Source organism: Paraburkholderia sp. HC6.4b (genome assembly GCF_014200875.1).
Lineage (GTDB): Bacteria > Pseudomonadota > Gammaproteobacteria > Burkholderiales > Burkholderiaceae > Paraburkholderia > Paraburkholderia tuberum.
In genome coordinates, this window is the sequence record NZ_JACHDC010000004.1 from 346,030 (window position 1) to 403,700 (window position 57,671).

Consider the following 57,671-nt stretch of genomic DNA (forward strand, 5'->3'; position numbering starts at 1 on the left):
CAATGCATCGATCACACCCGCCGTCAATGCGCTGACGCTGACCGATCGCGCGGTCAGCCGGCGCTGCGCGTGTTCGAGTTCACCCTGCTGCCATTGCAGCGACCACATCTTCGCGTACACGCCCTCGCGCGCGAGCAGTTCCCGATGCGTGCCCTGCTCGACCACCTGGCCGTGCTCCATCACCAGAATCCAGTCCGCGTCGACGACGGTAGAAAGTCGATGCGCGATCACGATCGACGTGCGGCCTTGCGCGAGGCGCGTCAGCTCGGTCTGGATCGCGCGCTCGGAGCGCGTGTCGAGCGCCGAGGTCGCCTCGTCGAACACGATGATGCGCGGGTCCTTCAGAATCGCGCGCGCAATCGCGATGCGCTGCCGCTCGCCGCCCGATAGCCGCACGCCCCGCTCGCCGACGCGCGTGTCGTAATGGTCGGGCAAGCGCTCGATGAACTCGTCGAGCTGCGCGGCCCGCGCCGCCCGCACGACGTCCGCGCGCGTCGCCGACGGACGTCCATAGGCAATGTTGTAGGCGATCGTTTCATTGAACAGCACGGTGTCCTGCGGCACGATGCCGATGGCCTCGCGCAGACTGCGCTGCGTGAGCATGCTGATGTCTTGCCCGTCGATGCGGATCATGCCGCGCTCGGGCCGATAGAGGCGAAACAGCAGCTTCACGAGCGTCGATTTGCCCGAGCCGCTGCCGCCGACCACCGCGAGCGTCTTGCCCGGATACGCGTGAAAGTCGACATCGCGCAGCACCTGCCGCGCCGTGTCGTAGCCGAAATCGACGTGTTCGAACTCGATCAGCCCCGCGCCGACCTTCAGCGGCTGCGCGTCGCGCGCATCGATATCCTCGCCGACGCGGCCGCGCGCCGCCAGAATCACGAACATGCGCTCGACGTTGACGAGCGCGTCGTTGGTCTCGCGAAACACGAAGCCGAGCGTGTTCAGCGGCATGCAGATCTGGATCAGGTAGGCGTTCACCAGAATCAGATCGCCGACGCTCATGCTGCCGGCCACCACGTGCTGCGCGGCGAGCAACATGACCGCCGCTACCCCGAGCGCGATCACCGCGCTCTGTCCCACGTGCAAGGCGGTCAACGCGTTCTGGTTAGCGATGCGCGCGTGCACCCACTTCTCCAGCACGTTGCCGAGCCGTTGCGTCTCGCTTTCTTCGGTCGCGAAGTATTTGACCGTGTCGTAGTTCAGCAGACTGTCGACGAGCCGCCCGTCCGATTGCGCTTCGAGCAGATTGACCGCGCGCTGGAATGCGACGCGCCGCCGCGTGAACACGAACGTATAGCCCGCATACAGCACGAAGGTCACGACGATCGCGAGCATGAATTCGCGCGCATAGCTATGCACCATGATCGCGACGATCACCGCGATCTCGAAGAAGGTCGGCACGATCGCGAACAGCGCGGTGCCGAGCAGAAAGCCGATGCCGTCGGCGCCTTTCTGCACGTCGCGCACGATCGCGCCAGTCTCGCGCCGCGCATGAAAGCGCGCGCTCAACCGATGCAGATGCGCGAAGGTCCGCTCGGTCAGCGCCGCGACCGTGCGTTGCACGACGATGCTGAACACGACGTCGCGCGCCTCGTTCAGCGCGTCGCCGAAAAATCGTAGCAGCGCATAGGCGAGCACGAGGAACACTGGAAACGCCACCTGCGCGAGCGGATGGCTCAGTTCGTCGACGATGTGCTTCAGCGTGAGCGGCATCAGCACGGTCGCGAGCCGCGCGGCGATCATCAGCGCGAGCGCCCCGCTGGTCTGCCAGCGATAACGCCATACCGCATGCGCGAGATCGCCGACGATTCGGCGCGTCAGTTCGGAGCGAGGCGGCGGGGCGGAATTCGGCATGAGGTCGTGGTGGGGGCACCCGGAAGAAACGTCGCACAAGTGTGGCGTCGCGCAAGCGGCGCGCCCGGGCGCAAGCAAAAAAGGCGCTGGCTCCAGCCCTTTTCCGCGCACTTCTTACTTGTTAATTGGGCGGGGTCCTTCGCCCATCCTAGTACCGGCGCGGCGCAAGCGGTTCGAAGTTACATGACCGTATGTAGAAACAGGGGACGCCACAGCGCTTCTCTACCCACGACAAAGGGCACGCTACAGCGCTTCGTACGGTTCCGCGCGACGTTTGCGTCGTTTGTCCGCACCGCAGGATGCGAATGGCACACCACATGCTGTGCGCCGCTTACGAAAGTCAACATCAATAGCCGCTCATCGCAGGAAGGAATGCCAATGAAGATCGCCCTGATCAGCGAACACGCGTCGCCACTTGCTGTCGCCGGTGGCGTCGACAGCGGCGGACAGAACATCTACGTCGCGAACGTCGCGCGTCAACTGGTGGAAATGGGCCATCAGGTCGACGTGTTCACGCGCCGCGATCGCGCACTGCTGCCCGAGCGCGTCGACATGGACGGCGTGCGCGTGATTCATGTGCCCGCGGGACCGCCGCGGCAATTGCCAAAGGAACGACTGCTGCCGTTCATGGACGAGTTCGCCGCGTTTCTGAGCGCGTTCTTTCGCCGCGAACCGCAGTCCTACGACGTGATGCACGCGAACTTCTTCATGTCCGGCTTCGCCGCGCTGCAAGTGAAGGCTGCGCTCGGCGTGCCGCTGGTCACGACCTTTCACGCGCTCGGCCGCGTGCGACGTATCCATCAGGGAACGGATGACGGCTTCCCCGACGAGCGCTTCGCGATCGAAGACGAACTGGTCGCAGGTTCGGACGTGCTCGTCGCCGAATGTCCGCAGGACCAAGCCGATCTGCTCGAACACTATCGCGCCGATCCAGCGCGCATCCAGATCGTGCCGTGCGGTTTCGATGCCGAGGAGTTCATGCCCGTCGAGCGCGAAGCCGCCCGCGATGCGCTCGGCTGGCGCCAGCACGACTTCATCGTGCTGCAACTGGGCCGGCTCGTGCCGCGCAAAGGCATCGACAACGTGGTGCGCGGCGTCGGCGTGCTGAAGCACACGTTCAACGCGGCGGCGCGGCTGTACGTAGTCGGCGGCAATTCGGACGCGCCCAACGAAATCGCGACGCCGGAGATCGCGCGCCTGCGCGAGATCGCCCGCGAATGCGGCGTCGCGGAGCAGACGAGCTTCGTCGGCCGGCGTGGTCGCACGCGGCTGCGCTACTTCTATAGCGCCGCCGACGTGTTCGTGACGACGCCCTGGTACGAGCCGTTCGGCATCACGCCGATCGAGGCGATGGCCTGCGCGACGCCGGTGATCGGCGCCGATGTCGGCGGCATCCGCTACTCGATCCTCGATGGCGTGACCGGCTTTCTCGTGCCGCCGCGCGATCCGCACGCGCTCGCCGCGCGTCTCGACCGCTTGCGGCGCGACCCCGCGCTCGCGCGCCGGATGGGCGAAGCGGGTCTCGACCGGGCGCGGACCGGCTTCACCTGGCGCGGCGTCAGCGATGCGCTCGCGCAAATCTATGCACGCGCGGCAAGGCTCGCACCGACCAAGACATCGCTCGACACCGCGTCCGAGCCGGCGCAGCTACCGCTGCGAGCAGCAGCCGGAGCGTCGTCCCGTTGACGACGGCGCACGCCGCGCGAACCCGCACGGTGTGCGCATCTGGAACACGCCGCGGCCGGTCCAGCGGCTGCGGCGCGCCTTTTTCCGACTTTTGACCGAAGCTCGCGCATGCCACGAACCATCATGACGCTACCCGCCGTGTTCATCGACAAGGACGGCACGCTGCTCGAAGACGTGCCCTACAACGCCGATCCCGCGCTGATGCGTTTCGCGCCGGGCGCGCGCGAAGCGCTCGCGCTGCTCGCCGCGTACCCGTACGCGCTGTTCGTGATCAGCAATCAGTCTGGCATCGCGCTCGGCAAGTTCGAAGACAGAGCGCTGTTCGACGTCGAACGCCGGCTGCGGCAGATGTTCGCCGAGTGCGGCGCCACGCTCGCCGGCGCGTACTGGTGTCCGCATCATCCCGAGGGCAGCGTCGCGCGTTACGCGATCGTCTGCGACTGCCGCAAGCCCGCGCCCGGCATGCTGCTGCGCGCGGCCGAAGAGCATGAGCTCGATCTCGCCAACAGCTGGTTCATCGGCGACATTCTCGACGACGTCGAAGCGGGCAATCGCGCCGGCTGCCGCACGATCCTGCTCGACAACGGCCACGAAACCGAATGGCGAACCGGCCCGCAGCGCACGCCGGGAGCGCGCGCCGCCAGTCTGCACGAGGCCGCGCAACGCGTCGTATTGCACGGCCTGCCGCCGGGCACCGCGGCGCGCCGCAAGGAGGCGCCGCGGTGAACGCACCTCTGCCACTTGCGCCGCCCACGCTGGCTCACGCGCGCGCGCCCGATACGTCGCAGCCGGTGTGCTGGGGCGGCGAGGTCAAACGGATTCTGTGCGTGCGCCTCGACAATCTCGGCGACGTGCTGATGACCACGCCCGCGCTGCACGCGCTGCGCGAGTCCGCCGAAGACCGCCATCTCACGCTGCTGGCGTCGCGCAGCGGCGTCGCGCTCGCGCCGTTTCTCGACGACGTCGACGATGTGATCGAATACGACGCGCCGTGGGTCGCGCCCGCGTCGACCGTGACGCGCGATCTGCTCGACGATCACCGCATGCAGCAGCGGCTGCGGCGCGGCGGCTTCGACGCGGCGGTGATTTTCACCGTCTATAGCCAGAGCCCGTTGCCGGCCGCGATGCTCTGCTATCTCGCGGGGATTCCGCGCCGCCTCGCGCATTGCCGTGAAAATCCGTACGCGCTGTTGACCGACTGGCTGCGCGAGCCGGAGCCGCAGCAGCGCACCCGGCACGAGGTGCAACGCCAGCTCGATCTGGTGCATCACGTCGGCGCGCAGACGGGCGACACCGGCATGCGCTTTCGCGTGCCGCCGGCCGCGCGCCAGTCGCTCGACGCGAAACTGAGGACGCTCGGCATCTGCCGCCACACCGAGTGCATCGTGCTGCATCCAGGTGCGACCGCTGCGTCGCGCCGCTATCCGCCCGAGCGCTTCGGCGAGGTCGCCTCGCAGCTCGCGCGCGAGACCGGCGCCTCGGTGCTCGTGACCGGCGGCGCGAGCGAGCGAGCGCTCGTCGAGACCGTGATGCGCACGGCCGCGCCCGGCGCGCGCGCGCAGCTATACGACCTGAGCGGTGCGCTGACGCTCGCCGAACTCGCCGCGCTGCTCGAACGCGCGAGCGTGCTCGTGTCCAACAACAGCGGCCCCGTGCATGTCGCGTCCGCGCTCGGCACGCCGGTCGTCGATCTTTACGCGCTGACCAACCCGCAGCACACGCCGTGGCAAACGCCGCAACGCGTGCTGTATCGCGACGTCGAATGCCGCTGGTGCTATCGCAGCGTGTGTCCGCACGGGCATCACGCCTGCCTGCTCGGCGTTCCGACCGACGAGGTCGTGCACGCGGCACTCGAATTGCGGCAAGCGCATGCGCATGCGCCGCGTCGTGGTGTATCGGAGCGCGCCGGTCGCGCCGATGACACGAGCACGCCGTCGCTGATCGATCAGCCAACCGTCCCCTGAACCCACTTCCACTGCCAATGCCATGTACACACTCGGAATCAATGCGGTCTATCACGACAGCGCCGCCGCGCTGCTGCGCGACGGTGTGGTGCTCGCCGCCGCCGAAGACGAACGCTTCACGCACGTCAAGCACGCGAAACGTCCGGTGCCGTTCTCGACCTGGCAGCTCCCGTTCGATGCGATCGACTACTGCCTGAAGGCCGCCGGCATTACGCTCGCCGCGATCGATCACGTCGCTTACTCGTACGACCCCACGCTATTCGGCGGCATGCCGAAGAGGCCGGGCGCGACGATCGAGCTGCCGTTCGATCCGGCCGGCACGCGCCCGGACAACCCGTCCGCGTCGGCGTGGGACCCGCTGTTCCTCAGCTATATCGCCAACGCGAAGGGCCAGCTGCTCGACGGCGCGCCGCATCATCTGCGCAAGCGCTTCCAGGGCGTGGATCGCGAGCACGGCTTCGCATGGCACTTCGTCGAGCACCATCTCGCGCACGAGGCGAGCGCGTTTCTCGCCGCGCCGTTCGACGACACCGCCGTGCTGACGATGGACGGCCGCGGCGAGGGCGTGACGACCAGCATGGGGCAATTCGTCGGCGGCGAGTACCAGCGTCTGAAACAGGTCGAGCTGCCGCACTCGCTCGGGCTGCTCTACGAAGCGGTCACCGACTGGCTCGGCTTCCTGCACTCGTCGGACGAGTACAAGGTGATGGCGCTCGCGTCGTACGGCAAGCCGGCTTATGTCGAGGTGTTCCGCGAGATCGTCCGCTATCGGCACGACGGCAGCTATACCGTCGACGCTCCGCGGCTGACCGAACGCTTCGGTCCCGCGCGCGAACGCGGCGGGCCCCTCGAACAACGCCACTTCGATATCGCCAATTCGTTGCAGCGCGTGCTCGAGGAGACCGTGCTGGAACTCGCGCACTGGCTGCATCGGCGGACCGGCTTGAGCCGGCTCTGCATGGCGGGCGGCGTCGCGCTGAACTGCGTGATGAACTCGAAGGTGCGCGACGCCGGGCCATTCAGCGAAGTGTGGGTGCAACCGGCGGCCGGCGACGCTGGCACCGCGCTTGGCGCGGCACTGTGGACCGACTATCGCGAGCGTGCCGCGCGCGGCGACCGCGAGCGTCACTGGAGAATGGATCATGCGTATCTCGGGCCCGAATACAGCGAAGCGGAAATCGAGCAGTTCCTGCGCTGGTCGAAAGTACCGTACCGGCGACTCGCCGATATCGCCGGCGAGACCGCCGATCTGCTCGCGCAAGGCAAGGTGATCGGCTGGTATCAGGGGCGCACCGAATTCGGGCCGCGCGCGCTCGGCGCGCGCTCGATCCTCGCGTCGCCGGTCGATCCGCGGATGCAGGCGAAGCTCAACGAGATCAAGGATCGCGAGGACTTTCGCCCGGTTGCGCCGGTCGTGATGGAAGAGGAAACCAACGAATGGTTCGTGAACGGCCAAACCGCGCCGTTCATGCTGTTCGTGTTCGACGTGCGCGCCGACAAGGCCGCGAGTATTCCGGCCGTGCGGCATGTGGACGGCACCGCGCGCGTGCAGACCATCAACCGCGCGCAGCACCCGCTGTACTACGACTTGCTGGCGGCGTTCAAGCAGCGCACGGGCGTGCCGATTCTCGTCAATACGTCGTTCAACACGCGCGGCGAGCCGATGGTGAATTCGCCGCGCGACGCGGTCGAGTCGTTCTGGACCTCGCCGCTCGACGCGCTCGTGATCGGCCCGTTCCTCGTCGACAAGGCGGGGGGCCGCTCATGAACGCCTCGGTCATGTGTCCGTCGCCCCTGCATGGCGGCGTGGCCGCGCGCTACAGCAGCGAAGCTGCCGACGAAACCGGCCGCACGTTGCGCACGCAGTCGTGGCCCGACGTGTCGGTGGTGGTGCCCACCTACCGCCGTCCCGCGATGCTCGCGAACTGCCTTGCCGCGCTATGCGCGCAGCAGTTCGCGCCGCACCGCTACGAGATCGTGGTCTGCGACGACGGTCCCGACGACGCCACGCGCGCCTGCGTCGAACGATTCGCGCGCGAGAAGGCGCCGCGCGGGCTGGAAGTGCACTACCTCCCGGTCACGCGCACCCAGGGGCCGGCCGGCGCGCGCAACGCGGGCTGGCAGTATGCGCGCGCTTCGCTGATTGCCTTCACCGACGACGACACGCTGGCCGATCCGCACTGGCTGACGGCTGGCGTCGCGGCGCTCGCGCAAGGCGCGACGGCGGCCGCCGGCACGATCGTCGTGCCGCTGCCCTCGCCGCCCGATCTGCCGACCGATTACGAAGCCGACGCGAGCGGCCTCGCGCGCGCCGAATTCGCGACCGCGAACGTGTTCGTCACGCGTGCGGCGCTCGTCGCGACCGGCGGCTTCGACGAACGGTTCACGTCGGCGTGGCGCGAGGATTCGGACCTGCAGTTCACGCTGCTTACCGCGGGCGGCCAGATCGTGCGCGCCCGCGACGCGGTGGTCGTGCATCCGGTGCGGCCCGCGCGCTGGGGCGTCAGCATCGCGCAGCAGAAAAAGAGCCAGTTCGATGCGCTGCTTTATCGCAAGCATCCCGAACTGTTTCGAACCCGCATCCGCTCGCGGCCGCCGCTGCTGTACTACGCGATTCTCTGCGCCGCGTTGCTGGCGATCGGCGGTTCGTTCGCGGATCAGCCGATGCTCGCGGGCGCGGGTTTGAGCGCGTGGTGCGGGTTGACCGGCTATTTCTGCGCGCGGCGGCTGCGCGGGCGCAACCACGGCTGGCGCCACGTCGCCGAAATGCTCTGGACGTCGATCCCCATTCCGTTTTTATCGATCTACTGGCGGCTCTATGGCGCCATCCGTTTCAAGGTGTTCTTTCCATGAGCCCACCCTCGCTGCTGGCGGCGCTCGCGCCGCGCCGTATCGCCGTGTTTCGCGCGCTGCAGCTCGGCGACATGCTGTGCGCGGTGCCCGCCTTGCGCGCACTGCGCGCGGCCGCGCCGGATGCGCATATCGCGCTGATCGGACTGCCGTGGGCACGCGCGTTCGTCGAGCGCTATGCGGTGCTCGTCGACGAGCTGATCGTGTTTCCTGGCGCGGTCGGTTTTCCCGAGCAGCCCGAATCGAACCATGGCTTGCCCGCGTTCTTCGTGCGGATCCGCGAGCGGCGTTTCGATCTGGCGATCCAGCTGCACGGCAGCGGCGGCATCGCCAACGATCTGCTGCATCAACTCGGCGCGTGTGCCGACGCAGGCTTCGTGCAGCCCAACGAGGTACCGCGCGAGGGTTGCTTCATCGATTGGCCCGATGCGCTGCCGGAGCCCGAGCGCTATCTCGCGCTGATGAGCGCACTCGGCGCGCCGGCGCACGACCGGCGTCTGACGTTCCCGCTCACCGAACTCGACTTCGACGAGTACACCGCGCTGCGCACGTATCACGGCATCGAAGACGAGCGGCTCGTGCTGGTTCACCCCGGTTCGCAATTGCCGTCGCGCCGCTGGCCCGCCGAGCGCTTCGCGGCCGTCGCCGACCACCTCGCCGCCGACGGCTGGCAGATCGCGATCACCGGCACGGCCGCCGAAGCGCCGCTGACCTGCGCGGTGCTCGGTGCGATGAGCGCGCCCGCGCTGCATCTGGCGGGTGCGACGTCGCTCGGCGGACTCGCTGCGCTGGTCGCGCATGCGCGGCTCGTGGTCTGCAACGACACCGGCATCTCGCACATCGCCGCGGCGATGGCGAGCGCGTCGGTCGTGATCGCATGCGGCAGCGACACGCGGCGCTGGGCGCCGCTCGATCGTGCGCGGCATCGCGTGCTGGCCGACTATCCGGCGTGCCGGCCGTGCATGTTCCGCGACTGCCCGTATGGTCATCCGTGCGCGCTGAACGTGCAGGTCGAACAGGTGGTCGAGACCGCCCGCGAGCAGCTTGCGCGCGCGCCCGGCGCGCAACCAGGCGCGCCAGGCAGTCTGCATGAAGGAACCGTTTCGCTGTCTTTCGAGGATCTGCACCATGTTGCGTAATTGCCGCCGGCTGCGCGTGCTGACCTGGCACGTGCACGGCAACTACATGTATTACCTGAGCCAGACGCCGCACGATTTCTATCTGGTGACGAAACCCGGTCATCCGCCCGGCTATGCCGGCAAGGTCGGCGTATTGCCGTGGGGCGACAACGTGCACGAGATCGCAATCGACGACGTGCCCAACCGCGAGTTCGACGTGGTGCTGTACCAGCATCGCATCCACTGGGACCACGATCGCGAGCGCGTGCTGAGCGCCGCGCAGCAACGTCTGCCACGCGTCTATGTCGAGCACGACCCGCCGCAGGAGAACCCGTTCGAGCAATGGCATTGGGTCGACGATCCCGGCACGCTGCTGGTCCACGTCACGCACTTCAACCGGCTGATGTGGGACAGCGGCGTCACGCCGACGCGCGTGATCGAACATGGCGTCGTGGTGCCCGACGGCGTGCGCTACAGCGGCGAACTGCAGCGCGGCATCGTGGTCGTCAATCATCTCGCGCAGCGCGGCCGGCGGCTCGGCGCGGATGTCTTCAGCGAAACGCGCACGCGCGTGCCGCTCGATCTCGTCGGCATGGACGCACAGCGGCTAGACGGCATCGGTGAAATCGGCAACCTCGATCTGGCCGCATTCAGCGCGCGCTACCGCTTCTTTTTCAATCCGATCCGCTGGACCAGCCTCGGCCTCGCGATCGTCGAGGCGATGACGATCGGCATGCCGATCGTCGGTCTCGCGACGGCCGAGCTCGCCACCGTGATCCGCAACGGCGAAAACGGCTTCGTGCATACCGACGTCGACGTGCTCGTCGACGCCATGCTCGGGCTGCTGCGCGATCCCGGCGAAGCGGGGCGGCTCGGCGACGGCGCGCGGCGCACGGCGCTCGAACGCTTTCATATCGACCGTTTCGCGCAGGACTGGCACGACGCGCTGCTGCACGTCACGGCGTGATGCCACGCTCCTTTTCAACGTTCATGCGGTCCAACCACAGGATCACGCACCATGAAAGAACTTACCCGCAAGCGCATTCTGGTCACCGGCGGCGCCGGCTTTCTCGGCTCGCACCTGTGCGAACGGCTCGTCGCGCAGGGACACGACGTGCTATGCGTCGACAACTTCTATACCGGTACGAAGGACAACATCGCGCATCTACTCGACTGCGCGAACTTCGAACTGATGCGTCACGACGTGACGTTCCCGTTGTATGTGGAAGTCGATGAAATTTATAACCTCGCGTGCCCCGCGTCACCGATCCACTACCAGCACGATCCGGTGCAGACTACGAAGACCAGCGTGCACGGCGCGATCAATATGCTCGGGCTCGCCAAACGCGTGAAAGCGCGGATTTTCCAGGCGTCGACGAGCGAGGTGTATGGCGACGCGCTCGTCCATCCGCAGAAAGAAGACTACTGGGGCCACGTGAATCCCATCGGTCCGCGCTCGTGCTACGACGAAGGCAAGCGCTGCGCGGAAACGCTGTTCATGGACTATCACCGCCAGCATGGTCTGTCGATCCGCATCGCGCGCATCTTCAACACCTACGGCCCGCGCATGCATCCAGCCGACGGCCGGGTGGTGTCGAACTTCATGATGCAGGCGTTGCGCGGCGAGCCGCTGACCGTCTATGGCGACGGCTCGCAGACGCGTTCGTTCTGCTATGTCGACGACATGATCGACGCCTTCATCCTGCTGATGAACAGCGCCGACGATCCAGGCGGCCCGGTCAACCTGGGCAATCCGCACGAAGTGTCGATGCGCGAGATCGCGCAGCGCGTCGTCGCGGTGACCGGCTCCGCGTCGCAGCTCGAATCACGGCCGCTGCCGGCCGACGATCCATGGCATCGACAGCCGGACATCTCGTTGGCGACAAAACTGCTCGGCTGGCAGCCGGGCACGTCGCTTGACGAAGGGCTGCCGCGCACCGCGCGTTATTTCCGCGCGCGCATCGAGGCGAGTCAGCACACGCCGCCGCCTGCGGGCATGGACGGCGCCGGAGTCACGTCCGCTCGCCTTCATTGAGCCAGCGGCGCAGCGCTGCCGACGCAGTGGCGCGTTTCACGCGATTAGTCCTGCGAAACGCGCCGCGCGGGCTGCACGATGAGAGATCCGGTAAGAAGGTGACGCAAACGGCTCCGGCACGCAATTTCTACACGGCTGGCGTGTCCGCGCGAATGCGCATCACGGTCTGACGCGACGTGCCGAAGCGCCGCGCGACCTCGCTGACCGACTGTCCTCTGCCGAGCGATTGCAGCACGCGTTGACGCTGCTGCTCGGAAAGCGACGGTGGCCTGCCCGTGTGCTTGCCGCTTGCGCGAACGGCCGCGAGACTGTCGCGGCTGCGCAGGCTGCGGCACGCGGCGTCGAGCCGCACCAGCGCGCGCAATGCCTTCACCGCCGAGGGCTCGGGGCGCCCGGCCAGATCGGTATGGCCGACTTCGACGCAACGCAGCGCCACGCCGGCCTTCCGGCACTGCATCACGGTGGCGAGGATGTCGCGCGCGTTGCAGCCGAGCGCGGCCAGCTCGAGCACGACGAGCGTGTCGCGCGGCGCGATTCGTCGGATCAGACTCTGCAGCTCGCGGCGGTCGCGCGCCTGCGCATAGGTCGGCAGATCTTCGACCACGACCCGCGCGAGCGTGACCATGTAGCCGGCCTTGTCGAGCCGGATCAGCGCCTGCTCGTGCCGAACCGCATCGTGCGCGCCGAACAGATAGATGTGTAGTTTTTCCACTTCGCCTTCGTAGTCACGATCCGCCATTAGCGGCGCTATTACGTCGGGGTTCCGGTTTTTCGAGCGACGACGCCTGGTCACGCCGTCACTCATCGCGCTCAGGGCTGCCGCTGGCCGCCTTGATGCGTCGGAGGAGTCTGGTTCTGTTGCTGCTGTCCGCTGTCGCGGCCGGGCTGCGCCGGATTCGACGGCTGACGATTCGAATTCTTGTCCGAAGTCATGACGCTCTCCTATGTGAGATTGCGGGTGACCGTGGCTAACCGCGGCCATCGTGATCAAGCCGCAACCACTGTTCCCGGTCCTGCCCGCGCCAGAGCGTTGCGGCGCGGGCATGCAAGCGCCTGGCTATGACGCTTCCGCTGACGATGCGAGCAGCCCGGTGGAGGAATTTTCAAAGTGTATCAACCGCATTGAACGTCCAATACGGTTGGCGTCGGTATTGGCGCGATTGAACTGTCATTACGTGGGCGGTGGAGGCGCGGCAAGTGACGGCCGCCCATCGCGGAACCGCAATCGGGGACGACCGCGGAATCCGTCTGACGGGAAGGCAGGTAGCGCCCTGCTCAAAGCTCGGCGCCAGAGCGGCCATGCAGATACGAGCCGACGCGAAGAACGCGACGGCTCGCTCGCCTCTTTACTGAAGCCCGCCATGATCTTCTCCTTACCGGCCACCACGGCCGGTAGGAAAAGTGCAGGATTATGCGAACCGTTGCAACCTAGTTCGTCTCGCGCGATCCCGCCTGCAAAATGGCGGTAGCGCCGTCGTCGGCATGGCGCTTCGCCTGATTTCCCGTTGAGGGTAATCTTGAATATCTTAAGCTTCAGATATTAACGAATCCCGGCCGACCCTCTATACCTCTTCTCTCAAATCCCCTGCAACGCGATATCGCCCAATACACCGAGAAGCAGCCCGGCCAGACGCCCACACCGTGCCGCGTAATCCGTGCCCTCACGCCGTTTGTCTCAAACCACAACAGGCGACCGCGGCGTGAACTGCCCTGCCCTTCTGCCGTGTCAGACCGACTCTGGTTGAGCGGAAAGCTCGTACTGCAAGAGTCGTCGTACAGGATGAGAGAACAACTGTCGGCTTTTCCACAGGCCACCTGACGGGAGTAAGCGCTCAAGCGCTCGCTCCCCGTCGACAACGCGAGCGTGGTCGGCGTGCCTGGTTCAGTAACCTGGCGGAGGCGCCGTATCGTAGGCCGGCGGCGGAGGCGTCGCTTCGTCGTGCGTCCGGTACGCATCGGCGGCGCTGCGCGGCACAGGCACCCGGTGGCCATTGCCATACATGCACTGAACGTACGCCTGGTCGTAGCGGTGTTGAAGGCTGGCGGCCGAGCTTTGCGCCATGCCGGCGCCGATCATGCTGCCGCCGAGCAGACCTGCGCCTGCGCCGACCGCTGCGCCGCGGCGGCCGTTGAACGCCGCACCGGCCGCCGCGCCGAGCGCGGTACCGACGGCCATACCGCCCAGGGCGCCCGTCGCTGTGGCCTGTTGGGTGCTCACGCCGCCGGTCTGCTGGGAAGCAAATTGCTGGCATGTCGCGTCGTCGGCGCGGAATTGATCGAAGGACTTGCCGGTGCCGGGCAGGGCCATCACTGTGGGACCCATCGGCATGCTTGCACAGCCGTCGAGCGCGATGATGCAGCTCAGGCTGACCGCGGCGGTGACTAGCGCGGATACGCCCCGTTTCGTTCGCATTGCCAGAGAAAGAGAATTCATTTTGCTCATGTCATTTCGGCCCGGTTGGCCTCACCGGCACTTCCACCCAGCCGCTCGAACACCCCTTCACGTACGGGTAATACTTTTTTGTCACCGGGCAATACCACCAGGTACCCGACGGCGGACTCGTCTGCGTTTTTTCGACGTAGACGGTGGTCGGGGTTGGCTGGACCGACTGGACGACGAGTGGGGCGGGCGCAGCGTAGACGACGGCGGGGGGCGCCATGATTATGGGGGGCGGGATGCCCACAAGGACACCGACTCTCACATGCGCTTGCGCGGTGCTATTCAGGCATACGGCCGTAGTCGCGATCAGCGCAAGCAAAACTATCCTGGATCTCACAAACTTTCTCCTATTCGATGAAGCGGGCCTGCCGCGACCCGGCGCAAAACGGTAAGGCCATGGCGCAAAAAACCGAACGGGTTCAACCGGGCGAATTCCGCTGCGCGACAAAAAAGGGATCTCGTTGGTGCTGGTTGAAGTGAATCCCGCGTGGCCGAACCTGGTGATTCCGGGGCCGGCCGACCCCGAATGCAGATTCCCGAGATCTACGCCTTGCGCTGAACCTCGCGTCCGGATGGGGTACGCCGACGTCGCCATGGAAAGCCAGACAAGGCTGCGGCTTGCCCCGCCGTGATGTCCAATCAACTTTCGTTGTAGATAGAACGATACGAGGCCAACTGAGCCATTGCCGGTACCCCCGAAACTGCGGAGCCCAATTTCACGCCACCGTGCCCACTGAACGCCTGCTGTTGAGCCGCCACGCTCGCCAGAGCCGCGTGGATGTTCGCCGGATAGTGTGCGTCACCGTTGGGATGGTCAGAGCCCGCTAGCTGCAGTCGGATGACTTCTTCGTGCACTAGCTCACGCGTCAGAGGACCGTTGCCCTGAGCAGAGGTGCCCGTGGGGAGAGCGATGACTGACACGACAGTGAGAACGGGCATGAACGCTTTAGCCATGATGAAGCTTCCAGTCTCGGGCGCCAGGAACAACAGGCGCCGGGTTAGCGAAACAACGACCAGGCAAGGTCCTTGAAGCCCGTGTGCCCGTTCCGTTGAGGTCCGTCATCTTCTTATCGTTTAATTAGAAATAGCTCTCTTCAATACATTGTTTCCGTGCTTGCAACGTCGAGAGGCATCTATCCGCGCGCAGCGGTCGCGAAACGACAGGGCAGGTCAACGATTCGCGAGCCACCCAACCTCCATGTTCATGAAATGGCAACTCACAATTGCGCGCGTCGAATAACGACGCGCTGTCGTTATACTGCAACCCACATCTGACACAGCATGTGCTCGGTTTTGCGGTGGATACCGGCTCCGTTATTTACACTGATGCACTGATTGGTATAGGTCCGGCAGCAATCGACACTCACGCTCCCGGTCGCGCCACCGATGCCGTCGGCGCAAAAGCAGCCGCTATTCTTCCTTTAACCCATAGGAGTCTTTAATGCAAAAGTGGTTTGCCGCGCTGCTGATTTCATTCGCAGCGAGTTCGCATGCAGCCGGCGATTCCTCGATGAACGCAACGGTTGAAAACGTCGCAGGTACGAATCAGGTCGGCGGCTTCGTCGTGCTACGGTCAGCGGACAGCAAGTGCCGTTATTACGGTGTACTGCAGCAGACCGCTCGTGCGCCGCGTGGCATGGCAGAGCGCATCGCTGCACTGACCCAGGACGGAAAAGTCTATGACTGGATGACAGTTATCAGTTACTCGGAATGCCTGCAAGCGAACGGAACCTATACCAAGGAACGCGTTTCGCTGGATTCGCCCGGCGGAAAGCGGTTCCGCGTGGGCGATAGCGTAGAGCTGCGATCACCGGTGTAACGAGGGCCAGCAAGCCACCGATAACGGCTTTTACCAGTCCCACGACCGCGAGAAATCACTTCGACGACTATCTATTCTCGCTGATTGCAGACAGGACACGGAGCTCTACCGGACCGGAATTGCGATCGGTGGGTTCCTGGTTCGAGATGATATCGCTCATACTTCGGACTACGACGGTTCGAGAGATCGACAGCGGTATTTCTGCAGCACGTAGTCGCTTCAGGATTGCAAATAGCAGATCGCTTCTGGTATCCCCGGCGATTCTCGGGCTACCGACATAGCCGGTAACAGTCAATGTCATACCGTCAGGCGTCAACTGGCTAAAGATCACCGATGGCGCGGGACGATCGAGAACCGATGGGTGATCCAGGTAAGCTTGCAGAAGAACATCGCGCACCTGCTCCGGATCGACGTCCAGCGCAAAGGTAAGGGCCAGTGTGACAACCCCCTGCGTTTTGTTTCCCATTGTCACGTTGCGCACATTCTGAGAAATCAGGTGCGAATTCGGCACGATCACCGTTGATCTGTCTGCGAGCTGTATTTCGGTCGCACGTACACTGATGCGCCGGATATCGCCTTCGATGCCGGTGATACTGATCATGTCGCCTACTTTGACCGGCCGTTCAGCAAGCAATATCAGCCCGGAAATGAAGTTTTTAACGATTTCCTGCAGACCAAAGCCGATGCCTACCGACAATGCGCTGACGATCCACGCCAGGTTATGCCATTTCACGCCGAGTACGGACAAGGTTTGCAGCGCGACGAGGACATAGCAGACGTTGGCGAAGACCGTCACCAGCGACGCGCGCATACCCGAACTCATTTGCGTCTTGGGCAGAAACTCGGCGTCCAGCCATTTGCGCATGAGCCCAACCAGATACAGGCACACTGCACAGGTAAAGATAGCGCTGAAGATATGGGCGGGAACGATATTGAGCGCATGTAATCGCTCGCCACCGAGTACGTCGAGAATGCTATCGACCAGATCTCGGGGCGTTGTCCCGAGGCCGCCCGTTAGCAGTGCGATGACTGCGGCGAGCATCAATGCGCTGCGAAGAATGGCGGAGAGTACCGTTGCCACCTGTTCGAGATGAACATCTTGCAGCCCGAATAGATGCCTGATTGTTTTGCCGCTGGCGTGGCATGGCGAAAATACGGTTTCGCAAACGTCATGAGCGAGCTTCGTCAGCAGATAAACGCTGCTCAGTACGAGATCGAACCAGACCAGTTCGTAAGTCAGGAACCGCGCGAACGAAACATAACCACAGAGCAATGCAATCAGAGAAGCTCCGACGGCAAGGCTGACGGCGGCATGAATAATGCCAGCGAGGGTAGAACGCGCCTCAGGCGATTCTCCGGCAGCGGCGAGCGCAGTGAGTACCCGGTTTGCGCGTAAAAGCGATATCCCGATGGTCAGAGCGACCACCAACGCCACCACGCCGCGAGTAAAGAGCGTAAGTTGCACGCTGGTATCGACGGCCCGGTTGATCTGCTCGATGGCTCCTGAAAACAGCAGCAGTGCGGCCAGTATCCGTGGGAAAGGGCGTAGCGCGCGAGCGACGGGATCCGCGATGGCCGGCAACCGCCATGACGGATGTCGTGTGCAAAGCAATGCCCGGCCGAGAGCAGCGACCAGCGCGCAGGTCACAACATGTTTGATGATTTCGCTGGCGAAGCCTTGCAGCGCAGGAGGCAGCGCCTGCTGACGGGTCAACGCGAAGTAGAGCAGATCAACGGCACATATGGTGGTCACCAAAGACGCGAACACGGTCGAGATCGCCATCGCGCTGCGCCGTATCCGGCCTTCCGGAAGGCGGCGTAGGCAGAACCGTTCTGATGCTCTGTCAAGAAGCCGCGTTCCAATCGTTGCAACGGCCAGGGCGAGCAGCACAAGCAGGGCGGTTGCAACCCGCTGCCCCGGTTGCCATGTCGTTTGAATCTGCCTGTCGATCTGCGCCTTGAAGTCTCGCAGACGTTGATAGTCAGCCGTGTCCGGGTGGAGCGCCGACGCCCAGAACGCGGCGCTGACTATGCTGTCGGAACGAAGGGCCAGTTGATCTTTCAGATGGTTTTGCAGCAGTCGCGTGATCTGGGCGCTCAGGTTGGCAAGGTTCTCCTTGATCGTTGCCGCCTGCTTGAGTTCGGCATCGAGTTGCAATTGCTGAGCGGCGAGAACGCTGCGCTGTTCGGCGACCGCGGGAGTTTCCGCGGCGGATTCGGAAGCGGGTGCTGTTCCGAGTACGTCGAGCTGGGCATGCGTTTTCGCGCGATCGGGCTCCAGCGACGTGGTTATCAGCCTGTCGACGTCTTCGGCAACGCGCCGGCTCAATGCGTCCAGCCCGGACAGCTGCGCGTCGCTTGTTGCCGTCGAAGCACGCTGCCGGATCTGGTCCTGTTTTTCCTGAAGCGCACCGAGCCTTTGTAATGCCTCGGAGCCCGCGCCCATGGATGGCGAAGAATCAGCAGGAGCATCTATGCTAAGGGGCGGCAGTGTCGCTGCGTTGGAGGCAACCGGAATCAGGCCGAACATCGTCAGCGCGATAAGGTGAAAAATGACTGCAACTATTTGTCGCGCGGCGCAAGCGCGGCGAAGAGTATGCATTTGAGAGATCTGGCTCATGCACGCGATACCTATGTAAGCGGTGTTGCATTCGGTCGCGGCCGGGCGTGAAATGAGGGAGCCGCACTGCGATAGGAGAGCAAGCTTAATGAATCATACATGATTATAATATCATATATGATAGGCAAGGCAAATATGAAAGGTGGGTGCACGGTCAGCGCCTGGCCCGCTGATGTGCGATGGGGGCCGCTTGAGCACCGGCGTGCGCTATCCAGTTTGGGCGAGAAACGTTCGGTATAGCGGGACGTTGAAAGATGGAAGCTGATCTTGGATGCTTTTTACAAGGCTTCCCGCGATATCGGGCTCCCGACTAATTGGCATCTATCAAACCATCGTTTCCTGGACTCACCGGTAGGCGCGCAGGCAACGCGGTAATGGAGGAGCATCGACATGGAACAGAGCAACGCATTGCCGGATTCGATCCGAGCAGCGATTGAGGCGCACGGCGGTGCAGCGCGATGGGCCGAACTGGCGGAGATCGAGGCGACGGTTTCCGCCTGCGGCCTTCTGTTCACCGCAAAGCGACGGCCGATACTGCGACAGGTGCAGGTTCGCGCGTCGACACACGAGCCTCGTTTCGCTTTCCACGATTTTCCGCATGTTGGCGAAACGAGTGAACTTCAAGGAGAAGAACTTGTTCGCGTCGTCGGGCGAGACGGGGCTATCCTGGCTCGCCGCGACGGACCGCGAACCGCATTTCGTGGCTGGCGACGGCAAATCTACTGGGACGACCTCGACTTTGTCTATTTCGGCGCCTACGCGTTCTGGAACTATCTGACAGCACCTTTCTTATTCTTGCGCGGCGGCTTTACGTTCAAAGAACTTCCGCCACTGGCGACTTCGGCCGGGATATGGCCAAGAATCCGGGCGACCTTTCCCAGCGACATTCCAACGCACAGCCGGGTCCAGGATTTCTATTTCGATAGGCAACATCGCCTTTGCAGGATCGATTACACCGCCATGGTTATCGGACGCTGGGCGCGGGCCGCTCACATCTGCGAGGACTTTCGCGAATTCGATGGATTCCTGGTACCGACTCGCAGGACGGTAAAGCCACTGCCGGTTGGCAATGCTCCATTGCCAGCTCCGACTCTCGTCGCGATCGAGGTCCACGATTTTCGACCAAGGCCTTCCGATTGACGCCAGTTCAATCGGCCGCTGCGACTGACGAAGCAAGGCGGCCGCGGTCAGTTGTTCGAGGTTGTGAAGGCACTTGCATGCTGACTTCGACTCGACATCGAGGTTGCCCTCGCCAGGCGCCCGGCGCGTCCGCCGTCGTGACGGGAATGACGGTTTTCGGAAACTCGCGATGGTAGCTTTGGGGCGGCGCCGCCTGAACGCGAAAGGGATCTGCCTCGTGGTACTTGACGTGTCTGGATTCCATGGCGGGTTCCCTCACTGACGGGGTGGCGGCACTCACGATGCCGTGGCCCGAACGCGCGGTGCGTGGGCCTTTTGGGGCTGCGACTCGAGCGCGGTTGTCGCGCCGAGCACTGACCGGATGGCTCGCAGCGCCTCTTCCTGCGCGGGTGTCGGCGGGATGCGCAGCACCCGCCGGTCGGCCAGCAGCTTGTCGAGCAAGGTCAGGAGCCGGTTTCGGTCTTCCGGGCTGGCGAGCAGATCGGGCAACGTCTGGATAGCCTGTTGCGGCTCAAAAGTCGCGATGAGTTCCTGCTCCCCGCGAATGCGCCGCCAATCGGCAGGAGGCAAATGCGGCAGGTCGTCGGCATATTCATCGACCAGTTGCTTGACTGTCTCGATGCGCGATAGCGGCAGCGGCTCGCCCTTTGGCGCGAGCAGGAACGCGGTGCGCGCGACCGCCTCGTTGTAGCCGCCCTGCCTCAGCGAGGCGAGCGCCGCCTGGACGAACGGCAGGCTGCGAGGATCGGCGGCGGCGGACGTGCCGGCCCCATGCTCGCCGAGGCGGTCCGGGTCGTACATTGCGAAAAGATTCGCGTAGATGGAGAAGAACAGTGCTTCGATGCTGGCGTCTCTTACCGCCCGGAACTGGTCGAGCGAGGCGCTGATCAGTTCTGAGCCGCGCTGCTCCACCTTGCGCCAGGGTTCGAGGTCGCTCGAGGGCTGCCGGCTGGCTCTGACAGCATCGGCCATCGGACGCAGCGCGGCCACCCACGGATTCAGGTCCGAGAATGCCCAGCGCTGCAGACGCAACGGATGAAAATCGCGCAGCAACCGCGCGGTCATCTCGTTCGACGCATGCTGCACAAAGGGTTGAACGAACAGCTCGTAGGCTCGCTGGTTGAACTCCGACACCACCGCCACGGCCTTGAACGGCTTTTCGTCCTCGCGCCGCAACTCGTTGAAATGCTCGACGGCTTCTTCCAGCCGGTGTTCGGTGAGCGAGACCTCGTATTCCGTTTTGCCGTCTGCGCCCTTTCCCTCCTTGATCGACATGCCGTAGAGGCCCGGCGCGAGCGTCTCGATTGTCTCCAGCACGTTGAAGATTTGCGTGTATTCCTTCTTCGCTACCTTGCCGGAAACAAAGATGCCGAGATGGCCGACGTCCTCGTGCATCAGGGCGACGATGACCTGGCCGCGCGCCTTGATCTCCTCGGTGCTGCTGTATATGTCAGCGACCCAGTTGAACGCCTGTTGCGGCGGCGTGATGTTGTCGCCCATCGATGCGAAAAGGATGATGGGCGAGCGGATGGCACGCAGATCGAAGGATTTGCCCGACGGGCCCGACACTTCGCCGGACCACAGTTTGTTGCCGATGAAGAGGTTACGGGTGATCCACTCGATCTCCTCCCGGTTCATCAGGTAGTAGCTGCCCCACCACCGCTCGAACTCGATAAAGCGCGCCGGTTCCGTATCGATGTTGGCGAACACGTTGTAGTACTTGTCCCAGAACGTGTTGGCGGGGTTCAAATACTCGAAGTTGTTCACGAGATGCGCGCCGTCGAACTTGCCGTTGCCAAGATCGGCCGCCAGGGACGAGAGCCACGTGCCGCCCAGAATGCCTCCGGCATAACGCATTGGATTGGGCACCTCGCTCTCGCTCCACGCCCCGCTCCAGTAAGACATGGGCGCACCGTTGACCAGGATGGGACCGGTGTCTTCCGGCGACGAACTGGCAAGCATCATCGCGGCCCAGCCGCCCTGGCAATTTCCGACGATCGCGGGCTTTGGGCTGTCTGAATGCAGTTCGCGCACCTTCCGTACGAACTGCTGCTCGGCCGCGCACACGTCGAGCAGGGTCTGGCCGGGCTCTGGCTCCTGGGAGAACACGACGAAGTAGACGGGATGACCGGCGCGCAGGGCAACGCCGACCTGCGAATCGTCCTTGAAGCCCCCGATGCCGGGACCGTGCCCGGCGCGCGGATCGATGATCAGATACGGGCGCTTCTTCACGTCGACCACGACACCCTCCGGCGGCCGTATCGACAGCAGAGCGTAGTTGACGGGCCGCTCAAAGTGCCTCGCGTCGAGCACCATGTCATAGTCGAAATGCAACGCCGGCTTGATCCCGGCCTTGTTGCGCTCGATGAACTCGTTGCCGCGTTGACGCAAGGCATCCCAGAACAGGACGGAGCGCTGCGCGAAATCGGCCGTATAGTGCCAGGCACCCCATGGTGTGAACTGCGCCAGGTTGGGAATGGTGAGTTCGGACGTGCCGTCGCCCCCCTTGATTGCGTCGCTCGTCCTCTGCCCGAACCGTTGCCGGGCCTCTTCCAGGCGATTGTGCAACAGGCGCAGGATTTTCAATGCGATCTCGTGATTGCGTGACAGCTGGGTAACCTGGTCCATCTCATGAATCTCCTTAAGCGAAGCGACTTAACCCGGCACAACTGCTCATTCCGTTGCCTGGTTGCAGAGAAGCTTGCATCGTCGAGGAATTGGGCGTGCGCGAAGCGCTGGATGCGCGCCGCATCCGCCCGGTGCGCATCGCGCTGCAGAACCGGCGCGATGACCTGCTCGCGTTCGCCGGCGTGCTCGATGAAAAGCTCGCCGCGATCGCGCAGCGCGCCAACGTCTCGGATGAGCTCGTGCGCGCCGCGTGTGTGCTGCGTCGCAAGCCGCGGACTTCACCCGCGTGCGCCACCTAACCAGCAGTGGAAGGTCCCATGCCCTGTTCGAAGAACTCCGCGGTATGGTCGATAAACGCCCTGACTTTCGCGGGCAACAGTGCGCGTCCGATGTATGCCAGGCGGACCTCGGCCAAAGTATCGGCGATCTCGAAGTCTTCCAGCAGACGAACGAGCCGTCCGGCCTTTATGTCCTGCTCAACAAGGGCGATTGGAAGCAGACCAATACCGAATCCTTCGAGTACGATGTCGCGATTGAATATGGGATTGTTCGACGCAATTTCGTAGCTGATCGGGACCGCGATGTTTTCCTGTTCCATTCGAAAGGTGACGCAGGGTTTGTGCATCGAAGGAGGGACCGTGACGAACACATGGTCGGCCAGCTCAGCCGGATGCCGGGGCCGAGGACGCCTGCCCAGATAAGCTTCCGTTGTGACAACGACCAGCGGCAACCGCTGGAGCAGCCGCGTCACAGCCAGATCCGTCGCCAGCATGAAAGGCAGGACGATACCCAGATCGTAACCGTCGGCCGTCAGGTCCACGGGCCGCTCGGTCAATGTGATATCCAGGGTGACGTTCGGATGCTTGCGTTTAAAGGACGCAATCAGCGGTGCGAGCCACGTCAATGCGGTGGTCGTATGTGCGACCAGTCGCAGCATGCCCGCCGGCACTCGACCGTGGCCCGCCGCACTGGCTTCCAGGCAATCGAGGTCATCCAGGATGCGACAACATCCCTCGTAAAAGCGCTCCGCGGCTTCCGTCAGCGAAAACTGTCGGGTCGAGCGATGGAAGAGTCGCGTACCCAGGCGCTCTTCCAGCGATGCGATCGCCCGCGAAACGACCGATGGCGAGAGATCCATCATTTCCCCGGCACGTCTGAAGTGTTTGACTTCGACGATACTCCGGAACAGGCGCAAGCTTTCAATGTATTCCATGGTTCACGTCCCATCTGCTATCTGACGACTTGTGTAGATATCCTTTGGATACCAGTCCTGTTCGTGGACCTGTACCGCACCGCACGCTGTGGAACATAGTCCAATGCCGTGCAACCGCGACCAGGGGTACTGTCCGGTCACGCCTCGCGCGCGTGGATGCGCCTGGTGTCACTGCCGCACCTGAAAGCGCTGAGCATTCCGCCGTAAAGACACCAGAGAACCGAATCGCATCAGATCGGCTGTTCTATCAGGCTAACGCTTCTCGCACAGATCATTGCGTGAGCATTAGCCGGTGTGGGCCCAGTGAGGCGCGGCCTGTAGATGGCATCTCCGACTTCGATTAGCCGACCGGTCAGCGCACAGATGCCTGGCACCCGCGCGACGACTTCGCACCATGTCTGGTATCCATAGTGTCCGGAGCGCGCATCGCACCAAGAAACGATCAGTGTTTGCGCGCTCGGTTGGTCGAGTACCCGTATGATTGGCTTATCGGTCGAAGCGATCGACTGTCGAACAGAGGAACCGTTCAAGGCAGATCCGTGCGCAGTGGCTCGTTCGTTAAGTCTCCAATCGCCAAGCCTTGTGACGGTCATACTCCACGGATCAACAGCGCGATTCATCACCTGGCTCCCTCTGTGCAAGCTCGAACGCTTGCGCTTCGCGTGAGCGCTGCCCACCATAGCTGCTCTCTTCCGTCGAAAATTACCGGTCCGATTGCGTCGGCAAAGAGCTTTTTGATGTCTTTGCCCCTGCGAACATAGTCACGCTTTCATGAACGGCGCCTACCCGAAAAACACCGTGGCCCCGGCAAGTCCCCCGGGTCGGGGAGATCGTTCTTCGAGGCTTTACCGGTATGCTGCTGCCGGGCCCAAAGTCCTATGCGTGCGCTGCCCCCGTGCCGCCATGTGCGTTGTCGCAGGTAGCAGCCAGGACGCTGCGGGCCGCCTCGACCAGGACTGCATATCGGCAGCAACGCGTGCAAAATCGCTCGCCGCCGGGGACCCAGGAAATGCATCGACGACACAGCGCGAAAGCTCTGCCGCTTGCGCGATACACGGATCGATCGAGATGCAGCCTGCCTTGAGAACCGAGACAGCCAGATAATCGCGGGCAATGGCTCCGAGACTTTCCAGCAGCGCGTGGGTGTCCGCTTCACCATCGAACAGATTCACAATGATGCGGAATTCCTCGATGCCCTGTGCGAGACGCAGGCGCTTCATGCAAACGTAAGTGTCTGCTACTGCAGCGGCCGACAGGTGCATGACGACGATGACGTGGTGGGCTTGCAACGCAAGTGGTGAAAGCGCGCCGTTGCCAGCAAGCGCGGCATCAATCAGCACGATGTCGGGCGGGCTCGTGAGCACCGCGTCGTACTGTAGTACAGCGAAGTTTTCGTGATCCGTATGGCCGGTGCCAGTCGAGTGGAACTGACGTCGACCACGGTCAACGGCCAGCACGCGCGGCAAGTTGCGATGGATCGCGGGAGCGAACACGCCTGCGGCGTGAATGTCTTGAAGCATTGTGCTCGCCGACCGCGCGCCAGGACATTCGTCCACCACCAGCACGTCCATACCCTGTCTGGTCAGCGCCATCGCGAGGTTGACAACGGCAGCCGTACGGCCGACTCCTTTCGAGCCGCCTGTGACAGCGACCACACGCGTAGCACTTTTGGCGAACATCTGGCGCAACCCGAGCGCCTGTCCGGAGACTATATCCTTCACTGATTCACCCACGTATCGAGACCTCCGCGCCCATCACGAGTAGCGTTGACGACCCGCGCGCCGTCAGTCATAACGACTTTCGGATCGCACGTTTCATCGACGCGTGGATTGTACGCTTTCGCGTCACTACTGACAATGCAATCATATATGGTTTGCATGTCAGATATGAGTGACAGATGCAAAAAGCGCGAACGGCGGGTTGGCCCCGAACTCATCCGGTTCTTTCTTGCACGTCGGGAATTGAAATGCTGTGCGCTGGTCGTCTCGGTCAACAGCCGAAGGCGCTTGGCGTGCGGCCAATGTGCTGTTGTGACGAGCGGGAGTGGAGTGACACCTGTCGATGCCTCCGACTGATGCCCGCGGTAACTTATCGAGCGGTTGCGTCGCCTTGGCGACAGCTCGGCGCCGCCATGCCGCGTTCACCCGGAAGGGGCTGCCGCGGGAATTGGGCTGTGCCAGTCCATTCAGTCATATGAGTCGCTATGGTGCGCCCATGGGTACGTCCGGGCGATGATTGTCGTAGCCTGTTTCTTCCGGCTGTCGCGACAACACGCACGAAAAAAATCCGGCAAGCACTGTCTGAAGCACCTTGTCGCTCACCGTTTGCGGACTGCACATCCTGAAGAACTGCACGCCCTCGCACAGGCTCACCAGGCCAACCGCGAGAGCCTCGGCCTGCCGGGGCAACGGCCTGCCGTTGCGCTCCGAAAGCATGCGGATGTAGACGCTGATCTGTTCCAGCTTCTCCTGCCGGAAGGCGTCAATGCGCTCCCGAAACGGGGTGTCCCGGCACGCGAGCAACTGGGCCTCGACCCAAAGTGGAAAGCAATCGTGTTCAACAATAGATTGGCTGTAGTACGCGATGGCGCGGTCCTTCATTTCATCGGGCGTGCCGCCCTTCTCCACCATCGCCAGGAGATTCGTCCGCGCCCTATCGTCATCGCGGCGCAACAACCTGATCAGCAGATCCGGCTTGCCGCCGAAGTTTGAGTAGAACGCGCCGCGCGTATAGCCAGCCGCCTCAGCGATGTCCTCCACGCTTGTCGCGGCGAATCCCTTTTTAACGAACATCTTCCGCGCAGCCTCAAGCAGGCATTCGCGCGTCTGCTCTCTGCGCTGTGCCCGTGTCAGGCGTTCCCGCTTCATGGCATAAAGTACCGGTCAGGCCGACATCTGCGGTGCCGCCAGATCGGCATGCTTGTCAGATTACGGGTTTCGCAATGATCCGTCGACGCCCGATCAGGCCGTCTCGCGGTTTATTTGACATTAGACTCATATATGATTTTGTTGTCAATAAAGTCAACGAAATCTGGCACACGTGAGAGGAAAACGGAACCGTCATACCGAAGCGTGAGCGGTCCGCCTGTCTCATGCAAGCAGCTTCGTTGCGGTGCCCATGATCACGCGACTTCCATACCGTTTATCGACTGTGCGAGGCTGAGCTCCCCAAGGTAAACGCTTTCGCCCAATTCGCATTTGCGCCAGGCGCTGCCGAGGGCATGACGGATTTCGACTCTGTAAAGACCGCTTCCCTTGGTGAGACCACCGAAGCGGAAATCGCCGAAGCAGTCAGAGACAGTCTCCGCCACCTTCTGATTGCCGAGGTAAAGGGCTACGACCGCATCCGTGACGCACTCGACCACATCTCCCATCCGCGCGCTGACGCTTCCGCCGATGAAGCAGGTTTCCCAGCGCTCGAGGTCGCTGTACCACACGCGCGGTTTCGTGCCCAGGTTAGGCCGCAAGACCTTGAGCCCCTCGCGCTGGGCCTTCTCGGCCATCGCAGCGTCATCGAGCTTGACCGTCTCGAAGACGTCGGTGGGGCACGACTGCTGGCAACGCGGCTGCGGCCAGCCCTGGTCGAGTAGATGGGCATCGAAAATCCAGGTCTGCGGCAGTTGCAGCTCATCGTTCCAGACGATCGCCTTGTACGGGCAGGACTTCACGATGTCCTTGCGGCCTCGAGCCTTGTCCGGATCGATGATGACGACGCCGTCGGCGCGCTTGCGAATGGCGTCGCCGCCCACCCGCAAGCAAGGCGCTTCGTCGCAGTGGTTGCACATGACCGGCAGATACGTGGTTTCGACCATATGCGAGTCGCCCTGGACGCGGCGCAGGATCCGGATGGGGCTGTCGGCATTGGCGGCGGCGGGCGCGGCATAACCGGGGAAGTCGTTGCCGACGTGCTCGTCCCGCGCGGCGATCACGCAGTTCTGGCAGTTCTCGCAACGCCCCACTTTGATAATCAGGTTCCACTTGCTCATTCGAAATTCCTCACGCGGCGCGACCGAGCATGAACGCTTCGGTGCCTTGCCACTTCTCGACCTGCACCAGGCAGGAATTTGGGCTCATGCTGCTCGTGCCGGCGGTTTGAGGCCGGTCAGGGGTGAGCATGTTCATGCAACCGCCAATCTCGACGCACTCGCCGTCTATTTCGACCAGCTGAAATTCGGCGCTCGCCTCATACGACTTGACCACTCCCGCGCTAACCAGCGGCGAGACGTCGGCTGCGCAAATCACCGCGCCGCGGTCGTTGTACACCTTGACGAGATCGCGATGGTCAATGCCTCGAACGGCCGCATCGGTCGGACTAAGTCTCAGGAGCCAGAAGCGATGGCCACCAATCAGCGCGCGATGGTCATCGATGCTGTTGACCGAGGAGTTCTTGCCATCACAATGGGTATGGAAGCTGTAACGGCTGTGAGTGGCGATCAACTGCAGCGGATAACGCTGGGCCAGGTCCGAGCGCAGCCCCTCCCAGGACGGGATGTATCGGTTGAGCGGTGGTCGCTCGGGATTGTCCGCAGTGTGCCGCTTCAGCAACTCGGGCACGAACTCCAGCTTGCCGCTCGGCGTCTGCAGGCCCATGCCGAATTTTTCGGCGAACTGGGACGGCAGCGGATGGGGTTCCTGCAGGTCCTTGCGCCGGCCTTCCGCGAACCAGCGCATGTCCACCGGATGGCGCAACTCGGGCTTCTCGGGCGGCACGACGAAATAGCCCTTGCGGCAGAACTCGCGCCACGAAACGTGATCAGGCAGGTCCGACGAGTCGAAGACCCGCTTGACCCAGTCCAGTTCGCTGCATCCCTCGGTGAACACCCCGCCAAGGCCCAGCCGGGTCAGGATGGCGGCGAAGATGTCGTAGTCGGAACGGGACTCGCCCAAAGGCTCGATGCACTTGTGCTGCAGCGTCATCACGCGATGATTGACCGTGCTAAACCCATGATGGGCGTAGCCGCCGGAATTCGCCCATTCGCCGATGTCCCAGCGCTCCAGCGCGGTGCACGCAGGCAGGATGACGTCGGCGAACTGGGCCTCGCCCTCCATCCAGATCGACTGGTTGACCACGAACTCGATGCTCGGGTGCCGGTAGGCTTCAGCCCAGCGTCCGGAATTCGTCACTGTGCTGAAGGCGGACCCGCCGTAGCGGTAGATCATGTGGATCGGCGAATATCCGGGCATGGGGTAGCTGAACGGCGCGAACTGGGCTTCCTGGGACATGCCGTCCCAGAGGTAGCCCGTCGCATGGCCGTTGATGATGGCGTCGGGCAGTTGCTGCCGCGGGACCATCTGCTTGACCGGATTCATGGACAGAATGTGCGGCATGCGCTGGTAATTGTTCACCGCATTGGCGGTCCACGCCAGGTCGCCGGATATGCCGCCGTCCGCGTAGCCGGGGAAATAGAAATGGAGGTCGTGGGGCACCCCGGCTTCAAGGCAGCCGAAATTGACCCCCGGTTTGCCCCAGCCCTGCATCGCCATCATCATGATCATGCAGCGCGCCCATTGCGCTCCGGTCGCACCGCGGCCCGCGCCCCCGAATCCCGCGCCGGTCATCCCGACCGCGAGATGGACCTTCCTGTTCCCCCATCGGCGCGCAAGCGCACGGACGTCCTTGGCGGGCACGCCTGTTTCGCCCTCCTGCCACTCGGGCGTCTTGGGAACGCCGTCGGATTCGCCCAGAAGATAGGCCCTCCACTCGTCGAAACCGGTCGTGCGGGTGGCGATGTAATCCTCGTCGTACAGGCCCTCCACGGCCCACACGTACATGATGGCGGTGGCGAGAGCAGCATCGGTTTGCGGTCGGACCGGAATCCAGCGCCCGCCCAGCAACTGCGCCGTGGGGTTGCAGTGTGGGTCGATATGAACGAACTCAATGCCGAGTTCCTTGGCCCACAGGCGCCGCGGAGTCCCCTCGAATCCCGCATAGGCCCCGTTGGTACTTTCGGGGTCGCAGGACCAGAACACGATCATGTCGGCTTCCTTCAGGCAATCCTCGACGCCACCATAGCCGGATGGCACGCCGACGCGCATCGAGTTGCCGAAATGATGCATGGCACCCCAGTACCAGCCTTCCCAGCTATCCGGATTGGCCGCGACCCGGGTAAAGCCGATCAGGTTGGCAAAGCGCGTCAGCGCGCTGAGGTAGTAACCCACGTTGCCCCACTGGTGATGGGACGACATCGGGAAGGTGATGGAACCGGGACCGTGAACGCGCTTCTGCCGGTTGATTTCCCTGGCGACAATGTCCAGGGCCTCGTCCCAACTGATACGCACATAGCCGGATTTGCCCCGGTTCTGGGGATTGCGTTCGCCGTCAGGGTCGAAGTCGACCCGCTTCATGGGGTGAAGGATGCGCTTGTCGGAATAGACCAGCGACTTGAGCGTCAACGCGTGGGGCGCGACCAGGCCACGCCGTGGCGGGCTGAAACGGCGGCCGCGCGCCTCGATCACATAACTTGGCGCATCCGTGCTGTCCAGCTCGATGGGCGTCACCCGAACGACGCGGCCATCCTTGACGTAGACGAACAGAGGCCCGCCGTTGGTGCAGGTGGTGTAGCGGCGGGTGCCGTCGCGCAAAGGCGTGCCCATCGGCAGGCCGACGGTCCGCATCATGCTCAGGGTCTGCATGAGCCAAACCAGCAGTTCGTCCTCGCCCTCGGTGACCACCTTGAAGTTCTTGGCAGCGTGGATGATTTCGCCTTGGTCCGGATTGGGAGAAAGGAACTTCAGGGCGGTGGCGACGTCCTTGAAGACCATGCTCACGTCGGGCCGCGGATGCCTGCCGGCGCTAGAACGGACGCGTCCGTTCCTGAACTTGATGACGCGACCGATGCTTTGATCCGCGAGTCCGATCCAGGCGACGAGATCGCGCTCCTTCAGACGATCACGATAAGCGGGAAAGCGGCGTGCCGTCAGGTCAAGAACCTTGGGCAAAGCAAAAAGAATAGTCTTGAGGACCTGTCGTTTCATTATTCGATCCAAAGGGAAGCGGGGTGCGCTAGCGGTGGCATGACGTCGCGGACCGCAGCCAGGCCCGGGGCGCGAAAAATAACGTAGTCGATGTCTTCGATGGGCATTCAAATCTCTCGATCGGTGCATTAACGAGTCGTACGCGCTAGAACGTGTAGGCGACGTTCAGGAAGACGCTCAGGGGATCGAGCCGGAGCGTCGATTTGGAAACGATCTGCGTTCCAGTCGCGGTGTGTCCGTCTAACGTAAGGTTGGTCTTCACCGGCATATAGTTCACAGAGGTTCCGACAGACCAGTGTTGTGTAATGGCGTAACTTGCCCCGATCTCGAATACCGGATTCCACGATGAACTGAGTGTTGCGTGTGCCGAACCACCTGGACCAACGCTATCAGTGACAAACTGGCTATTGGTTGTCCGAACCTGGGTGAACCACGTATAGTTCACACCCAAACCGATGAATGGACGGAATTTCGAGCCGGCCGAAAACAGGTGGTATCGAAGTTCGATGGCGGGCGGCATTGGCCTCGTCGAGCCGAGGTTGCCATACTTCTCCAGCGTCCCATCGCCAACCAGATTTACTGTCAATGGCAGTCCCAGAAGCATAGCGACGCCAATGTTGTCCGTGACGTAGTACTCGGTGGTAATTCCCACCGTATTCGTTGACGTCGCATGCGCCCCACTACCGGCTAGCTGGCGATTCACCGTTTCGCCGCCAATACTCTCCACGGTGAGTGGCGTTGCGTCGCCCTGTGGCGCGATGTGAAGCCATCCTGTGGACAGCGTAATGCTTCCCGCCGACTGGGCGTTTGCATTGTCGGTCAGCGCAGCCGAGCAGAGGCAAGCCGCCATACCGGCAGAGCTGATCATTTGTCTGTAATTCCTCACGTGTCTTCTCCTGTCTCGTTGCCCGGGCATTTTTGTGAACCCGTGGTGCTTCCTGTGGAACCGATGCGGCGCTCCGTCTGGGGTCGTTGCGTCGTTCCTCATAGGCTTCGACCGCTTATCAGGTCCGCCGGTTATGTCTGATTAGGTAGTTTTACTAAATGACATGAAACAGGCACGAATGTTTAGAACACCGCTACTGCCTCGTACACGTTATGTGGAAATACGCTTTCGCGTTATCCTTACCACGCAGTCGCCGATATTGGCCCGAGCCATTTTTCAACAAGCGAACGCAAGGACCTTTCTGAAGCAGTATTCATCCTCTTTCCTCTAAACCGACGCGAGCGTTTAACTCTCTATCGCCGCTGGTACATCAACATTGCTCGCTCCGCGATGGCCTCGCGGCAACCGAAAGCGAAAATGCGAACGGAAAGCGCCCGAGCGCGGAAGTCGCCACTGCTTCGAGCGCGGGGTCGGGAAGTTCGACGTGAAGCGAAAGCCCGCGCGAAGTATCTTCAATGATCCTAACGGTTGCTCCCTCGACGCCAGCCTCCACGAGTGCCGACTGTAACGCGTCTACCGTTTCGCGCTGTTTCAGCCCCGGCTTGAAAATCTTGCCCACGCCTGTCAACGGCATCGCATCCAGGATTCTGATCCGTTTAGGCAGTGCCGCGCGCTCGCCTATCTCGAGTCGCACGAACTCGGCGAGTTCGTCCTCAGTCGCGGTTGCACCCGGTTTGAGCTGGACATAGGCAATCGGCAACTCCCCGGCGTGTGCATCGGGACGACCGACCGCCGCCGCGATCTTGACGGCGGAATGGCGATAGAGCGGTTCCTCGATCGCTGCCGGATCGATGTTGTGACCGCCACGAATAATCACTTCCTTTTTGCGACCAGTAAGCCAGAAATAACCATCGACATCGCATCGACCGAGGTCGCCGGTATTGAGCCAGCACCTGCCATCGCCGAGGTCCAGCCAGAGCCCCTTGTTCTGCTCGGGCACGATATACCCGAGGAAAATGTTCGGGCCGGAAATAGTCAGTAGGCCGACCTCATCGATCTCGCAATCCCGTACATATCGCCCGTCAGCGTCGACGATGACGGCTTTCATCGCCTGGCCCGGAATGCGGAGCCCGATTGAGCCCAGCCTGCGCTCCCCCAGCGGCGGATTGACGCTGCTCACGCAGGTCCCCTCGGTCAGGCCATAGCCCTCGAGAATCCGGATGCGCGTCCTTTCCTGAAAGGTCCGGAAAACTTCGACCGGCATGGGAGCCGCACCGCACAGTCCGTACTCCAGCGAACTCACATCGTGCTCGCCGACAGGAATATCGAGTAACGCCGCATAAAGCGTCGGGACACCGCTGAAGAAATTGATGCGGTGATGCTCGACGATTTCCCAGAAACGTTTGACAACGCCATCGCCGCGATAGCCTTGTGGCGTGCCGAGCACGACCTGGGCGCCTTTGGAAAAAGGCAGGAGACCCGTTGCCATGACGGCATTCACGTGGAAGAGTGGCAGTCCGCAGAAAAGCGTCTTACCTGGCCCGACGCTGTCGCCGAAGAATTGACCCGTGCTCCAGGCATTAGCCACCTCATTGCCGTGGCGGCGCATCGCAATTTTCGGCAGGCCGGTCGTCCCGCCCGTACAGAAGTACGACGACACGTCGTCGGCGCCAAAGTGCCGCGCGCCTTGAAGTACCGTTCCCGACTCCTGCGCGATGGCAACGCCGAAGTCGTGGATCTCGATATGCGCAGGAACCGCGCCCCGCACGCCGCCCTCGCCGTGCAGCCTTGAGCACTCGTTACGCTGCAGCATCCGCGTCGCGGACTGTTTTGAACCCGTCACACGTTCGGCCGGATTCACGAGCACCAGATCCTTCAGCGAAGAAACCTTGTGCAGCACCGCTTGTACCTTTTGCCAAAGATCAGTTCCGGGAAACGGCGCCAGCGTTACCAGCACGCTGGCGCCTGCAGCGTTGAGGAGTTGGCCGATGGCTTCCTGCTCAAGCAATGGATTGATCGCGCAGACAATTCCGGCGGCCTCCCCACCCCAGATCACGAAGTGCGTTTCAGGGAGGTTGGGTAGAACATATGCGACGACTGAGTCGCGTTGTACTCCGAGGCGCGAGAACATGTTCGCGGTGCGCGTGATATCTCGGACGAGTTCACTATATGTCCAGCACTCGGCGTTCCGATAGTCGTCGGCCGTTGCAAAGAACGAAAGTGCCGGTGCCGATGGATTAATCGCCGCGCCCCGGCAGATCATCTCGTAGGTGCTCGACGGGAGATCCGCCGGCAGCCCTTGCGTTTCGATGGCAAGGACTTCGTCTACGTTTGCGATGCCTTTCATGCTGCCTCTTCCACAACGACGTTATGCTGCACGCCCAGATTGATCGAGCGATCGTGGCTGACGATATGCGCCTCCACGACGTTCCCCACCTTCAGGTACTGCGGCCTGTCCGCCTGCATCTTCAGGAAAAGACGCCATTTTTCCGCTTCAGGCAGCTGCGCCGCGGCGCGTTGCTTTTCGGGCGACGGAATGCTCAGTGCACAGCCAGATGGCGTGCCCGTCGCGAGCAGGTCACCGATGCGCAGATCATGCACGCCGGAAAGCTCCGTCAAGGTCTCTGCCGGTCCATAGACGAGACCCGCAGTCGTGTCATTCTGGCGGACAGTTCCATTGACCGTCAGTGTCAGCACGAGCTCTTTCAACTTCGGAATATCATGTTTCTCAAGGAGGCAAAGGTAAGGGCCGACAGGGCCAAACGTGCGGTAGCTCTTGCCCTTGTAGAACTGCATCTGCGGAATCTGGATATCGCGCGCGGAGTAGTCGTTGACGATCACGGCGCCAGCAATGTACTCATGCAGGTTCTCGTCGGTGACCGTTTCGCGGGAGGTGACGTCGCGTTTGAGCACAAGACCGAGTTCGATCTCGTAGTCGAGGAACTGCACCTCCCTGGGCTTCACGAGGGGCGAGTCGGCAGGAACGATGCAGCTCGTCGCCTTCGTGAAGATCATGTTGAATTTCTTCACGTCCGGGTCCATGCCCGAGTCGATCATATGCTGGCGATAATTCGCGCCCTGGCAGATGAACTGCTGGTTGGCCGTCACGGGCGACAGCCATTGCACATCCGATTCGGGAATCGGAGAACCGTCCAGTACCGCCAGCCGTTCGACGGGATTGGCTTCAATAAACTCGGCCGTCGACTTGAATTCGCCATGAATCGGCGTGATGGCGCCATTGGCGACTACGCCCCACTGGGCGCGGCCATCATGAAGGTAATGCAGAACGTGAAGTGCCATTTATCGATCTCCGGATTCTATGAAAGTGGGGTGGTTCAGGCGAAAAGCTTCGCCAACGTGCGCAGCTTGCTCAACGTCAGGTCGGGGCTGCGGCGCAGGTTTCTGAAAAGTGCCACGACGCTCGCGGGTGTGAACCTGGGCTTCGTGAAGCTGCGTGGCATCGTCGGTCCCCATTGGGCCATCGCCTCGCGGCTCACCGCATGGACACCCGTCGGCGCGTCCGCCGTAAAGAGGTCGCCGTCGCAATAGTGCTCGTGCTTGTCGCCCCATGGGTCTTGCCAGTAATCGAAGATCTGGCTGCCCAGCTTATGCCGGCCGATCCCCCACGCGTGCGTCCAACCTTCGTCGCGCAGAATGCGTTGGCCCATGCCAACCGCGTCGGCGTCAACGAGTTCGTACGCGCTATGGCTGTAGGTGGGCACGAAGCCTTGTGCAAGCGCGAGCGTATGGTGATCGGCTGGCTTGTCGCCGAGATCGAGCCGCATGAACGCGACGGCGGGCGAACCATCGGGAAGCACCTGCACATCGCTGGGGATGAAGCCGAAATGCCGCGTATACCACGCGCAGGTTTCCTGATAGTCAACGAGTTCGAGCACGACGTGTCCGAGCCGGATAATTTCCGGCGCGCCTTCGGGCGGTCGCTGCGTGCCGTTGATCCGGACCGTCGCATCCACGGAGTTGAACGGCAAGGGTGGCCGATGAAACAACGTCGAAGCTGGCTGCTGGCCCCATATCGCGTCGACGCGAAAGCCTGAAGGATCGGTCAGCCGTACCGTATAGCCGCCGCCGGGCAGGGGCGAGCGTTCGACGTCGGAGGCGCCCGGCAGTTTTGCAAGTGCATCAAGCTCGGCCCCGTTGTCGACCTGTAGCCCAAAACCAACGAACCGGGATTTCGAGGCCTTCCGGACGACATAGCAGAAGTGTGAAGCACCCGTTCCCCGCAGCAGCAGGAGCGCTTCACCGCGCGATACCGTTCGGAGCCCGAAGTCACTGAGAAATTGCTCGGCTTTCTCGAGATCTGGCCGGTCGAATATCAGATAGGCCAATGCCGACGCTTTCGTCGTAGGATCGGGGTGACGGGCTGGTTGTACAGTGGTCAGGTTCATGGCGATAAGAAATCACACGGTGTGAATGGGGTTTCGAGACGGCATGCGGCTTCGCGATCACTGCATGACCCAGCAGTGCTGACCGAGCAAGGAAAGACTCTCGCGCACGAGCCGCGACGCATCGGTCGCCGGGCCATCGTGAACGACGGTCTTGTCTGGCCGCACCACGGCGGCCCAACCAACCGGAACGAGACGCGGAAGGAACACACCGTCGAGGTCGTCCCAGCTGTCATGCCGAGCGAGATGCGACCGCTCTCCACGGTGTGCGATCTGCACAGTGCTTCCGCCGGCACGCGCGAAGGCTGCTGCCTCAGAAGAATCAAGCGAGGCTCGGGCATCTGTGCCAAATCCAATCAGCACCAGGCCCTGCCCGAACACCTCGTCGCTCGGACGCGCCTTGCCATCTGAACCACGTACCCGCCCCTGCCCAATGACTGCGCCGCGCACAAGCTTCGTCGGCGAGCGGCCTTTGACAAACACACCTCTTCTAGTTGTTTTTTTCGGCTGGATCTGCGATTCCTCGGGCTGCGCACGTTGCTCCCCAATGCCCGCAAGCTGAAGGATGCGCAGCGCGTCGTTATCCAGCTCGATTGCCTGGCGCGCGATGGAAACCTCGGTCGACTTGTCGACAATCAATACATGCACGCCGTAGCGCGCCAGTAGATTGGCAATCGTTGCACCGACGGGTCCGCAACCCACCAGTAAGACGTCAACCACCGACGGTAATGCGCCAATCGGCGGACGAACCTGTTCATGCCGGCTCCACGGCGCGGCGCCGTCCTTTGCTGCTGTCTCCACAGTCACTCCAGATGTTGTCTGTTGTACTTGTATGTAAGGCCGGCCTTCGGGTCGCCTTTAATGACATTAAAGTCATTCGTGAGCGTTTTGTCAACCTAGACATTACGATCTATACTTAGGCATAACCAAAGCTTGGATCCATCATGCCGAACACTACAAAGCGTCCTACCCGTGCGGCGCCAATCGCCCCGGTTGCCATTCCCGAACAACGCGAGCCGCGCGGTGCGCGTCGCAAGCGCGAGACGCGTGCCCGTCTGCTCGACGCCGCCCTCAGGCTGATGGCCGAAAAAGGCATGGAGGGCGTGGCGATCAATGAAATCACCGAAGCCGCTGATGTTGGCTTTGGCTCGTTCTACAACCACTTTGAATCGAAGGAGGCGATTTACGCGACGCTTGTCGACGAGGTGTTTGAGGATTTCGCTAACATGATGGATCGCCTCGCCGCTGGCCTTTCCGACCCGGCCGAGGTGATCGCTGTCTCCGTGCGTCATACGGTCCTGCGTGCGCAGCAAGACCCCGTGTGGGGACGTTTCCTGGTACGTGAAGGGTTTATTCCAACGCATGCGATGAGCCGCGGACTGGGCCAGCGGCTGCTGCGCGACATTGTGAATGGCATTGCCGCGAAGCGCTTTGTGGTCGCCGACCCGTTCATCGGATTTCTTGCGGTAGCCGGTACGGTCCTCTGTGCAATCGCCGCCGAGCTGAACTTCGTCGCACCGGGTGCGCCCGCGGCAAGCGTACTCAAGGAGCTTGGCTTTAGCGGGGAGCACTTCCCTGAGCGTACTGCAGCAATGCTGCTGCAGACACTCGGACTCAAGCGCGCGGAGGCGGAGAAGATTGCAGCGCGTCCGCTGCCGGTCGTGGAGGAGACTGTCGACGCCGATTGAATCAAGAGGTCCGGCGCCATCGGTCTGATCGGCCTGAAGTCAGCCGGGTGCGGCCCGGCGGAGAAGCCCGCTCGGGCCGCTAGCGATTAAACTCAATTACCTGCTAAAGCCTCGACGCTAGCAATCGGCTCGCGCTCCTTGCGCAAACAGGAATCGTCGTTCCCGCTGCTGTTGCAAGCATCGGTCCCGACGATCTTGAATGTTCCCACATAGTTGCGGTGGCGGTTTCGTTCCATTTCCATCCCGGTGCGTGAGGCACCAATTCCTGTATCGGTTCAGCCTGCTAGAGCCGGGCATAACAACGCCGAACTTCTCGTACTCGCAGGGATGCGCGCCGGTGCAACGGCGGACTCGAACGGCGCCGCCGAAAATTCCCGGACCACTTCGCCAATTTGAGTGCCTATCCTTCTCACTGCGATTCGATGGCCGTTGACGAGTGCATCGTAGCCGGCCGATACGGGCTGGCTGACTATGCTGCGGCAGGTCAATGTTCGTGAGTCGTTCGACTTGCGTACACTCCAGGTGACGTCAAGCAGCGCGTGTGAGCCCGGCCACGATTCAAAACGCTGCACGTCGACGGAGACCTGATACGTGCGAGCGTCCTCGGCGTGACCAGGCTGGTCCGTGTCGGGGCCGCCCGCCTGTCGAGTCGCGGCCGCGAGCAGCGCATTGCGGATCTCGTCTGCAAGCGGCGATGCCCAGCGCTCGTTTTCCAGAATCCTGACGCGCGCCGCATCGACGTGTACGACGAACTGGCTCCTTGCGACTGAAACCGGCACCTTCACTGTGCGCATGTCGATCCGGAAGGCCGGACTGACCGAAACGTTTGCACGCGTCGGTTCGCTGTCAGTGCCGAGGGTATAGAAGCGGGCCGGCGGGGAAGCACAGGCGCTCAGCGCGGCCAGACCCATGACGGTCGCAATACGGGCGATCGCGCGCCGCGCGCGGGATTGGATCAGTTTCACCGTTGGTCTCCTTTCTTGCCGAACAGGAGCGCCTGGGGATGACGTTCCAGATAATCGGCGAGCGCATTGAGGGATTGCAGGGTGCGTGTCATTTCCTGCATCGCATCCTGGATGTCCGACTGCAGGGGCGCGGTCTGCCGGAGCGTCGTTTCGGCGGTACTGAAGGTTTTCTGCGCGGCCGCCAGTGTGTCGCGGGCTTGCGGAACGATCTCCGTGTCCATGTGCCCGAACAGCTTGTTGGCGTTTTCAAGTGCGCCGTTAAGATTGGCTCCGATCTTGTCGAACGGCACCTGATTCAGCTTCCTCGCAATATCGGCAATCTGCACCTGAAGTTCGTCGAGGGTGTTAGGCACAGTCGGCAGTTCAATAGGATTGCGATGAACATCGACGCTCGCCCGAGGCGCTTTCGGAAACATGTCGAGCGCCACGAATAGCTGGCCTGTCAGCAGGTTGCCGGTTCGCAACTGACCGCGCATTCCCTCCATGACGAGGTTTTCCAGCAACTCATGACCACCCTGCGAGTTCGGAGCCGGTAGCGCTTCGTTGGAGCGCCGGCTGAGCCTGTCGGGATACAGCGCCATCGATACCTTCATGCTGAAACTCTTCTCCTTTTCGTTATATTCGATACCGATGTCCGTCACCTGCCCCAGCGCGATGCCTCGAAGGTCGACGGGAGCGCCGACAGACAGGCCGCGCAGCGACTGGTTGAACCGCATCACGACATTGAGCGGCGCGCCGTCGGGCTCGCGCATCGCGTCCGACTCGTCCGATGCGAGTCGGAACGCCGCCTTGTCAGCGGCCGGTTGTCCGGCGTCCTGACCCGGCGGCGACTGGAACGCCAGGCCTCCGACGACCACCGTCGCCAGAGATTGTGTATTGAGCTTCAATCCATTCGAATCGAGACGGAGGTCAACACCGCTTGCGTGCCACCACCGTGTATTGGTGCCGACATACCGGTCAAACGGGGCATTGACGAAAACATTGACAACCACGCCCGCGCCGGTCGGATCGAGCGAGAAGCCGACCACCTGGCCCACCTGGATGCGACGGTAGAAGATCGGCGCGCCGATATCGACGGAGCCCAGGGAGTCGCCCCTCAGCGTATATTGATGCCCCGGCTGCCCGGACGTGACGATCGGCGGACTTTCGAGGCCGACAAATGCGGTTTGCCTTTCCGAAGACTGCCCGACGTCGACACCGATATACGCGCCGGAGAGCAGCGTACCGAGGCCCGAGATTCCGTTAGCGCCCACGCGCGGGCGAACCACCCAGAAGCGCGTGCCGCGGCTTGCGAATTTTTCTGCCTGTTTGGTCAGCTCGATCGTGACGATGACGTGCTGCAGGTCCTTTGACAGCGCGACCGCCTGTACCGAACCGATCTCCACGTCCTTGTATTTGACCTTCGTTTTGCCCGCCTCCATGCCCTCAGCGTTGCTGAACGTGACCGTCACTGTCGGTCCCTTGTCGGTGACGGATTTGACTACCAGCGCCACACCGATCAGCGCACAGATGAGCGGCACTAACCAGATGAGGGAGGGAATCCAGCGTTTTCGTGGCTTGATGTCAGGTCTGGGTGGCGTGGGAAGATGCATCGCTCGGAGAGTAGTTCGCAAATATGAGGTTATTTAGGAGTGCGGACGCCGCTAGCACGGTATTCGTTCATCGCCGTTAAGCACGCGCTGGCCCGCAGCGGACGTTGTCCCAGATCAGCCGCGGATCGAATTGATGCGACGCGAGCATGGTGAGAATCACCACCGCGCCGAAAGCCAGCGCGCCCGGACCGGCAGTGACAACCGCAAACGAACCGAAATGCACCAGCGCGACCGTCAGAGCGACGACGAAGACATCGAGCATCGACCACCGGCCCACGCACTCGACGAGCCGATGCAGCCTCGCGCGTTCGAGCGGCTGCCAGTCCGGACTGCGACGGGCCGCTACGATTTGCAGCGTGAGAATGGCGAGTTTGAGCATCGGCACCACGACGCTGGCTACGAACACGACGACGGCGAGTGGCCAGTCGCCTGAAGTCCAGAAGTACGCCACGCCGCCGAGGATCGTGTCGTCCTCCGAGTGGCCGAGGGATGACGCGTGCATGATCGGCAACAGATTCGCGGGTATGTAGGCGAGCGCGGCGGCAAGAACCAGACTCGACGTGCGCGTCACGCTATCGGGATGGCGCGTGTGCAGCACCGATTCGCACCGCGAGCAGCGCTGCTCTGACGACGCCGCGATGTGCTTCTGCACCAGTCCACAGGTATGACAGGCTATGAGCCCGGCGCTGCGCGCCGTCATATGCGCCGCCGGCGCGGGCTTCAGGCCGAAGAACGTCGGGGCTCGCGGGGCGCACCTGCGCTTCACTCTGGTCCAGCGGATCTCAGCGGGTTGTCGAAACTTTATTTCGTCCCGCGTCGACCAGAGCACGCGCGGGTCGAAAGTGGCGAGAAACGCCAACATCAACGTGAGTGCACCGAATGCAAACAGTCCTGGCCCAGGGATCACCTGCGCCATGCTGACCATTTTCACGATCGTGATGACCACGCCGAGCATGAACACTTCGATCATGCCCCATGGTCGGATGAGCTGCACGACGCGAAGCATTCGATTGAAATGAGGTACTACCTTGCCAAGGCGCAGCGGAACGAGCAGATAGAGAAGGGCGAGGAGTTCGATCAGCGGAAACAGGATCGCCGAGCAAAAGACCATCGTTGCGACGATGCGCATGTGGCCCGTCCACAACGAGCGCACTGCGCCGAATAGCGTCGCCTCCGACGTCATACCGTTGGTCTGCAGTTGTATGACCGGGAAAGCCTGCGCAATACAGAATGTGATCAAAGCTGCAACGGTGAGCGCACCAATCCGGTCGAGGGGCACGCTCGCTCCCTGCGTTCCTTCCAGGCCCGCACGGCAGCGCGAGCAGCTCGCAGTCTGCCCGCCCCGCAGCAGAGGCTTGCGAAACAGCAGATCGCACTCATGACAGGCGATCAGTTTCTTATAGTCCATACAGGGAACTGGACAACCTGAAGTTCTGGCGCGTTCGATGCACGTGAAGTCCGGCTTGACCTTCCCGTGCGTGGGCGCATTCTGATTTCGGATAGAAAACGACTGCTCCGATACCCGCCGGTACAGTCGAGGAAGAGCGGCCTGATCGGCAGGTCGCTCTTCCCGTCTTCATCGACACGCGATCATTGCGACGACGCTGTTTGCGGCTGGCCCGGCGGCAGTTCGCCCATCGCCTGGAACAGTGCGACGGTATCGTTCATGCGCTGGCTTGCCGCGCGCACGGCGCCGATCTGTGCGTTGAGAAAGCGCTGCTCGCTGGCATGCTCCGCCGTTGACGGCAGCGAACCCATGCGGCGGCGCGACGCGGTATCGTCGAATCCCGCCTGCGCTGCCTGTGCCGCTGCTTCAGTCGACGCGAGTGTCTGTGCGTCGTTATCCAGCGCGGCAAGCGAATCCGCGACATTCTGGAACGCCGACAGAACGGTGGACTTGTAGTTCAGCACGGCCGCATCGTAAGCGTCGATCGACGCCTTGCGGTGCGCGAGCAGCGCGCCGCCATGGAAGATCGGCTGCGACAGGCTCGCACCAATGGCCCAGAGTCCGCCCGCGCCTGAGAGCACCGCCGGCCAGCTAAAGCCGCCGCGGCCCATCGAGGCCGTCAGCGACAGGCTCGGAAAGAGCTGCGCGGTCGCAGCGCCGACATCGGCGGCGGCGGCCTTCACGGCGGCGTCGGCTGCCTGAACGTCGGGGCGCGAACGCAGCAGGTCCGACGGCACCACGACGGGCACGTGTTCGGGCAACGTCAGGCTGTCGAGATCGGGAACGGCCGGGGCGTTGTCCGGCGTGCGGCCCATCAGCACCGCGAGCGCATGGATGGCTGTGGCGCGCTGCTGGCGTAACGCAGGAAGACTCGCCGCAGCCGAAGCCGCATCCTGCGTCGACGCAAGCGCCTGCGCACGCGAGACCGAGCCGAGTGCGAAGCGGTGCTGGTCCTCGTCCGCGGCCGTCCTGGCCACGGCGACGAGCCGTTCGGTGAGCGCGATCTGGCGATCGAGTGCCGCCACGCTGATCGTCGTACCGACGATGTTTGCCGCCAGCGCGCGCCGCGCCGCCTCCAGTTGATACGCCTGTACGTCTACGCGAGCGGCGCTGGCCGCATTCGCCGAACGCGTCGCACCGAACAGGTCAAAGGTGTAGGACGCGAGAACCTGTCCGGCAAAAAAGTTATAGCGAACCTCGCTGGGGCCAATGCCGGGCACAAGCGGTGTACGCCCGCGATCGACCTGTGCGGCAGCATCGATTGAAGGCAGCGTCGATGCGCCGACCTGGGCGCGCAGTTCCTGCTGCGCGGCTGCGAGCGTCCGCTGCGCAGCCCCGAGCGTGGGGCTGTTGCGCAAGCCTTCCTCGACCAGTGCACTCAGCGCGTCCGACCGGTAAAGCTGCCACCATTGCGGAACGCCCACTGCGCCGATATCGAACTGCTGCGCCACGCCGCCCGCTGCGACGGTCTTCGCCGGCTGTGCCCCGGCACCGTAGTGCGCAGGCGAAGGCATCGCCGGGGGCGCGCCGTTCGGGCCGAACGTGCAGGCCGTCAGTGCGATGGCCACAGCCACGGCCATCACGGATGTCTTGTAGGCGAAGCTCATCATCAAACCTCCATCTGCTCGGCGACGACCGGTTGCGTTCCGCGCTCGTCGTGCCGGACCCTGAAGCACGCCGCGTACAGCGCGGGCAGGAAGAACACGGTCAGTACCGTCGCAATCGTGATACCGCCCATCAGTGCGGTCGCCATCGGACCGAAGAAGCCCGAGCGCAGCAGCGGAATCAGCGCGAGGACGGCGGCGGCGGCGGTCAGCATGATCGGCCTGAAACGCCTTATCGTTGCGCCGATAATCGCGTCGAAGCGCGGTTGCCCTGCCGCGATATCCTGATCGATCTGGTCGACCAGAATCACGGAGTTGCGCATGATGATGCCGAACATGGCAATCACGCCCAGCAGCGCGACGAAGCCGAAGGGCTTGCCGAACAGCAGCAGCGCGGCCACGACGCCAATCAGGCCGAGCGGCGCGGTCAGCACGACGATGAAGGTCCGCGCGAAGTTCTTGAGCTGGATCATCAGCAACAGCAGCACGGCGATGATCATCAACGGCATTTCGGCATTGATCGACGTCTGGCCCTTCACGCTTTCTTCGACCGCGCCGCCCACCTGAATGCGATAGCCGACCGGCAGCCTGGCGGTTTCCGCCGCGAGCGCACGTTCGATGTCGTGGGTCACGTCGATGCCCTGCGCGTCGCCGCGCACGTCCGCCTGCACCGTGATAGTCGGCTGGCGGTCACGTTGCCAGATGACGCCGTACTCGAGCGTATTGCGCACGTGGCCGAGCGAACCGAGCGGCACCGGGCCGTTGGGCGTCGGAATCGCGAGACTGGTCAGCTGCGCCGGATTGACACGTTCGCTCTTTGGCGCACGCAGATCGACGTTGATCAGCTTGTCGCGCTCGCGGTACTGCGTCACCGTGTAGCCCGATAGCGTCATCGCGAGGAAGTTCGACACGTCTTCCGACGTGACACCAAGCTGGCGCGCGCGGTTCTGATCGATCTCGAACGAGATCGAGCGCTCCGCCGGCTCGTCCCAGTCGAACTGGACGTTGCGCGTGCGGGGATCGGCGCGGACCTTGTCCGACACCGTCTGCGCAATCGATCGGACGGTCGCGATATCGTCGCCGCTCACGCGGAACTTGATCGGGAAGCCGACCGGCGGACCATTCTCGAGCCGGGAGACGCGCGCTCGCACGCCGGAGAAATCCTTCTCGAGCTTGCCGTCGAGCCAACGCATCAGTTCCTCGCGGTTTTCCACGCTTTTTGCGGTAATCACGAACTGCGCGAAATTCGGTTGTTGAAGCTGCTGGTCGAGCGTCAGGTAAAAACGCGGCGCGCCGGTGCCGACGAAGTCGACGAAGTGGTCGATCTCGGCTTTGCCGTCGAGCACCTTTTCCAGGCGCTTCGCTTCACGCAGCGTCGCTTCGAACGAGGCGCCTTCCGGCAATCGCAGATCGACCAGCAGTTCCGGCCGTTCGGAGTTCGGGAAGAACTGCTGCGGCACGCGCGTGAAGGCCAGCATGGAAATCGCGAAAAGCACGACGGTGACGCCGAGCACGACCCATCGACGCTCGACGCACCACGCAACCCATCCCGACAGGTGCCGGTAGAAGCCGGTGTTGCCGATTTCATGCGGATCATGGTGCGCACCGCCGGGTTCAGGCTTGCGTTCCGGCAGCAGGTGATAACCCAGCAACGGCACCAGCACGACGGCCGCGAACCACGAAACGATCAGCGCGATGGCCGACACTTCGAAGATCGAACGCGTGTATTCGCCCGTGCTCGATTTGGCGAGCGCAATCGGCAGGAAGCCGCATACGGTGACGAGCGTGCCTGTGAGCATCGGGAATGCCGTGCTGGTATACGCGAACGCTGCCGAGCGCGCCCGGCTCCAGCCTTGCTCCAGCTTCACCGCCATCATTTCGACGGCGATGATCGCGTCGTCGACGAGCAGGCCCAGCGCGAGCACGAGCGTACCGAGCGAAACCTTGTCCAGCCCGATATTGAACATGTGCATGCAAAGCGCCGTCACCGCCAGCACGATCGGAATCGTGATCACGACGACCATGCCGGTGCGCAAGCCGAGCGAGACGAGGCTCACGACCAGCACGATCGCCACCGCTTCGCCAACCGATCTCACGAACTCATCCACCGAGTGCTTGACCGCGTGCGGCATGCTCGAAACCGCCGCGAGTTTCAGACCCGCCGGCAGCGTGGCCTGCAGTTCGGCGGCTTTTGCGTCGAGCGCCTTGCCGAGGTCGATCACGTCGCCGCCCTTTTGCATCGTCACGCCGATGCCGAGCACCGCCTGGCCGCCGACGCGCATCTGGGTCGCCGGCGGGTCGTCATAACCGCGTGTGATCTTCGCGATGTCGCCCAGCCGGAACGTGCGCTTGTTGATGGTGATCAGCATGTCGGAGAGCGCCTGCACATCCTTGAGCGCGCCGCTCGGCCGCACGAACACGCGGTCGTCCGCGGTCGTGATGGTGCCGACGGGCGCCACGGCATTCTGTGCGTCGATCGCCTGCGCGAGCTGTTGCGGCGTGATCGAAAGCCGCGTGAGCTGCGCATTCGATATCTCGACGAAGATGTGCTGATCGGGGTCGCCAAAATAGTCGACCTTCGCCACACCGGGTACGCGCAGCAGGACTGTGCGCAGCTTGTCAGCGTAGTCGTGCAGTTGCGCCGGCGAAAAGCCGTCGCCTTCAAGCGCATAGATGTTGGTGTAGACGTCACCGAATTCGTCGTTGAAAAACGGGCCGACGGTTCCCTTCGGCAGCGTCGCGGCAATGTCGCCGACCTTCTTGCGCACCTGATACCAGGTTTCCGGCACTTCCTTGACGGGCGCGGAGTCCTTCATGGCGAAGAAGATCATCGACTCGCCAGGCCGCGAGTAGCTCTTGATGTTGTCGATGTTCGGCGCGGCCTGTAGCTGGCGGCCGATCCGGTCCGTGATCTGTTCCTGCACCTCGCGCGCAGTCGCACCAGGCCAGTAGGTCTTGATCACCATCGTGCGGAAGGTGAACGGCGGATCCTCCGACTGCGCGAGTTTCGTATAGCCGATCACGCCGAACAGCGTGGCGAGCCCGATCAGAAAGATCACGAGCTGCTGGTGACGCAGCGCCCAGGCGGAAAGATTGAAGCTGCCTTCGCCAGATTTGTCTGCCCCGGAAGACGGGACAGGCGCGCTCTCGCGCACGGGTTCTTGGTCACGGGAGTTCATGACGGGAAATCCTCCCGATGCAGGGGCGCCACCACCTGCACGTGCTGGCCCGTGCTAACGGCGTGTACGCCCTGCACCACGACGCGGTCGCCGTCGCGGAGGCCCGATGCGATGGAGACCGTGCGCTCGTCGTACCGCTGCACCGTCACAGGACGCAGCTCGAGTGTGTCGGTGCCGGTACGCACCACCCAGACAGCAGGTTTCTCGCCCTGATGAAAGAGCGCCGTCACCGGCACAGTGAACGGCTGTGCGCCCGACGCGTCACCGACGACATCGAACGCAACGGTGGCCGTCATGCCGAGGCGCACTGCAGGGCTGGGCGCGTTCAGGGTGAGCTTGACGCGCCAGGTGCGGCTTTGCGGATCAGCGCTAGGCGACACCTCGCGCACGCGGGCCTCGAAGGTCTTGCCGGGTAGCGCCGGCAGCGTTACGCGCGCCATGCTGCCGACTGTCAGCGAGCTCAGCGTGCGCTCGGGCGCGTCGCAGACGATGTCTACGTCGCCCGTCCAGTCGAGGTGATAGATGGATTGGGTTGCCTGAACGTTCTGGCCCGTGTCGGCGTCCTCCGAGGTAATCACGCCGTCGTGGTCCGCTGTCAGCGTCGCATAGCGCAGATTGTCCGAGGCGAGCGCCATCTGGGCGAGCGCCGAGTCGCGCTGCGCAACAGCGGATGCGTACGCGTCCTGCGTCTGTTCGAGCTGCGCCGGTGCAATCAGGTTTGCCTGCGCCTGCGCCTGATCGCGATCGAGCTGCTGCTTCGCGTAGACGAACCGGTGTTCGGCGGCATCGAGCTGCGCTCGCGCGTTGGCCAGGTTACTGCGCAGATCGGTCGGGTCGAGCAGCGCAACAACCTGCCCCGCCTTGACGGCGTCGCCGAGGCGAACGCGCCGTTCGATGATCTTGCCGCCCACTCTGAACGAAAGCGCCGTGGAGTAGCGCGCCTGCACCTGAGCCGGCAGCGACGCACTTGCCGTGCGCCCGTCAGCGTGGACGGCCAGGGCGACCACGGGCTTCGGCTCTGGAGCGGCGGCTTCGCGCTGGTGGCATGCCGCGAGCATGACCGCGCAGCAAGCCGCAAGCACCATGCGTGCGCACTGCGGAGATTGGACGAGGGAAGGTAAGAAGCGACGCGCAGGCGCCTGCGCGATAGGGCCGGAATGTTTCACGATGTTCACAAGACGGGTGATAACCCAGGTAAGAAAGTTTCCCGATGCCGTGCAAACCCGAGTGCCAGCAAGCACGGTTCGCTATCAGCGCGGACGCATAAAACAAGCTTCGTTGATACGTTAGTCCTACTTATCGACGTGCATGTCGGTACTTGCCATCTCGATGTGCCTCCACGCAACCAGTACGTGGGGCAGCGCCCGTTCATGCGTACCGCCCGGTGATCTGCTGGTCTGTCAGTTCCGGCCGAGGACTTGGGATCGACCGCTAACGGAATTTTTTCGCTCCGTCGGCATCGTTGGGTCCTTCGTACGTCCGGTTGTCGGCGGCTCGGATGAGATTAGACCCAATACTGAGCATATTGTCAACTATGACATAAAAATCTAGAATCCAGACATCGAATAACCACGACTACGGAGCCGACATGCCACAAGCCCCCAAACCGCGCGCGAGCCGCGGACGCTCTCTCAAGGCGCCAAGTGCGTCCCGCGACCCGATCAATCGAAGCTATCCGCGCGGTGCCCGTCGCAAACGCGAGACGCGCGCGCGCCTGCTCGACGCTGCGCTGAAACTGGTCGCGGCCAAGGGTTTGAGCTCCGTCACGATTAACGAAATCACCGAGGCAGCCGACGTCGGGTTCGGCTCCTTCTATAACCACTTCGAATCCAAGGAAGGCATCTTCACGGCGCTCATCGAATGGCTGTTCGAGGAATTTGCGGATACGCTCGATCGCCTCGCCGCGGGGTTGTCCGATCCAGCGGAAGTGATCGCCGTCTCAGTCCGTCACACGCTCCTGCGGGCCTACCGCGAGCCAGTTTGGGGGCAACTTCTCATTCGCGAAGGTTTGTCGTCGCGCCTGCTCAGCAGGGGTCTCGGCCTGCGCCTGCTGCGCGATAGCGAGAAGGGCATTTCAGAAAGGCGTTTTGTGATCGCGGACCGGTTCATGTCCGTTATCACCGTGATTGGCACGGTGCTCGCGGGAATTGCCGCCGAACTGCAACTGGCCATCTCGTCGAAGCGGACCGTTCGTGCGCGAAAGGTGCTTCGCTCGAAGGAGGAGAAGTTTGCCCAGCGAACCGCCGCCATTGTGTTGCAGGCGTTCGGTCTCACACGTGTAGAGGCCGAGCGGATCGCGCGACGTCCACTGCCCCCCGTTCCCGATGCTCCGACCTTGCCGTGACAGTGCAACTAGCGCGGCGTTTCCGCGCCATCGCAGGTGCGGCCGCCCTGCGCAGTGTCGGGTTGGTGGGTAGGCGGGGCGGGTGCCCGGACATCGAATCGGGCGATCGCGATGCCGGTCAGCCCTGGTAAAGCGCACTCGCGAGATAGCGGTGGCGCAGTTCCCGCAATGCCGATGCGAGGATGGCGCTGACCGGCAGCGCGAGCAGCACGCCGAAGAATCCGAACAGCCGCCCAAACGCCAGCAACGCAAAGATGACCGCGAGCGGATGAAGGCCGATGCGCTCGCCAACCAGTCTCGGCGTCAGCACAAAGCTTTCAAGAATCTGGCCGACGCCATACACCGCGACCACCACGGCCAGGCCATACCAGTCACCGAATTGCAGCAGCGCCGCGAGGAGCGCGAACGCGAGGCCGGTCGCAAAGCCGATGTAGGGAACGAATACGGCAAGCGCGCTAAACAGGCCGACGGGCACCGCCAGATCCAACCCTGCAATCGTCAGCACAGTCGGGTAGAACACCGCGAGCACCGCAATCACCAGCAGTTGCCCGCGCAGGTACTGCGACATCATGCAATCGATCTCTCCGACGAATTCCCGTGTCTTGCCGAGCCAGCGCCGCGGCACGAAGCTCGCCATGCGCTCGAACGCCTCGTGCCTGTCGTAGAGCAGATAGAACAGGACGAGTGGCATCAGCACCGCATTGCTCACGACATTGATCATCACGTTGCTGCTGGTGCGCAGGTACTGCCATACGGCAAGCATCGCGCCCTGCCCGTCCGCTTTGAGACGGGCCGCCAGCACCTCGCGGATATTCGTCACATCGAGCGAATAATCCAGCCCCAGAAAAGCCAGACGCGGCTTCAGCCATCCATCGAGTTTTGCGACGATAACTGGAATTTGCCTGATGAGTTCCGGCCCTTCCTTCTGGACAACTACGCACATGAGCAGCATGACGAGTGCGACGGACAGAGCAAACAAAGACATCATCACCAGCGCCGCAAGGCCGCGCGGAACGCGATGGCGTACCAGCCACTCCACGCCCGGCTGCAAAATGTATGCGACGAGCGCACCGAGCAGAAACGGCGTGAGAACGGCACGCAGGTTCCATAGCAACACGCCGGCCGCTAACGCAACGGCGCCCCAAAACAGAGATTGACGATGGTATACAGTCATAAGCGCCCCCACTGGGCGAGTGATCGAGTGGCTTTCGTCGTTGAGCCGAAGCATCGGCGGAAGTGTTTGTCTTAACCGCAGGAACCGGCGATGCCGGGTCGCCGCGCGGCGCATCCGTCAGATCGGCGTCGCGCCGCTAGCCGCGCTGTGGGTACGCCTGTCGTCACCGTGCTGGCGCGACGGGTCTTGCGGCGTCGCCGGTTTGCTGGTGCCTGTCTGCGATTGGCCGCCGGGTTGCCCGGTGACTTCGATCCACAATGGACGCGCCATCGGATCGGGCGGCGACATCATTGCCGGTGCTGGCATCGCGGGAACGACAATCGCGACGACGCGCGGCGTGGGCATCACGGTCGTGGAACAACCGCAGACCGTCGCAACAAGCGGGAACGAGCACAGCAAGGCGAAAAAGAAGCGCGGTCGGCGCGTCATTCCTGCCACCGATGCAGCGAATCGTTCAGGTCTGGTTGAGCAGTCATGGGTGACATCTCCACGGTTGATTCAGCGTGCGCTGGCATTGCGGCGACTCGCCTACAGCAACTTCGCGGACGGGCCACTATGTGATAATATTATCACATTCGCTCGCTAAGTCAATATTGATTCCAAAGATCGAACCGCGCTGCATCCGCCATCGGCGGTACGCCGTGCGCTGCGCTGCCGGTCCGACTCTCGGCCAGTTCGCAGACGCGCAGCGGGCTCAGTGCGTCAGGACGCTCGGGTGCGCGGCGAGGCGCTCGACCTCGAGTAGCGCCTGACCAAGCACATCGATCGCTCCATTCGTGGTGGAGGCCGTAGCAGCGCTGCGCAACGCGTGCTGAACGATGTCGTGAATGACGTCCGTGTTCGATGAACCGGCGTGGAGCGTAAGTTGGTGTGCCATAAGTATTCCTGCGTAAAAACGAAGCCTGTTTCGTGTGGACGCAGTATAAGCAAAGCGCGCCGCCATTCGACGCGCGCAATTATGAGTTGCGAGATCTTCAATACACGGTTTGCGTGAATCGCGAATCGCTGACATAAGAACAGCAAGCGGACGTATTCCGATACCCACGTAGCGTCTTGTCGACGAACGGCGATGGAAACGCGCAGGCTCGACGGCTGATCTCGTTTGTGCAACGACCAGCGGATACCGTCGAAGCGAATTGCTGCGTGTCATTCAGACAGTCCGCACCGCCCTTGCCTCCGGACACACTAAAGAAGCACACACTGCTTCAGCGCAATCGGCTACAAGCTTGCAGCGACGGCAACTATCCGTTGCCCCGTAGATGCTTGTAAGCCGACCGTAAATGACTAGACTGGCACCAACGAACTGGCAAACAGCACTCATGCCTCGCCAGACCGTTGTTCCCCAAACACCGCGTCTCCTGAATCCGACGCTCGATATTGAGTCTGATCATGCCAAAGTCGAAGACCTTCATCCCCGTCCCTGTTGTCGCGTCGATCTTGTCCTTCTCGACCGCCGCATTCGCTAGCAGCAGCGGTCCCCAAACCTATGAGCAAGCGGCTGTGCAACCGGTTCAGCGTCAAACGGTCAGCTACCATGACCACACGGGCGCCAATACACAACATGCAATGGACTTTCAGGCGGTGTTAGCCCGCGTGGAAGCCCAGCGGCAAGCGTTCAACAACTACGGCGGGGTGACTAGTTCGTCGGCTTTCCTCCCGTCAGACAACGTAGCGTCGGGTAGCCCCGTCGACTTCAGTACCGCAACAGCGTCCTGGCGTTACAAGGCAACCTTGGCCGCGCGTTGATACGGCTCGCGGCTGCTATTCGCGTCAAAACCAAGACAACCAACTGTAGAGAATTGAAATGAAAAAGACCTTCCTTGTACTGTTCGCCTTCCTTACCAGCACATCCGTGCTTGCGCAAAGCAATCTGCCGCAGCAATTGCCGTCGCAGCAGCCAGCGTCCGCCGGGCAACCGTCCACGAAGCAGCTTTCACAGGGTGGACCGCAGCTTCCGCAACCTCCACAGCTTCCGCAGATTCCGCAACTTCCGACACAAGCGTCGACGCAAGTCCCGACCCAGCTTTCGAAATAACCCCGTATGGCTGCGCAACCCGCGCAGCCATACCTGGGAGACCGGCGATTGTCGCGGCTACACCGACATCATGCTGCAGATGGTCGCGAGCGATCGCGGCGTCGCCGCGCTGCCGCGCTGGCTCGCCGAGGAATACGCGGACTGTATGCCGGTGGTCAGCGTGAAGCTAGGCAAGACCGGCATCGCCAAGCAGATTTTTCTCGGCACGCGCGAAGCGGACGCGTCGCTCGACTATCTGCATTCGTTCGTGGAGTTCGCGCGCAAGTCGAGCTGGAAAGGCTCGAAGCCGCGGCGCTGAACGCGGCATTTCGCGGGTCACGGACGCGCGTTTCGTCATAACGCGCGGCAGGCGTCCGCGCAACGGCGGCACGCATCGCTGCGATCCTGGCAATGCTGCGCGGGATGACGCGTGCAGGCGCGCGCACAGGTCGCGGACATCACGCATGGACTGCGTGTCGCGTGCGGGGGCTGCCGACGCGATGAAACGGACGATGCCGGGTTGCCGGCAAATCGAACCACAGCCCGGAGGCGGCGATGGAATGCCATGAGCGCTTCTGGAGAAACGTTGTCCCCGAATCCGTAGGGGACGTCGCAGTATCCGAACACTATGTGGCGTCGTGCGCTGTCCTTCAATGGGTAACGGACATCACGCGTTGCGGGCCGCGGGCCCGACTATGATGGAGATGGGCACGCGCTTATCATGCCCTTCACGCGCTGCCCGGGTGTAATTCAGCGGCCGGCACAGGTAACGATGCCGGCCTCTTTGTATCTACGAAGCACTGATCACCGTGTGGCCGCCAGTACGCGCACCGGAATCGACTTCGCGCCCGGCACCTTGCTCTCTTTCGCGTAGTGCCATAGCGGCAGCAGCGGATTGCATTCCGGGTAATAGCCGCCGATGCATCCCTGCGGCACGTCGAACGGCACGACGGTCAGTCCGTCGACGTGCCGCTCGACGCCGTCGTCCGCGATCGTCTCGAGGCAGATGCGGTCGCCGTGCGCGAGTCCGCGCTTCTCCATGTCGGCCCGATTCATCAGAATCACCATGCGCGAACCCTTGATGCCTCTGAAGCGGTCGTCGAGGCCATAGATGGTCGTGTTGAACTGGCTGTCGCTGCGCAAGGTCATCAACCGCAGCGAATCGGGCTCACGCGCCGGCATGTCCGGATCTTCGCCGATCGAAGTCGGCACCATGAATTCGGCCTTGCCGCTTTTGGTCTTCCACTTGCGCTCCCGCGCCGGCAGCGGCCGGATCACGCCGCCGGGTGTCCACATACGCGCCTCGAAATCACCGAACATCTCGGGCCATGTCTTCGACATCTCCAGACGCACGCGCGAATAGTCGTCGCGCCATGCATCCCAGTCGACGCTCTCGCGCTCGCCGAGCGTCGCCTTCGCGATGCCCGCGACGATGAACGGCTCCGAGCGGATCGTCGGCGCGGCCGGTTCGGCCATGCCACGCGAGCCATGAAAGTGCGCCGTGCTGTCTTCCATCGACACCGCCTGCGCGCCGCCCGCCTGCCGGTCGATCTCGATGCGGCTCAGACACGGCAGCAGATACGAGCGCTGGCCGTGCACCAGGTGGCTGCGATTGAGCTTGGTCGCCACGTTGACGGTCAACCCGAGCGCGGCCCACGCCGGTTCGGTGCGCACCCGGTCGGGCACCGAGCGCACGAGGTTGCCGCCGAGGTTGATCATCGCGTTGACCTTGCCGTCGAGCATCGCCTCGAAGGCCTCGACGATGTTCATGCCTTTCTCGCGCGGCGGCTCGAACGAAAACTGTCTGGCCAATTGATCGAGCGGCGCGAGCTCCGGCTTTTCGGTAATGCCGACCGTGCGCTGCCCCTGCACGTTCGAATGCCCGCGCACCGGCGACGGCCCCGCGCCCGGCTTGCCGATATTGCCGCGCAGCAGCAGCAGATTGCACAGCATGCGCACGTTCTGCACGCCCATCCGATGCTGCGTGAGACCCATGCCGTAATGGATGATCACCGCGTTTGCCTTCATGTACTCGTCGGCGGCTGCCTGGAGCGCGTCGCGCGGCAATCCGCTCACTCGCTCGATGTCGTCCCAGTTCGCGTCGCGCGCGTACTGAGCGAATTGCTCGTAGCCGTTCGTATGCTCGCGGATGAAATCGACGTCGACGACGCGCGCATCGCCCGTGCTCACCGCGCGATCGTCCGCTTCGATGACGAGCTTGCAGATGCCGAGGATCGCGGCGGTATCGCCACCCGTCTTCACCTGGTGGTACTGCGTGCTGATCTGCGTATCGCTGGGTGTGAGCATCTCCAACGCTGACTGCGGGTTTGCGAAATGCAGCAGCCCCGGCTCGCGTAGCGGATTGAACGTGATGATCGGCACGCCGCGTTTGCGCGCGTCCTGCAACTGATGCAGCATGCGCGGGCTATTGGTGCCGACGTTCTGGCCGAAGAAAAACATCAGGTCGGTCTTCTCGAAGTCGTCGAGCGAGACTGTACCGACGCCCACGCCAATCGCTTCCTTGAGGCCGACGCTGGTGCTTTCGTGGCACATGTTCGAGCTGTCGGGCAGATTGTTGGTGCCGTACATGCGCGCGAAAAGCTGCAGCATGTACGAGGTTTCCAGCGAAGCGCGGCCCGACGTGTAGAACACCACGCTGGCCGGGTCCAGCGTGCGCAGCTCGGCGCCGATCGCATCGAATGCTTGCTGCCACGGCACCGGCACGTAGCGGTCGGTAGCCGGGTCGTAGCGCAGCGGCTCGGTCAACCGCCCCGCTTCCTCGAGATCGTGGTCGTGCCATTTGGCGAGCTCGCTGACCGTGTGGACCTCGAAGAAATCGGGCGTTACACGTTTGGCCGTCAGATCCCACGCGGTCGCTTTCGCACCGCTTTCGCAAAACTCGAACGTATGCGGATCGGCCGGCTTCGCCCACGAGCAGCTGACACACATGAAACCGTCGGGCTTATTCTGATGCATCAGAACCTGGCTATCCTTCAGCGGTGCTTTTTCCTGCAGCAGGATTGTCGCCACCGCCTTGACCGACCCCCATCCGCCCGACGCGTAGGGATACGCGTCGCTTTTGTCTTCCTTGTTCATGAGTCCACCCGTTTGGCCATAAATGTCACGTCATGACGTATTAGCACATCGCGTTCCCGGCTGCGGCGCCGCGTCGCGGTACGATGTTTGCTGCGTCGCAGGCTGACTCGCCGTGCCGCAAGCCAACCGCCAACTTCATGACCGACACCTCCATCCCGCGCGACACGTCCGACCGTCTGAACGCGATGCGCAGGACGTTGCGCGAAGTGTTCGGGATCAGCCGGCTGCGCCCGGGCCAACGGGACATCATCCGCAGCGTCATTGCGGGCGCGTTCCCGGCAACGCATCGAACTCGTCGTCGTCGATGAAGCGCACTACGTATCGCAGTGGGGCCACGATTTTCGGCCGGCATTCCTGCGCATCGTCCGCGCGGAACGCGCCATGCTGCTCCTCGCGCGTACCGCTGTCCGCGATCATGGGGCGTGCGTTTGCGCGCCCGAACCGGAGCCCTGCCATGAAAACGCTCGAGTACAAAATCGGTTCTCCGTGGTATCAGGCCACCCGTGCGACGCTACGCCGAGCCGTCCCATCGGGGCTGTTGGCCGGCTGCATGTCGGCGGCAACAGCCGCGGCGGCATCCACGGACGCATCGGGCAGCCCGCTCGCGCCGATCAATGCCGTCACCCACTGCCTGTGGCCGCAACGCGCGCTGCGTGAACGCGGCTTCAGCATCCGGCATACGGTGACCGGCTTCGCGATCCATCAGGCAGCCGCGATCTTCTGGGCAATGATGTTCGAGCAACTGGTTGACCGGATGGCCGGCCCCGACCCGTCGCGACGGCCCGGCGCGACCGCGGTGGCCGCGGCCACGACCGTGGCGAGCGCGTATGTGGTCGACTACAAGGTGGTGCCCAACAGGCTTACCCCTGGATTCGAGGCGCACCTGTCGTGCCGCTCGCTCGGGAACGTCTACGTGGCGCTCGGCGCGGGCCTGCTCGCGGCCGCGCTGCTGCGGCGGCCGGATCGATGAAATGCGCTCGCGCAAAAAAGAGCCACCAGCCTTCAACCGGCATGGTCGCCGCAAGCGCATTTGAGAACGATGTCCCCTGGAATCCAAACGGAGGACAAAGGCAGTATAGGAAACGCGCCCCGCCGCGCACGATGCCTCGGCGAGGCGCAAGACGTGAGCGATCCGCGAAGCACCGGGCGCGCGCGCAAGCCTGCGAGCATCACGCCATCTGCTCCGCCGGCACCGCCACCGAACGTCCCGCGAGCCGCTCGAATTCGTCGACGTCGTGGCTGCAAAAAATCGTCAACGCGGGGCTCGCCCGCTTCGCCAGATCACGCAGGCGGCGCTGGTTGTACAGTCGCGCCGCGCGATCCTTTTCGAGCATCCACTGATAGAAGCGCAAACCGGGTGCGCAATGCGGGCGCACCGGGTCGAGCTCGCCGTTGTCGAAATAGGCGTCGCCCGCGAGCAGCAACCAGCCGCCATCACCGTGTACCGCGACGCCCGCGTGACCATAGGTATGGCCTCGCAACGGCACGAGCGCGATCTCGCTCGCGAGTTCTTCGATGGGATGCACCTTGGCGAAGCCCTCCCAACGCTCGGTGTACTGCGGCGAATGCACGCGCCACATGTTCTGATACGACCACTGCTGCGGCCTGAAGCGCTGCCGGTCCAGCCACGTCTTCTGCTGCGCCGCGTATTGGCGCTCGCTCGCGAGCATGTGCACCGTCGCGTGCGGAAAGTCGTCGAGCCCGCCCGCATGGTCGGAATCGAGGTGCGTCATCACGATATGGCGCACGTCGGCCGGGTCGAAACCGAGCCGCTCGATCTGCCTGATCGCCGTCATTTCATTTCGGAACTCAGGCTTCAGCAGCCTCAGGAAGAATTTGCCGAGGCGCGAATAGGGATCGGCGACATCGCGCAAACCGAAACCGGTATCGACGAGCACGAGCCCCGCCGGACTTTCGACGAGCAGACAATGGCAGGTCAGATGCCCGCGGCGGATCAACGAATCGGGGTGGCCGTTGAACAGCTTGCCGCACAGCGGGCAAGTCGAAATGCAGTTCAGATGGTGCACTTTCATGCCGCACTCCCGGTCACGGTGACTGCATTCCTGCTTGTCGCTTCCGCGGCAGCCGTCGCGCGGCACGACCGTATGCGTCATTCAGCGAACAGATCCAGTCCGAATACCTCGACGTGATCGTGCAGCAGCGACGACACATAGCCCGGCGGCCGCCCGACCTCGCCGCTCTCGCGCTTGACCGAAATTCGATAGCTATGGCCGTTCGGCACGTCGGACAAGCCGTATTGCCGGATCTGCTGCAGGCCGAGCGCGGGCACATCGACCGCAATGCCGATGTACTGGCCCGGCTCGAAGTTCGCGACCGGCTGTTCGTCCTTCGGTTCGAGAATGAACGACGTGATGACGCTGCTCTCGGGCCGCTTCTCCTTGACGACGAACGTGCGCCATCCGGTCCAGCCGCCTGGCTGCGATGCGCGCGTTTCGCGCAATTCGGCTTCCATGCCCATCAGCACGTCCGCGAGATTGCCGTATGTCTGCGCCCACGCGGAGATGATGTCGTCGGTCGCGGCGTCACCGAGCACGTCCTTGATCGCGCCAGGCAAATGTTCGCCGACGAACGGATAGTGCTCCGCTTTCACGTCGAGGCTTGCGTGCTTGTTGGCGCCTCGAAGTGCCGTCTGCAGAAAAGTTGAATGATCGTATAGCCGTGCGCGGCCAGAACCGGGGCCGTGGCCTTGACGATGTCCTTGGTTTTCCGCGTGAGCATTTCTTTCCTCCTGCAATAGGACGACTGGTTGCCTCGCTCGTGCGCGTAAATGGTGGGGTGGAATTGTCCGATCGCGCATACCCCTTCAAGCGTATCCAGGCGACCATGCTCCTCCAACCGATGCTCGCTGTCCACAAGCTGAAGGCCATGGACACGCCCGAGCAAACGCGCGCGCCGCGACACGTCCAACATCGGT

46 protein-coding genes and 2 pseudogenes (1 of these 48 running past the window's edge) are annotated in these 57,671 nt (G+C 62.9%); 19 read left to right on the forward strand and 29 right to left on the reverse strand.

Going from position 1 to position 57,671, the window contains the following annotated elements:
- On the reverse strand, positions 1-1,857 hold the 5' portion of the coding sequence (locus HDG34_RS08225) for an ATP-binding cassette domain-containing protein (protein ID WP_184059086.1). Its footprint begins 837 nt before the window's first position; 1,857 of the gene's 2,694 nt are visible here — the first part of the coding sequence; the start codon lies at positions 1,855-1,857; its stop codon lies beyond the left edge, outside the window.
- Positions 1,858-2,235: 378 nt separating this feature from the next.
- Here HDG34_RS08225 and HDG34_RS08230 point away from each other — a divergent pair, with 378 nt between their 5' ends.
- The 8 genes from HDG34_RS08230 (at position 2,236) to HDG34_RS08265 (ending at position 11,510) form a co-directional block, all read left to right on the forward strand.
- Positions 2,236-3,543 (forward strand): glycosyltransferase family 1 protein, encoded by a 1,308-nt coding sequence (locus HDG34_RS08230; protein ID WP_184059088.1) that lies wholly within the window; start codon positions 2,236-2,238, stop codon positions 3,541-3,543.
- Positions 3,544-3,666: 123 nt separating this feature from the next.
- Positions 3,667-4,269, forward strand: coding sequence for an HAD-IIIA family hydrolase (locus tag HDG34_RS08235; protein ID WP_184059253.1), 603 nt, complete (start codon positions 3,667-3,669; stop codon positions 4,267-4,269).
- The gene (gene waaF, locus HDG34_RS08240; RefSeq protein WP_184059090.1) at positions 4,266-5,507 is read left to right on the forward strand and encodes a lipopolysaccharide heptosyltransferase II; all 1,242 of its coding nucleotides are present in this window, start codon (positions 4,266-4,268) and stop codon (positions 5,505-5,507) included. The genes HDG34_RS08235 and waaF overlap by 4 nt, the downstream gene beginning before the upstream one ends.
- Before the next feature lie 22 nt (positions 5,508-5,529).
- Complete coding sequence (locus tag HDG34_RS08245; RefSeq protein WP_184059092.1) at positions 5,530-7,275, forward strand: carbamoyltransferase C-terminal domain-containing protein; 1,746 nt, start codon at positions 5,530-5,532, stop codon at positions 7,273-7,275.
- Positions 7,272-8,360 carry a glycosyltransferase family 2 protein gene (locus tag HDG34_RS08250; RefSeq protein ID WP_184059093.1) on the forward strand — a complete coding sequence of 363 codons (1,089 nt, stop codon included), beginning with the start codon at positions 7,272-7,274 and terminating at the stop codon, positions 8,358-8,360. The genes HDG34_RS08245 and HDG34_RS08250 overlap by 4 nt, the downstream gene beginning before the upstream one ends.
- A complete protein-coding gene (locus tag HDG34_RS08255; protein WP_184059095.1) occupies positions 8,357-9,496 on the forward strand; it encodes a glycosyltransferase family 9 protein in 1,140 nt (379 codons plus the stop codon). The genes HDG34_RS08250 and HDG34_RS08255 overlap by 4 nt, the downstream gene beginning before the upstream one ends.
- Positions 9,486-10,442 (forward strand): glycosyltransferase, encoded by a 957-nt coding sequence (locus HDG34_RS08260; RefSeq protein WP_184059097.1) that lies wholly within the window; start codon positions 9,486-9,488, stop codon positions 10,440-10,442. The genes HDG34_RS08255 and HDG34_RS08260 overlap by 11 nt, the downstream gene beginning before the upstream one ends.
- A 51-nt stretch (positions 10,443-10,493) precedes the next feature.
- Entirely contained in the window at positions 10,494-11,510 is a 1,017-nt protein-coding gene (locus HDG34_RS08265) for a UDP-glucuronic acid decarboxylase family protein (RefSeq protein WP_184059099.1), read from the forward strand.
- Positions 11,511-11,637: 127 nt separating this feature from the next.
- Here the strand turns inward: HDG34_RS08265 and HDG34_RS08270 are convergent, their stop codons facing one another.
- The 4 genes from HDG34_RS08270 to HDG34_RS40110 all read right to left on the reverse strand — a co-directional run bounded on the left by HDG34_RS08270 (position 11,638) and on the right by HDG34_RS40110 (position 14,904).
- Positions 11,638-12,249 (reverse strand): recombinase family protein, encoded by a 612-nt coding sequence (locus tag HDG34_RS08270; protein ID WP_184059101.1) that lies wholly within the window; start codon positions 12,247-12,249, stop codon positions 11,638-11,640.
- 71 nt (positions 12,250-12,320) lie between these two features.
- A complete protein-coding gene (locus tag HDG34_RS38980; protein ID WP_013094087.1) occupies positions 12,321-12,443 on the reverse strand; it encodes a hypothetical protein in 123 nt (40 codons plus the stop codon).
- Between the two features lie 949 nt (positions 12,444-13,392).
- Positions 13,393-13,953, reverse strand: a complete 561-nt coding sequence (locus tag HDG34_RS08275; RefSeq protein WP_260321080.1) for a YMGG-like glycine zipper-containing protein — start codon at positions 13,951-13,953, stop codon at positions 13,393-13,395.
- Between the two features lie 636 nt (positions 13,954-14,589).
- Positions 14,590-14,904: a DUF4148 domain-containing protein gene (locus HDG34_RS40110; RefSeq protein WP_143037312.1), complete on the reverse strand. Its 315-nt coding sequence runs from the start codon at positions 14,902-14,904 to the stop codon at positions 14,590-14,592.
- Between the two features lie 487 nt (positions 14,905-15,391).
- On the opposite strand from HDG34_RS40110, the gene HDG34_RS08285 reads away from it, so the two are divergent.
- The gene (locus HDG34_RS08285) at positions 15,392-15,769 is read left to right on the forward strand and encodes a hypothetical protein (protein WP_221309069.1); all 378 of its coding nucleotides are present in this window, start codon (positions 15,392-15,394) and stop codon (positions 15,767-15,769) included.
- 67 nt (positions 15,770-15,836) lie between these two features.
- Here the strand turns inward: HDG34_RS08285 and HDG34_RS08290 are convergent, their stop codons facing one another.
- A complete protein-coding gene (locus tag HDG34_RS08290; RefSeq protein ID WP_184059103.1) occupies positions 15,837-18,389 on the reverse strand; it encodes a DUF3772 domain-containing protein in 2,553 nt (850 codons plus the stop codon).
- 390 nt (positions 18,390-18,779) lie between these two features.
- On the opposite strand from HDG34_RS08290, the gene HDG34_RS08295 reads away from it, so the two are divergent.
- The gene (locus HDG34_RS08295; RefSeq protein WP_184059105.1) at positions 18,780-19,529 is read left to right on the forward strand and encodes a hypothetical protein; all 750 of its coding nucleotides are present in this window, start codon (positions 18,780-18,782) and stop codon (positions 19,527-19,529) included.
- A 276-nt stretch (positions 19,530-19,805) separates the two neighbouring features.
- On the opposite strand, the gene HDG34_RS08300 is transcribed toward HDG34_RS08295, so the two are convergent.
- Positions 19,806-22,157, reverse strand: coding sequence for a DUF3141 domain-containing protein (locus HDG34_RS08300; RefSeq protein ID WP_184059107.1), 2,352 nt, complete (start codon positions 22,155-22,157; stop codon positions 19,806-19,808).
- 95 nt (positions 22,158-22,252) lie between these two features.
- On the opposite strand from HDG34_RS08300, the gene HDG34_RS08305 reads away from it, so the two are divergent.
- Positions 22,253-22,456: a hypothetical protein gene (locus HDG34_RS08305; RefSeq protein ID WP_184059109.1), complete on the forward strand. Its 204-nt coding sequence runs from the start codon at positions 22,253-22,255 to the stop codon at positions 22,454-22,456.
- Here the strand turns inward: HDG34_RS08305 and HDG34_RS08310 are convergent.
- From HDG34_RS08310 to HDG34_RS08360, 11 genes are all read right to left on the reverse strand, one after another.
- On the reverse strand, positions 22,453-23,370 hold the full coding sequence (locus HDG34_RS08310; RefSeq protein ID WP_184059111.1) for a LysR family transcriptional regulator: 918 nt from the start codon (positions 23,368-23,370) through the stop codon (positions 22,453-22,455). The genes HDG34_RS08305 and HDG34_RS08310 overlap by 4 nt on opposite strands.
- A 230-nt stretch (positions 23,371-23,600) precedes the next feature.
- Positions 23,601-24,050, reverse strand: a complete 450-nt coding sequence (locus HDG34_RS40115) for a DUF3331 domain-containing protein (RefSeq protein WP_409259276.1) — start codon at positions 24,048-24,050, stop codon at positions 23,601-23,603.
- A 165-nt stretch (positions 24,051-24,215) separates the two neighbouring features.
- A complete protein-coding gene (locus HDG34_RS08320) occupies positions 24,216-25,103 on the reverse strand; it encodes a MinD/ParA family protein (RefSeq protein WP_184059115.1) in 888 nt (295 codons plus the stop codon).
- A gap of 468 nt (positions 25,104-25,571) precedes the next feature.
- Positions 25,572-26,237 (reverse strand): TetR/AcrR family transcriptional regulator, encoded by a 666-nt coding sequence (locus HDG34_RS08325; RefSeq protein WP_184059117.1) that lies wholly within the window; start codon positions 26,235-26,237, stop codon positions 25,572-25,574.
- A gap of 254 nt (positions 26,238-26,491) precedes the next feature.
- Entirely contained in the window at positions 26,492-27,355 is an 864-nt protein-coding gene (locus tag HDG34_RS08330; RefSeq protein ID WP_184059119.1) for a 4Fe-4S dicluster domain-containing protein, read from the reverse strand.
- 10 nt (positions 27,356-27,365) lie between these two features.
- On the reverse strand, positions 27,366-30,344 hold the full coding sequence (locus HDG34_RS08335; RefSeq protein WP_184059121.1) for a molybdopterin-dependent oxidoreductase: 2,979 nt from the start codon (positions 30,342-30,344) through the stop codon (positions 27,366-27,368).
- 145 nt (positions 30,345-30,489) lie between these two features.
- The gene (locus HDG34_RS08340; protein ID WP_184059123.1) at positions 30,490-31,212 is read right to left on the reverse strand and encodes an OmpW family protein; all 723 of its coding nucleotides are present in this window, start codon (positions 31,210-31,212) and stop codon (positions 30,490-30,492) included.
- A 388-nt stretch (positions 31,213-31,600) separates the two neighbouring features.
- A complete protein-coding gene (locus HDG34_RS08345; RefSeq protein ID WP_184059125.1) occupies positions 31,601-33,577 on the reverse strand; it encodes an acyl-CoA synthetase in 1,977 nt (658 codons plus the stop codon).
- Entirely contained in the window at positions 33,574-34,530 is a 957-nt protein-coding gene (locus tag HDG34_RS08350; RefSeq protein ID WP_184059127.1) for a fumarylacetoacetate hydrolase family protein, read from the reverse strand. The genes HDG34_RS08345 and HDG34_RS08350 overlap by 4 nt, the downstream gene beginning before the upstream one ends.
- Positions 34,531-34,565: 35 nt before the next feature.
- A complete protein-coding gene (locus tag HDG34_RS08355; protein WP_184059129.1) occupies positions 34,566-35,636 on the reverse strand; it encodes a VOC family protein in 1,071 nt (356 codons plus the stop codon).
- A gap of 57 nt (positions 35,637-35,693) precedes the next feature.
- The gene (locus HDG34_RS08360) at positions 35,694-36,434 is read right to left on the reverse strand and encodes an FAD-dependent monooxygenase (RefSeq protein ID WP_184059131.1); all 741 of its coding nucleotides are present in this window, start codon (positions 36,432-36,434) and stop codon (positions 35,694-35,696) included.
- A gap of 143 nt (positions 36,435-36,577) precedes the next feature.
- Here HDG34_RS08360 and HDG34_RS40120 point away from each other — a divergent pair, with 143 nt between their 5' ends.
- Positions 36,578-37,321, forward strand: coding sequence for a TetR/AcrR family transcriptional regulator (locus HDG34_RS40120; RefSeq protein WP_184059133.1), 744 nt, complete (start codon positions 36,578-36,580; stop codon positions 37,319-37,321).
- A gap of 275 nt (positions 37,322-37,596) precedes the next feature.
- On the opposite strand, the gene HDG34_RS08370 is transcribed toward HDG34_RS40120, so the two are convergent.
- The 6 genes from HDG34_RS08370 to HDG34_RS08395 all read right to left on the reverse strand — a co-directional run bounded on the left by HDG34_RS08370 (position 37,597) and on the right by HDG34_RS08395 (position 47,166).
- A complete protein-coding gene (locus HDG34_RS08370; RefSeq protein WP_184059135.1) occupies positions 37,597-38,232 on the reverse strand; it encodes a membrane integrity-associated transporter subunit PqiC in 636 nt (211 codons plus the stop codon).
- Positions 38,233-38,282: 50 nt separating this feature from the next.
- On the reverse strand, positions 38,283-39,878 hold the full coding sequence (locus tag HDG34_RS08375) for an intermembrane transport protein PqiB (RefSeq protein ID WP_184059137.1): 1,596 nt from the start codon (positions 39,876-39,878) through the stop codon (positions 38,283-38,285).
- 76 nt (positions 39,879-39,954) lie between these two features.
- Positions 39,955-41,286: a paraquat-inducible protein A gene (locus tag HDG34_RS08380; RefSeq protein WP_184059139.1), complete on the reverse strand. Its 1,332-nt coding sequence runs from the start codon at positions 41,284-41,286 to the stop codon at positions 39,955-39,957.
- A gap of 182 nt (positions 41,287-41,468) precedes the next feature.
- The gene (locus HDG34_RS08385) at positions 41,469-42,932 is read right to left on the reverse strand and encodes an efflux transporter outer membrane subunit (protein ID WP_184059259.1); all 1,464 of its coding nucleotides are present in this window, start codon (positions 42,930-42,932) and stop codon (positions 41,469-41,471) included.
- A gap of 2 nt (positions 42,933-42,934) precedes the next feature.
- Positions 42,935-46,108, reverse strand: a complete 3,174-nt coding sequence (locus HDG34_RS08390; RefSeq protein WP_184059141.1) for an efflux RND transporter permease subunit — start codon at positions 46,106-46,108, stop codon at positions 42,935-42,937.
- Complete coding sequence (locus tag HDG34_RS08395; RefSeq protein ID WP_311735641.1) at positions 46,105-47,166, reverse strand: efflux RND transporter periplasmic adaptor subunit; 1,062 nt, start codon at positions 47,164-47,166, stop codon at positions 46,105-46,107. The genes HDG34_RS08390 and HDG34_RS08395 overlap by 4 nt, the downstream gene beginning before the upstream one ends.
- 530 nt (positions 47,167-47,696) lie before the next feature.
- On the opposite strand from HDG34_RS08395, the gene HDG34_RS08400 reads away from it, so the two are divergent.
- Positions 47,697-48,452 carry a TetR/AcrR family transcriptional regulator gene (locus HDG34_RS08400; protein ID WP_184059143.1) on the forward strand — a complete coding sequence of 252 codons (756 nt, stop codon included), beginning with the start codon at positions 47,697-47,699 and terminating at the stop codon, positions 48,450-48,452.
- Between the two features lie 118 nt (positions 48,453-48,570).
- Here the strand turns inward: HDG34_RS08400 and HDG34_RS08405 are convergent, their stop codons facing one another.
- Positions 48,571-49,626: an AI-2E family transporter gene (locus tag HDG34_RS08405; protein WP_184059263.1), complete on the reverse strand. Its 1,056-nt coding sequence runs from the start codon at positions 49,624-49,626 to the stop codon at positions 48,571-48,573.
- Positions 49,627-49,867: 241 nt separating this feature from the next.
- On the opposite strand from HDG34_RS08405, the gene HDG34_RS08410 reads away from it, so the two are divergent.
- Entirely contained in the window at positions 49,868-50,212 is a 345-nt protein-coding gene (locus tag HDG34_RS08410) for a hypothetical protein (protein ID WP_184059145.1), read from the forward strand.
- 108 nt (positions 50,213-50,320) lie between these two features.
- Here HDG34_RS08410 and HDG34_RS08415 read toward each other — a convergent pair whose 3' ends face one another.
- Positions 50,321-50,503, reverse strand: a complete 183-nt coding sequence (locus HDG34_RS08415; protein WP_090811799.1) for a hypothetical protein — start codon at positions 50,501-50,503, stop codon at positions 50,321-50,323.
- Positions 50,504-51,015: 512 nt separating this feature from the next.
- Between HDG34_RS08415 and HDG34_RS08420 the strand changes: the two genes are divergently transcribed.
- The 3 genes and pseudogenes from HDG34_RS08420 to HDG34_RS08430 form a co-directional block, all read left to right on the forward strand.
- On the forward strand, positions 51,016-51,372 hold the full coding sequence (locus HDG34_RS08420) for a hypothetical protein (protein WP_090811801.1): 357 nt from the start codon (positions 51,016-51,018) through the stop codon (positions 51,370-51,372).
- Positions 51,373-51,430: 58 nt separating this feature from the next.
- The gene (locus tag HDG34_RS08425; RefSeq protein ID WP_184059279.1) at positions 51,431-51,661 is read left to right on the forward strand and encodes a hypothetical protein; all 231 of its coding nucleotides are present in this window, start codon (positions 51,431-51,433) and stop codon (positions 51,659-51,661) included.
- A gap of 61 nt (positions 51,662-51,722) precedes the next feature.
- Positions 51,723-51,959 (forward strand): annotated as a pseudogene (locus tag HDG34_RS08430) (LysR family transcriptional regulator); the annotation flags it as partial.
- 485 nt (positions 51,960-52,444) lie between these two features.
- Here the strand turns inward: HDG34_RS08430 and HDG34_RS08435 are convergent.
- Complete coding sequence (locus HDG34_RS08435) at positions 52,445-54,736, reverse strand: FdhF/YdeP family oxidoreductase (protein WP_184059147.1); 2,292 nt, start codon at positions 54,734-54,736, stop codon at positions 52,445-52,447.
- Positions 54,737-54,873: 137 nt separating this feature from the next.
- Between HDG34_RS08435 and HDG34_RS08440 the strand changes: the two genes are divergently transcribed.
- Positions 54,874-55,044: a hypothetical protein gene (locus tag HDG34_RS08440; protein WP_409259280.1), complete on the forward strand. Its 171-nt coding sequence runs from the start codon at positions 54,874-54,876 to the stop codon at positions 55,042-55,044.
- A 146-nt stretch (positions 55,045-55,190) separates the two neighbouring features.
- A complete protein-coding gene (locus HDG34_RS08445) occupies positions 55,191-55,706 on the forward strand; it encodes a hypothetical protein (protein WP_184059265.1) in 516 nt (171 codons plus the stop codon).
- A gap of 199 nt (positions 55,707-55,905) precedes the next feature.
- Here HDG34_RS08445 and HDG34_RS08450 read toward each other — a convergent pair whose 3' ends face one another.
- Positions 55,906-56,769, reverse strand: a complete 864-nt coding sequence (locus tag HDG34_RS08450) for an MBL fold metallo-hydrolase (RefSeq protein WP_184059149.1) — start codon at positions 56,767-56,769, stop codon at positions 55,906-55,908.
- 104 nt (positions 56,770-56,873) lie between these two features.
- A pseudogene (locus HDG34_RS08455) lies at positions 56,874-57,475 on the reverse strand (globin domain-containing protein); the annotation flags it as partial.
- Positions 57,476-57,671 lie beyond the last annotated feature (196 nt).

What these genes read in the sequence shown, in the direction of transcription:
- HDG34_RS08295 (WP_184059105.1), top strand. Translation starts at nt 18,780, where the DNA reads ATGGAACAGAGCAACGCATTGCCGGATTCGATCCGAGCAGCGATTGAG.
- HDG34_RS08275 (WP_260321080.1), bottom strand. Translation starts at nt 13,953, where the DNA reads ATGAGCAAAATGAATTCTCTTTCTCTGGCAATGCGAACGAAACGGGGC.
- HDG34_RS08380 (WP_184059139.1), bottom strand. Translation starts at nt 41,286, where the DNA reads ATGGACTATAAGAAACTGATCGCCTGTCATGAGTGCGATCTGCTGTTT.
- HDG34_RS08345 (WP_184059125.1), bottom strand. Translation starts at nt 33,577, where the DNA reads ATGAAAGGCATCGCAAACGTAGACGAAGTCCTTGCCATCGAAACGCAA.
- HDG34_RS08265 (WP_184059099.1), top strand. Translation starts at nt 10,494, where the DNA reads ATGAAAGAACTTACCCGCAAGCGCATTCTGGTCACCGGCGGCGCCGGC.
- HDG34_RS08300 (WP_184059107.1), bottom strand. Translation starts at nt 22,157, where the DNA reads ATGGACCAGGTTACCCAGCTGTCACGCAATCACGAGATCGCATTGAAA.
- HDG34_RS08260 (WP_184059097.1), top strand. Translation starts at nt 9,486, where the DNA reads ATGTTGCGTAATTGCCGCCGGCTGCGCGTGCTGACCTGGCACGTGCAC.
- HDG34_RS08355 (WP_184059129.1), bottom strand. Translation starts at nt 35,636, where the DNA reads ATGAACCTGACCACTGTACAACCAGCCCGTCACCCCGATCCTACGACG.
- HDG34_RS08395 (WP_311735641.1), bottom strand. Translation starts at nt 47,166, where the DNA reads ATGCTCGCGGCATGCCACCAGCGCGAAGCCGCCGCTCCAGAGCCGAAG.
- HDG34_RS08255 (WP_184059095.1), top strand. Translation starts at nt 8,357, where the DNA reads ATGAGCCCACCCTCGCTGCTGGCGGCGCTCGCGCCGCGCCGTATCGCC.
- HDG34_RS08250 (WP_184059093.1), top strand. Translation starts at nt 7,272, where the DNA reads ATGAACGCCTCGGTCATGTGTCCGTCGCCCCTGCATGGCGGCGTGGCC.
- HDG34_RS08335 (WP_184059121.1), bottom strand. Translation starts at nt 30,344, where the DNA reads ATGAAACGACAGGTCCTCAAGACTATTCTTTTTGCTTTGCCCAAGGTT.
- HDG34_RS08330 (WP_184059119.1), bottom strand. Translation starts at nt 27,355, where the DNA reads ATGAGCAAGTGGAACCTGATTATCAAAGTGGGGCGTTGCGAGAACTGC.
- HDG34_RS08445 (WP_184059265.1), top strand. Translation starts at nt 55,191, where the DNA reads ATGAAAACGCTCGAGTACAAAATCGGTTCTCCGTGGTATCAGGCCACC.
- HDG34_RS08375 (WP_184059137.1), bottom strand. Translation starts at nt 39,878, where the DNA reads ATGCATCTTCCCACGCCACCCAGACCTGACATCAAGCCACGAAAACGC.
- HDG34_RS08285 (WP_221309069.1), top strand. Translation starts at nt 15,392, where the DNA reads ATGCAAAAGTGGTTTGCCGCGCTGCTGATTTCATTCGCAGCGAGTTCG.
- HDG34_RS08405 (WP_184059263.1), bottom strand. Translation starts at nt 49,626, where the DNA reads ATGACTGTATACCATCGTCAATCTCTGTTTTGGGGCGCCGTTGCGTTA.
- HDG34_RS08415 (WP_090811799.1), bottom strand. Translation starts at nt 50,503, where the DNA reads ATGGCACACCAACTTACGCTCCACGCCGGTTCATCGAACACGGACGTC.
- HDG34_RS40120 (WP_184059133.1), top strand. Translation starts at nt 36,578, where the DNA reads ATGCCGAACACTACAAAGCGTCCTACCCGTGCGGCGCCAATCGCCCCG.
- HDG34_RS08230 (WP_184059088.1), top strand. Translation starts at nt 2,236, where the DNA reads ATGAAGATCGCCCTGATCAGCGAACACGCGTCGCCACTTGCTGTCGCC.
- HDG34_RS08450 (WP_184059149.1), bottom strand. Translation starts at nt 56,769, where the DNA reads ATGAAAGTGCACCATCTGAACTGCATTTCGACTTGCCCGCTGTGCGGC.
- HDG34_RS08290 (WP_184059103.1), bottom strand. Translation starts at nt 18,389, where the DNA reads ATGAGCCAGATCTCTCAAATGCATACTCTTCGCCGCGCTTGCGCCGCG.
- HDG34_RS08390 (WP_184059141.1), bottom strand. Translation starts at nt 46,108, where the DNA reads ATGAACTCCCGTGACCAAGAACCCGTGCGCGAGAGCGCGCCTGTCCCG.
- HDG34_RS40115 (WP_409259276.1), bottom strand. Translation starts at nt 24,050, where the DNA reads ATGGTGGGCAGCGCTCACGCGAAGCGCAAGCGTTCGAGCTTGCACAGA.
- HDG34_RS08270 (WP_184059101.1), bottom strand. Translation starts at nt 12,249, where the DNA reads ATGGCGGATCGTGACTACGAAGGCGAAGTGGAAAAACTACACATCTAT.
- HDG34_RS08235 (WP_184059253.1), top strand. Translation starts at nt 3,667, where the DNA reads ATGACGCTACCCGCCGTGTTCATCGACAAGGACGGCACGCTGCTCGAA.
- HDG34_RS08340 (WP_184059123.1), bottom strand. Translation starts at nt 31,212, where the DNA reads ATGATCAGCTCTGCCGGTATGGCGGCTTGCCTCTGCTCGGCTGCGCTG.
- HDG34_RS08440 (WP_409259280.1), top strand. Translation starts at nt 54,874, where the DNA reads ATGACCGACACCTCCATCCCGCGCGACACGTCCGACCGTCTGAACGCG.
- HDG34_RS40110 (WP_143037312.1), bottom strand. Translation starts at nt 14,904, where the DNA reads ATGGCTAAAGCGTTCATGCCCGTTCTCACTGTCGTGTCAGTCATCGCT.
- HDG34_RS08325 (WP_184059117.1), bottom strand. Translation starts at nt 26,237, where the DNA reads ATGAAGCGGGAACGCCTGACACGGGCACAGCGCAGAGAGCAGACGCGC.
- HDG34_RS08245 (WP_184059092.1), top strand. Translation starts at nt 5,530, where the DNA reads ATGTACACACTCGGAATCAATGCGGTCTATCACGACAGCGCCGCCGCG.
- HDG34_RS08420 (WP_090811801.1), top strand. Translation starts at nt 51,016, where the DNA reads ATGCCAAAGTCGAAGACCTTCATCCCCGTCCCTGTTGTCGCGTCGATC.
- HDG34_RS08310 (WP_184059111.1), bottom strand. Translation starts at nt 23,370, where the DNA reads ATGGAATACATTGAAAGCTTGCGCCTGTTCCGGAGTATCGTCGAAGTC.
- HDG34_RS08400 (WP_184059143.1), top strand. Translation starts at nt 47,697, where the DNA reads ATGCCACAAGCCCCCAAACCGCGCGCGAGCCGCGGACGCTCTCTCAAG.
- HDG34_RS08385 (WP_184059259.1), bottom strand. Translation starts at nt 42,932, where the DNA reads ATGAGCTTCGCCTACAAGACATCCGTGATGGCCGTGGCTGTGGCCATC.
- HDG34_RS08435 (WP_184059147.1), bottom strand. Translation starts at nt 54,736, where the DNA reads ATGAACAAGGAAGACAAAAGCGACGCGTATCCCTACGCGTCGGGCGGA.
- HDG34_RS08350 (WP_184059127.1), bottom strand. Translation starts at nt 34,530, where the DNA reads ATGGCACTTCACGTTCTGCATTACCTTCATGATGGCCGCGCCCAGTGG.
- HDG34_RS08370 (WP_184059135.1), bottom strand. Translation starts at nt 38,232, where the DNA reads ATGGGTCTGGCCGCGCTGAGCGCCTGTGCTTCCCCGCCGGCCCGCTTC.
- HDG34_RS08425 (WP_184059279.1), top strand. Translation starts at nt 51,431, where the DNA reads ATGAAAAAGACCTTCCTTGTACTGTTCGCCTTCCTTACCAGCACATCC.
- HDG34_RS38980 (WP_013094087.1), bottom strand. Translation starts at nt 12,443, where the DNA reads ATGACTTCGGACAAGAATTCGAATCGTCAGCCGTCGAATCCGGCGCAG.